This is a genomic window from Novosphingobium sp. 63-713 (genome assembly GCF_001898925.1).
GTDB lineage: Bacteria > Pseudomonadota > Alphaproteobacteria > Sphingomonadales > Sphingomonadaceae > Novosphingobium.
Map to the genome: position 1 here is coordinate 115344 of NZ_MKVS01000046.1, position 56130 is coordinate 171473.

General features: G+C 63.3%; 56 protein-coding genes (2 of these 56 running past the window's edge). 32 read left to right on the forward strand and 24 right to left on the reverse strand.

Annotated features, from left to right (window positions below; translation table 11 throughout):
- From mtgA to BGP00_RS17895, 4 genes are all read right to left on the reverse strand, one after another.
- On the reverse strand, positions 1-433 hold the 5' portion of the coding sequence (gene mtgA / locus BGP00_RS17880; protein WP_246870313.1) for a monofunctional biosynthetic peptidoglycan transglycosylase. 224 nt of this gene lie to the left of the window's left edge; the window shows 433 of its 657 coding nt (coding positions 1-433); the start codon lies at positions 431-433; the stop codon falls past the left edge of the window.
- A 142-nt stretch (positions 434-575) separates the two neighbouring features.
- Positions 576-2030, reverse strand: a complete 1455-nt coding sequence (locus BGP00_RS17885; RefSeq protein WP_292691459.1) for a UbiA family prenyltransferase — start codon at positions 2028-2030, stop codon at positions 576-578.
- Entirely contained in the window at positions 2020-3267 is a 1248-nt protein-coding gene (locus tag BGP00_RS17890; protein ID WP_292691457.1) for a hypothetical protein, read from the reverse strand. The genes BGP00_RS17885 and BGP00_RS17890 overlap by 11 nt, the downstream gene beginning before the upstream one ends.
- Positions 3267-3626, reverse strand: a complete 360-nt coding sequence (locus BGP00_RS17895) for an EamA family transporter (RefSeq protein WP_292691455.1) — start codon at positions 3624-3626, stop codon at positions 3267-3269. Before BGP00_RS17895 ends, BGP00_RS17890 begins: the two co-directional genes overlap by 1 nt.
- 315 nt (positions 3627-3941) lie before the next feature.
- Between BGP00_RS17895 and BGP00_RS17900 the strand changes: the two genes are divergently transcribed.
- The 8 genes from BGP00_RS17900 to BGP00_RS17935 all read left to right on the forward strand — a co-directional run bounded on the left by BGP00_RS17900 (position 3942) and on the right by BGP00_RS17935 (position 13590).
- Positions 3942-4355 carry a protocatechuate 4,5-dioxygenase subunit alpha gene (locus tag BGP00_RS17900; protein ID WP_292691453.1) on the forward strand — a complete coding sequence of 138 codons (414 nt, stop codon included), beginning with the start codon at positions 3942-3944 and terminating at the stop codon, positions 4353-4355.
- Positions 4348-5190, forward strand: coding sequence for a class III extradiol dioxygenase family protein (locus tag BGP00_RS17905; protein WP_292691451.1), 843 nt, complete (start codon positions 4348-4350; stop codon positions 5188-5190). The genes BGP00_RS17900 and BGP00_RS17905 overlap by 8 nt, the downstream gene beginning before the upstream one ends.
- Before the next feature lie 174 nt (positions 5191-5364).
- Positions 5365-7503 carry a PQQ-dependent dehydrogenase, methanol/ethanol family gene (locus BGP00_RS17910; RefSeq protein WP_292691449.1) on the forward strand — a complete coding sequence of 713 codons (2139 nt, stop codon included), beginning with the start codon at positions 5365-5367 and terminating at the stop codon, positions 7501-7503.
- Between the two features lie 131 nt (positions 7504-7634).
- On the forward strand, positions 7635-9146 hold the full coding sequence (locus BGP00_RS17915) for an aldehyde dehydrogenase family protein (RefSeq protein WP_292691447.1): 1512 nt from the start codon (positions 7635-7637) through the stop codon (positions 9144-9146).
- A 263-nt stretch (positions 9147-9409) separates the two neighbouring features.
- Positions 9410-10282 (forward strand): amidohydrolase family protein, encoded by an 873-nt coding sequence (locus BGP00_RS17920; RefSeq protein ID WP_292691444.1) that lies wholly within the window; start codon positions 9410-9412, stop codon positions 10280-10282.
- Between the two features lie 28 nt (positions 10283-10310).
- On the forward strand, positions 10311-11087 hold the full coding sequence (locus BGP00_RS17925; RefSeq protein WP_292691443.1) for a glutathione S-transferase family protein: 777 nt from the start codon (positions 10311-10313) through the stop codon (positions 11085-11087).
- A gap of 146 nt (positions 11088-11233) precedes the next feature.
- Positions 11234-12640 (forward strand): aminomethyl transferase family protein, encoded by a 1407-nt coding sequence (locus BGP00_RS17930; RefSeq protein ID WP_292691441.1) that lies wholly within the window; start codon positions 11234-11236, stop codon positions 12638-12640.
- 284 nt (positions 12641-12924) lie between these two features.
- Positions 12925-13590 carry an alpha/beta hydrolase gene (locus BGP00_RS17935; protein WP_292691439.1) on the forward strand — a complete coding sequence of 222 codons (666 nt, stop codon included), beginning with the start codon at positions 12925-12927 and terminating at the stop codon, positions 13588-13590.
- Here the strand turns inward: BGP00_RS17935 and BGP00_RS17940 are convergent.
- The 3 genes from BGP00_RS17940 to BGP00_RS17950 are packed head-to-tail and all read right to left on the reverse strand — an operon-like array spanning position 13587 to position 15315.
- Positions 13587-13982, reverse strand: a complete 396-nt coding sequence (locus BGP00_RS17940; protein WP_292691437.1) for a hypothetical protein — start codon at positions 13980-13982, stop codon at positions 13587-13589. The two genes, BGP00_RS17935 and BGP00_RS17940, sit on opposite strands and share 4 nt — an antisense overlap.
- 38 nt (positions 13983-14020) lie before the next feature.
- The gene (locus BGP00_RS17945; RefSeq protein ID WP_292691435.1) at positions 14021-14416 is read right to left on the reverse strand and encodes a VOC family protein; all 396 of its coding nucleotides are present in this window, start codon (positions 14414-14416) and stop codon (positions 14021-14023) included.
- Positions 14413-15315, reverse strand: coding sequence for an SDR family NAD(P)-dependent oxidoreductase (locus BGP00_RS17950; RefSeq protein ID WP_292691433.1), 903 nt, complete (start codon positions 15313-15315; stop codon positions 14413-14415). The genes BGP00_RS17945 and BGP00_RS17950 overlap by 4 nt, the downstream gene beginning before the upstream one ends.
- 175 nt (positions 15316-15490) lie before the next feature.
- Between BGP00_RS17950 and BGP00_RS17955 the strand changes: the two genes are divergently transcribed.
- The 5 genes from BGP00_RS17955 to BGP00_RS17975 all read left to right on the forward strand — a co-directional run bounded on the left by BGP00_RS17955 (position 15491) and on the right by BGP00_RS17975 (position 20766).
- A complete protein-coding gene (locus BGP00_RS17955; protein ID WP_168604999.1) occupies positions 15491-16894 on the forward strand; it encodes an MFS transporter in 1404 nt (467 codons plus the stop codon).
- On the forward strand, positions 16891-18318 hold the full coding sequence (locus BGP00_RS17960) for an NAD-dependent succinate-semialdehyde dehydrogenase (RefSeq protein ID WP_292691431.1): 1428 nt from the start codon (positions 16891-16893) through the stop codon (positions 18316-18318). Before BGP00_RS17955 ends, BGP00_RS17960 begins: the two co-directional genes overlap by 4 nt.
- Positions 18319-18445: 127 nt before the next feature.
- Positions 18446-19111, forward strand: a complete 666-nt coding sequence (locus BGP00_RS17965) for a DUF2490 domain-containing protein (RefSeq protein WP_292691429.1) — start codon at positions 18446-18448, stop codon at positions 19109-19111.
- 37 nt (positions 19112-19148) lie between these two features.
- Positions 19149-20219, forward strand: coding sequence for an amidohydrolase family protein (locus BGP00_RS17970; RefSeq protein ID WP_292691427.1), 1071 nt, complete (start codon positions 19149-19151; stop codon positions 20217-20219).
- Between the two features lie 73 nt (positions 20220-20292).
- Positions 20293-20766, forward strand: a complete 474-nt coding sequence (locus BGP00_RS17975) for a MarR family transcriptional regulator (RefSeq protein ID WP_168605003.1) — start codon at positions 20293-20295, stop codon at positions 20764-20766.
- Positions 20767-21028: 262 nt separating this feature from the next.
- Here BGP00_RS17975 and BGP00_RS17980 read toward each other — a convergent pair whose 3' ends face one another.
- Positions 21029-22726 (reverse strand): acyl-CoA dehydrogenase, encoded by a 1698-nt coding sequence (locus BGP00_RS17980; RefSeq protein ID WP_292691425.1) that lies wholly within the window; start codon positions 22724-22726, stop codon positions 21029-21031.
- A 149-nt stretch (positions 22727-22875) separates the two neighbouring features.
- On the opposite strand from BGP00_RS17980, the gene BGP00_RS17985 reads away from it, so the two are divergent.
- Entirely contained in the window at positions 22876-23313 is a 438-nt protein-coding gene (locus BGP00_RS17985; RefSeq protein WP_168605005.1) for a MarR family transcriptional regulator, read from the forward strand.
- Between the two features lie 13 nt (positions 23314-23326).
- On the opposite strand, the gene BGP00_RS17990 is transcribed toward BGP00_RS17985, so the two are convergent.
- The 3 genes from BGP00_RS17990 to BGP00_RS18000 are packed head-to-tail and all read right to left on the reverse strand — an operon-like array spanning position 23327 to position 25835.
- Positions 23327-24463 (reverse strand): M14-type cytosolic carboxypeptidase, encoded by a 1137-nt coding sequence (locus tag BGP00_RS17990; protein WP_292691423.1) that lies wholly within the window; start codon positions 24461-24463, stop codon positions 23327-23329.
- Between the two features lie 23 nt (positions 24464-24486).
- Positions 24487-25083: a DUF4136 domain-containing protein gene (locus BGP00_RS17995; RefSeq protein WP_292691421.1), complete on the reverse strand. Its 597-nt coding sequence runs from the start codon at positions 25081-25083 to the stop codon at positions 24487-24489.
- A 44-nt stretch (positions 25084-25127) separates the two neighbouring features.
- Positions 25128-25835: a hypothetical protein gene (locus BGP00_RS18000; protein ID WP_292691419.1), complete on the reverse strand. Its 708-nt coding sequence runs from the start codon at positions 25833-25835 to the stop codon at positions 25128-25130.
- A 189-nt stretch (positions 25836-26024) separates the two neighbouring features.
- Between BGP00_RS18000 and galE the strand changes: the two genes are divergently transcribed.
- The 4 genes from galE to BGP00_RS18020 all read left to right on the forward strand — a co-directional run bounded on the left by galE (position 26025) and on the right by BGP00_RS18020 (position 28925).
- The gene (gene galE, locus BGP00_RS18005; protein ID WP_292691417.1) at positions 26025-27044 is read left to right on the forward strand and encodes a UDP-glucose 4-epimerase GalE; all 1020 of its coding nucleotides are present in this window, start codon (positions 26025-26027) and stop codon (positions 27042-27044) included.
- A 71-nt stretch (positions 27045-27115) separates the two neighbouring features.
- On the forward strand, positions 27116-27241 hold the full coding sequence (gene ykgO / locus BGP00_RS18010) for a type B 50S ribosomal protein L36 (protein WP_054122357.1): 126 nt from the start codon (positions 27116-27118) through the stop codon (positions 27239-27241).
- A gap of 142 nt (positions 27242-27383) precedes the next feature.
- Positions 27384-28001 (forward strand): HAD family phosphatase, encoded by a 618-nt coding sequence (locus tag BGP00_RS18015; RefSeq protein ID WP_292691644.1) that lies wholly within the window; start codon positions 27384-27386, stop codon positions 27999-28001.
- A 258-nt stretch (positions 28002-28259) separates the two neighbouring features.
- Positions 28260-28925, forward strand: a complete 666-nt coding sequence (locus BGP00_RS18020; RefSeq protein ID WP_292691414.1) for a peptidylprolyl isomerase — start codon at positions 28260-28262, stop codon at positions 28923-28925.
- Between the two features lie 4 nt (positions 28926-28929).
- On the opposite strand, the gene BGP00_RS18025 is transcribed toward BGP00_RS18020, so the two are convergent.
- Positions 28930-29154, reverse strand: a complete 225-nt coding sequence (locus tag BGP00_RS18025) for a hypothetical protein (protein WP_292691412.1) — start codon at positions 29152-29154, stop codon at positions 28930-28932.
- 104 nt (positions 29155-29258) lie between these two features.
- Positions 29259-30767, reverse strand: a complete 1509-nt coding sequence (locus tag BGP00_RS18030) for a YifB family Mg chelatase-like AAA ATPase (RefSeq protein WP_292691410.1) — start codon at positions 30765-30767, stop codon at positions 29259-29261.
- Positions 30768-30984: 217 nt separating this feature from the next.
- Here BGP00_RS18030 and rpmH point away from each other — a divergent pair, with 217 nt between their 5' ends.
- The 6 genes from rpmH to BGP00_RS18060 all read left to right on the forward strand — a co-directional run bounded on the left by rpmH (position 30985) and on the right by BGP00_RS18060 (position 35376).
- A complete protein-coding gene (gene rpmH, locus BGP00_RS18035; protein ID WP_018075531.1) occupies positions 30985-31119 on the forward strand; it encodes a 50S ribosomal protein L34 in 135 nt (44 codons plus the stop codon).
- 173 nt (positions 31120-31292) lie between these two features.
- Positions 31293-31721 carry a ribonuclease P protein component gene (gene rnpA / locus BGP00_RS18040; RefSeq protein ID WP_292691643.1) on the forward strand — a complete coding sequence of 143 codons (429 nt, stop codon included), beginning with the start codon at positions 31293-31295 and terminating at the stop codon, positions 31719-31721.
- Entirely contained in the window at positions 31718-31927 is a 210-nt protein-coding gene (yidD, locus tag BGP00_RS18045) for a membrane protein insertion efficiency factor YidD (RefSeq protein ID WP_168605015.1), read from the forward strand. The genes rnpA and yidD overlap by 4 nt, the downstream gene beginning before the upstream one ends.
- A 36-nt stretch (positions 31928-31963) precedes the next feature.
- The gene (yidC, locus tag BGP00_RS18050; RefSeq protein WP_292691404.1) at positions 31964-33721 is read left to right on the forward strand and encodes a membrane protein insertase YidC; all 1758 of its coding nucleotides are present in this window, start codon (positions 31964-31966) and stop codon (positions 33719-33721) included.
- Entirely contained in the window at positions 33718-34374 is a 657-nt protein-coding gene (yihA, locus tag BGP00_RS18055; protein ID WP_168605017.1) for a ribosome biogenesis GTP-binding protein YihA/YsxC, read from the forward strand. Before yidC ends, yihA begins: the two co-directional genes overlap by 4 nt.
- Positions 34375-34470: 96 nt before the next feature.
- Positions 34471-35376 (forward strand): S1/P1 nuclease, encoded by a 906-nt coding sequence (locus BGP00_RS18060; protein ID WP_292925804.1) that lies wholly within the window; start codon positions 34471-34473, stop codon positions 35374-35376.
- On the opposite strand, the gene BGP00_RS18065 is transcribed toward BGP00_RS18060, so the two are convergent.
- Positions 35373-35981 carry a LysE family translocator gene (locus BGP00_RS18065; protein ID WP_292691400.1) on the reverse strand — a complete coding sequence of 203 codons (609 nt, stop codon included), beginning with the start codon at positions 35979-35981 and terminating at the stop codon, positions 35373-35375. The two genes, BGP00_RS18060 and BGP00_RS18065, sit on opposite strands and share 4 nt — an antisense overlap.
- A gap of 21 nt (positions 35982-36002) precedes the next feature.
- Positions 36003-36452 (reverse strand): cupin domain-containing protein, encoded by a 450-nt coding sequence (locus BGP00_RS18070; RefSeq protein ID WP_292691398.1) that lies wholly within the window; start codon positions 36450-36452, stop codon positions 36003-36005.
- Between the two features lie 99 nt (positions 36453-36551).
- On the opposite strand from BGP00_RS18070, the gene dapE reads away from it, so the two are divergent.
- On the forward strand, positions 36552-37706 hold the full coding sequence (gene dapE, locus BGP00_RS18075) for a succinyl-diaminopimelate desuccinylase (RefSeq protein ID WP_292691641.1): 1155 nt from the start codon (positions 36552-36554) through the stop codon (positions 37704-37706).
- Positions 37707-37779: 73 nt separating this feature from the next.
- Positions 37780-39087 carry a dicarboxylate/amino acid:cation symporter gene (locus BGP00_RS18080; protein ID WP_292691396.1) on the forward strand — a complete coding sequence of 436 codons (1308 nt, stop codon included), beginning with the start codon at positions 37780-37782 and terminating at the stop codon, positions 39085-39087.
- Positions 39088-39320: 233 nt separating this feature from the next.
- On the opposite strand, the gene nth is transcribed toward BGP00_RS18080, so the two are convergent.
- From nth to BGP00_RS18100, 4 genes are all read right to left on the reverse strand, one after another.
- The gene (gene nth / locus BGP00_RS18085) at positions 39321-39971 is read right to left on the reverse strand and encodes an endonuclease III (RefSeq protein ID WP_292691394.1); all 651 of its coding nucleotides are present in this window, start codon (positions 39969-39971) and stop codon (positions 39321-39323) included.
- Positions 39972-40252: 281 nt separating this feature from the next.
- Complete coding sequence (dapB, locus tag BGP00_RS18090; RefSeq protein ID WP_168605023.1) at positions 40253-40981, reverse strand: 4-hydroxy-tetrahydrodipicolinate reductase; 729 nt, start codon at positions 40979-40981, stop codon at positions 40253-40255.
- A gap of 67 nt (positions 40982-41048) precedes the next feature.
- Positions 41049-41936, reverse strand: a complete 888-nt coding sequence (locus BGP00_RS18095) for a bestrophin family ion channel (protein ID WP_168605024.1) — start codon at positions 41934-41936, stop codon at positions 41049-41051.
- Positions 41937-41944: 8 nt separating this feature from the next.
- Positions 41945-42214, reverse strand: a complete 270-nt coding sequence (locus BGP00_RS18100) for a hypothetical protein (protein WP_246870305.1) — start codon at positions 42212-42214, stop codon at positions 41945-41947.
- Positions 42215-42394: 180 nt separating this feature from the next.
- Here BGP00_RS18100 and BGP00_RS18105 point away from each other — a divergent pair, with 180 nt between their 5' ends.
- From BGP00_RS18105 to BGP00_RS18115, 3 genes are read left to right on the forward strand one after another with little or no spacing between them, the layout of a single operon-like run.
- A complete protein-coding gene (locus BGP00_RS18105; protein ID WP_168605025.1) occupies positions 42395-43102 on the forward strand; it encodes an NAD-dependent deacylase in 708 nt (235 codons plus the stop codon).
- A complete protein-coding gene (locus tag BGP00_RS18110) occupies positions 43102-43758 on the forward strand; it encodes an N-6 DNA methylase (protein WP_168605026.1) in 657 nt (218 codons plus the stop codon). Before BGP00_RS18105 ends, BGP00_RS18110 begins: the two co-directional genes overlap by 1 nt.
- Positions 43755-44624, forward strand: a complete 870-nt coding sequence (locus BGP00_RS18115; RefSeq protein ID WP_292691391.1) for a hypothetical protein — start codon at positions 43755-43757, stop codon at positions 44622-44624. The genes BGP00_RS18110 and BGP00_RS18115 overlap by 4 nt, the downstream gene beginning before the upstream one ends.
- On the opposite strand, the gene BGP00_RS18120 is transcribed toward BGP00_RS18115, so the two are convergent.
- Positions 44621-47053, reverse strand: a complete 2433-nt coding sequence (locus BGP00_RS18120) for a zinc-dependent metalloprotease (RefSeq protein WP_292691389.1) — start codon at positions 47051-47053, stop codon at positions 44621-44623. The genes BGP00_RS18115 and BGP00_RS18120 overlap by 4 nt on opposite strands.
- Positions 47054-47224: 171 nt before the next feature.
- Between BGP00_RS18120 and BGP00_RS18125 the strand changes: the two genes are divergently transcribed.
- Positions 47225-47719 carry an Lrp/AsnC family transcriptional regulator gene (locus tag BGP00_RS18125; RefSeq protein ID WP_168605029.1) on the forward strand — a complete coding sequence of 165 codons (495 nt, stop codon included), beginning with the start codon at positions 47225-47227 and terminating at the stop codon, positions 47717-47719.
- A 74-nt stretch (positions 47720-47793) separates the two neighbouring features.
- Here the strand turns inward: BGP00_RS18125 and BGP00_RS18130 are convergent, their stop codons facing one another.
- Positions 47794-48111, reverse strand: coding sequence for a hypothetical protein (locus BGP00_RS18130; RefSeq protein WP_292691386.1), 318 nt, complete (start codon positions 48109-48111; stop codon positions 47794-47796).
- Between BGP00_RS18130 and BGP00_RS18135 the strand changes: the two genes are divergently transcribed.
- Positions 48110-51127, forward strand: coding sequence for a TonB-dependent receptor (locus tag BGP00_RS18135; protein ID WP_310014823.1), 3018 nt, complete (start codon positions 48110-48112; stop codon positions 51125-51127). The genes BGP00_RS18130 and BGP00_RS18135 overlap by 2 nt on opposite strands.
- Positions 51128-51145: 18 nt before the next feature.
- Positions 51146-52732, forward strand: coding sequence for an amidohydrolase (locus BGP00_RS18140; protein ID WP_292691385.1), 1587 nt, complete (start codon positions 51146-51148; stop codon positions 52730-52732).
- Between the two features lie 126 nt (positions 52733-52858).
- Here the strand turns inward: BGP00_RS18140 and BGP00_RS18145 are convergent, their stop codons facing one another.
- The 3 genes from BGP00_RS18145 to rpsT form a co-directional block, all read right to left on the reverse strand.
- Positions 52859-53623, reverse strand: coding sequence for a HesA/MoeB/ThiF family protein (locus BGP00_RS18145; RefSeq protein ID WP_292691384.1), 765 nt, complete (start codon positions 53621-53623; stop codon positions 52859-52861).
- 429 nt (positions 53624-54052) lie between these two features.
- Positions 54053-55549: a chromosomal replication initiator protein DnaA gene (gene dnaA / locus BGP00_RS18150; protein ID WP_292691382.1), complete on the reverse strand. Its 1497-nt coding sequence runs from the start codon at positions 55547-55549 to the stop codon at positions 54053-54055.
- A 488-nt stretch (positions 55550-56037) separates the two neighbouring features.
- On the reverse strand, positions 56038-56130 hold the 3' end of the coding sequence (rpsT, locus tag BGP00_RS18155; protein WP_168605033.1) for a 30S ribosomal protein S20. 168 nt of this gene lie beyond the right edge of the window; 93 of the gene's 261 nt are visible here — the last part of the coding sequence; its start codon lies off the right edge, out of view — the gene reads right to left on this strand; the stop codon is at positions 56038-56040.

Consider the following 56130-nt stretch of genomic DNA (forward strand, 5'->3'; position numbering starts at 1 on the left):
CGGTTTCCGCCACATTGAGGTAAATCTCCATGATCCGCCGCTTGGGCCAGAAGGTTTCGATCAGCACGGTGAACCATGCCTCCAGCCCTTTGCGGATATAGCGGGTGATGCCGCTGCCCTGCCAGAGGAAGGTGTTTTTGGCGGTCTGCTGGCTGATGGTCGATCCGCCGCGCAATTTGCTGCCGTCGCCCGCCAGATTGCGTTCCAGCGCATATTCGATCCCTGCGCCGTCAAAGCCGTGGTGGACGCAAAAGCGGGAGTCCTCGCCCGCGATGACCGCGTCCACCATTTTGCGGTCGATGCGTGAGAGGGGCGTCCATGATTTGCTGAACCCGTTGCGGTCAAACAGCATGGTCAGTGTGACGGGCGGCGGCACCACGCGATAGAGCAGCGTAATGCCTACCGAGAGGCCGACAAACCAGAGGATGGCCATGGCCAGATACCAGCCGAGGCGGAAACGGAAACTGCGGGTTGGCCCGGGGCGGGCAAAGAAGCGTGCCATAGCGGCAATCTAACGAGGGATGGGGCGACCCTCAAGCCGCCCCCACCAAATCACGCCAATTCCAAAGAGCGTTTCACGCAAGGCCCAATTGCGGCAACCAATGGCCGATGGCGGCGAATTTTGCGACTACCAGAATGCCCCCCAGCGTTGCGCCCACGGCAATGCTCTTGGCGTCGGTGATGGCAAAGGCGACCGGATCGCTGTCCACTTGGCCCCGGCGGCCCATCATCCAGATGCGGTTGAGCCAGTAGAGCAGCGGCAGAGGCAGCAGCCAGAGCAATTGCGGCGTGGCATAAGCGCCGGTCTTGCCCATCGCCTCTGCAAACAGCACCATGACCAGGATCGAAACCATGCCCGCCGCCAGCCCGCTGATCGCGACGATTTCTGTGTCGGAGCGGGTGTAGCCGCGCCCGGAGAGCAATTCGTCGGGCTCGCGCGCGCTGCTGCGCAATTCGACATAGCGCTTCAGGTAGCCGAGGCTGAGAAAGAAGAAGACCGAAAAGAGCAGCAGCCATGACGACACCGGCACCGCAATCGCCGCCGCGCCCGCGATGATGCGGATCGTATAAAGGCAGGCGAGGGTCAGCACATCGGCGATCATCGCCGCCTTCAGCCGCATCGAATAGGCCAGCGTCAGGGCGAAATAGGTCGCCATGGCCGAAAAGCTGGGCAGGCCCAATTGCCACGCCAGCGCCAGACCCGCGCCCGCAAAGGCGATGCAGGCCAGCAGCGCCTGCGGGATGGGCAGGGCGCCGCTGGCCAGCGGACGACGGCGCTTTTTCGGATGCGCGCGGTCGCTTTCGATATCGAGCAGGTCGTTGAGCAGATAGACCGAGGAGGCAATCAGGCTCATCGCGGCAAAGGCGAGGCAGGATTGGGCGATGGCATGGGGATTGGCCAGCAGGCCCGAGGAGGCCAGCGGCACAAAGACCAGCGCGTTCTTGGCCCATTGATGCGGGCGGGCGGCTTTCACCAGCGCGCGCAACCGGCTGCGCGCCGGGGCGAGGCGTTCCTCGTGGCGCAGGCCGGTGGGTGCCTCGACGGTATAGGCCACGCGCGCCTCGCGCCAGATGCGGCGGTCGGCGCTGCAATCGCCCACGTAATCGAAAGTTTGCTGGCCCAAGGCTTCGCGGATCGCGGTCAGTTTCGCGTCGCCCTTGGCGTTGCGGCGGGCGCCGCTGGCGATCACCTCGTCAAACAGGCCCAGATGGGCGGCCACGCGGCGGGCGTTGCGCCAATGGGCCGCGCTGGCCAGCACCACGCGGCGGCGCTGGCGGCGGGCATGGGCGATCAGTTCGAGCACCTCTGGCCGATAGTTGAGCAAGGCCGGATTAACCGGTGCGCGCCGGGCCAGCAGGGTCTTTAGCCGCGCCCGCCCCCGGATCATCGTCCAGAGCAGGACGAACAGGGCCACGAAGCCGCGCTTCGCCTCGGTCACACAGGCCTCCAGCGCCACATCGCCCGAAATCAGCGTGCGGTCCAGATCGACCACCAGAACAGTGTCATCGGTGATGCGTTCATGCAGCATGGGGGCTCTCCCTGCGGGCCAGACGGTTGGTGACGATTTCGGCCAGCGCCGCCGATGCCATCACGATCAGCAAAGGCATGACGGGATCGCGATAGCGGTCGATGATATAGGCGACGCCGTGGAGCGCCCAGAAACCGGTGATGGCGCCCATCACCACGATCTGGCGCGGCCGCTCGATGCCCGGCAGCAGCAGGCACAGCCCTGCCAGCGTGAGGAACAGCAGGTACTGCACGACCTCGAACAGGCGGACGTAGGTGACCGCGGGCGAGAGCGCGAAATCATTCGAATCGGGCAGATTGGGCGCCCAGAAAGCGGCCAGCTTGACGGCGGCAAGGCGGGCTACTTCGGCGGGATGATGCGCCATCCAGTCGCGCGCCATCGCGCCCAGCGCGGCGCTGGCGCCCGCCTCGCCAAGGTTTTCGCGCAAGGCGTGCCATTGCGGGCCGATGGGCGTGGCGGCGATCGAGACGAAGCGCCCGGTGGCCACCGGATTGTTGCCGATATAAAGGTTGAAGCCGGTGTTGGTGGAGAGCGTGGGGCGGCCCAGCATGGCCTGTGTGGCCATAGCCCAAGGGGCCAGCACCAGCGCGGCCCCCATGCCCATGGCCAGCGCCGGGACCACCGCGCGCCGCACCGACCCGCCCAGCACCAGCGCCAGCAAAGGCGCGGCAATCAGCGGCAGCGCCGATGTGCCCGCCAGCATGGCCGCGCCCCAGACCGCGCCCGTGGCCGCCGCCAGCCCGAGGCTGGAGGGCGAGCGCAGCAGGCGCAGGGCCAGCCACACCACCGCCACCAGCAGCGGCGTCGAGAGATTTTCCCGCGCCAGCATCGTGCAGTTCCAGATCCCCGGCAGCCACAGCGCATAGCCCAGCAGCGCCAGCTTGCGCCCCAGATCGCTTAAGCCCGCCTCACGCGCCAAGAGCACGATTAGCCCGCCCGTGGCCAAAGCTAGCGCCAGATTGACCCCAAAGGCCACCCCCGCCGAAGCCCCCAGCAACGCGAAGAAGGGTGCAAGGACCAGCGGATAGCCGATGGAGTAGAACGCATGTTGCCCCAGATTGTCGACCGGCCATTCGCCGTCGGCCATGGTCTGGGCCAGCGTGAAATAGGCCAGACCATCGCTCTGCAGCGGCTGGGGCAGGGCGAAATGGGCGGCCAGACGGATCGTGACCGCCAGCAGCAGCAGTGAATTGATCGACAGCGCAGGCGCGCGCGCCGGGGCGGGGGTGGCGGCCATTACGCGATGCTCCTTGAAACGCAGACGCAGCCCAGAGCGATCAGCAAGGTGCCTGCGATGCGGATCGGGCTCAGGCTCTCGCCCAGCGCCAGCACGCCCAGCGCCATGGTCAGGATGAAGCCGAGGCCGACAAAGGGATAGGCCGCGCTGAGCGGCAGGCGGGCCAGCACATAGAGCCACAGGATCGCCCCAAGCCCATAAAGCCCGAAGCCCGCGATCACCCATGGTGATTGCACAAAGGCCAGCCCCGCCCCCGCCCCATCGGCGCGCACCGACCCCACGCCCATTTTGAGCAGCAATTGCGCGATAGCCGACATGGCCACGCTGGTCAGGATCAGCATCAAAAGGGCCGGTTGCATCGATTCCTCCTTGGGTAGCCTCTCCTATCTCGTGAAAGAGGCCACGCAGGAAGCGCGGTAACCATGGCCATTTCCCCCCTGTGCCGGAATGAGACGATGCGCCGCGCCAGGTTAATTTCACCGGCGGGACGCAAGGGAGATGGAGTCGGGAATTCGTCTAAATTTATGACTCGCGCTGCATCTCAATGCGCAAGGGGCCGCTGCCGGGGCCCCCGCTTGATCGGGATCAAAGAGGGCCGGTCAATTGTAAGTGATGCACACGAAGGTCAGGCCGGCCATCGCGGATGGCGGGCTGCATGATCTGGAGAGGCCACTATGTCTGGACCGCAAAATGTGAGCGAGCCGATTCCGGGCACCCATCTGTTCGATGGCGATGCTGCGGCCAAGGGCTTTGAGCTCAACGCCATGTGCTATTCCTTTAACAACGCCGCCAATCGTCAGGCCTTCCTTGATGATGAGGAAGCCTATTGCGCCAAATTCCACCTCACGCCCGAGCAGCGCAAAGCCGTGGCCGAGCGCAGCGTGCTGGGCATGATCGCGGCGGGCGGCAACATCTATTACCTTGCCAAGCTGGCCGGGATTTTCGGCCTGAACGTGCAGGATGTCGGCTCGATGCAGACCGGGGTTCCGGTCGATGATTTCAAGGCGATGCTGCTGGCGCAAGGCGCGGGGCAGACCTATGACGAGGCGCATGGCGCCATGATTGGGAAGGAGAAGGTCCATGGCTGAAATCGTAGGCGCTTATTTCACCAGCCATGTGCCCGCCATCGGCGGCGCGATCCACAAGGGGCTGCAGCAGGAACCCTATTGGAAGCCCTTTTTCGACGGGTTCCACAAGGTTCACGAATGGCTGGCGCAGGTGAAGCCCGATGTGGCCATTGTGTTCAACAATGACCATGGCCTCAACTTCTTCCTCGACAAGATGCCCACCTTTGCCGTGGGCGCGGCGGCCGAATATCACAATGCCGACGAGGGCTGGGGCCTGCCGATCTACAAGCCCTTTGCCGGGCATACCGAGTTGAGCTGGCACATCATCAACAGCTTGGTTGAGGATGAGTTCGACATCACCACCTGTCAGAAGATGCTGGTGGACCATGCGCTCTCGATTCCCTTTGAACTGGCATGGCCCGATGTTGAGGCATGGCCGGTCAAGATCGTGCCCTTTGCCATCAATACGGTGCAGCACCCGCTGCCCTCGGCCAAGCGCTGTCTGGCGCTGGGTCAGGCGGTGAACAAGGCGCTGCAGAGCTGGACGGGCGACGAACGGATCGTCATCATCGGCACGGGCGGCCTGTCGCACCAGTTGGACGGCGAGCGAGCCGGTTTCATCAACCGCGATTATGACACATTCTGCATGGATAATCTTTCGGTCGATCCCGTCGCGCTGACCAAGGATTCGATCCACGAGATGGTGCGCAAGGCCGGTACGCAGGGCGTCGAAGTGCTCAATTGGATCGCGGCGCGCGGGGCCTTGGGCCAAGCTCCGGTTCAGGAGATTCACCGCAATTACCACATCCCGATTTCGAACACGGCGGCGGCCACCATGCTGATGGAACCGGCCTGAAATCAAGCCTCTGGCGTAAACCCCGTCCTCTTGACCCGCCATCGTCGGCGGGGCAGGATGGCGGGGTCATTGCTTTCAATTGTTACCTTTTCTCCCCCTTGACCACCTCTCCAAAAACCGTAAGCATTGCATACAGTCGAGACGCCGAAGAATGTCGGCGCCGAAGGAGAGGTTATGCAAGCGCAAGCAAAGTCAGGGGCGAAAAGCGCCTTGTGGTTGGGTGGTCTGCTGGCCGGGGCCGCTGTGCTGGCTTATGCCGGCGGCGCGACGGGCGCCGGAAAGGTCAGGCTGGCCGTCAATGCCGCCGCCATTGCCGCATCTGCAGACAAGGGCGACAACTGGCTCAGCCATGGCCGCACCTATGACGAACAGCGCTTCAGCCCGCTGACCCAGATCAACAAGGACAATGTGAATCAGCTTGGGCTGGCATGGTATGCCGACCTTGACACCACGCGCGGGCAGGAAGCCACGCCGCTGGTGATCGACGGGGTGATCTATACCACCACGGCCTGGTCCAAGGCCAAGGCCTATGATGCGCTGACCGGCAAGCTGATCTGGGAATATGACCCCAAAGTGCCGGGCGAAACGGCGGTCAAGGCTTGCTGTGACGTGGTCAATCGCGGCATGGGCGCATGGGGCGACAAGCTGTTCTACGGCACGCTGGACGGGCGCCTGATCGCGCTGGACCGCGCCACCGGGCGCCTGCTGTGGTCGACCGTGACGGTGGACCGGACCAAGCCCTATACGATCACCGGCGCCCCGCGCGTGGTGAACGGTGTGGTCATCATCGGCAATGGCGGCGCGGAAATGGGCGTGCGCGGCTATGTTGCGGGCTATGACGTCAACACCGGCAAGCAGCTCTGGAAATTCTACACTGTCCCGGATCAGCCGGGCAAGAACAAGGCCGAATATCTCAAGCGCGCCGAGGCGACGTGGAAGGGCGAGTGGTGGAAGCTGGGCGGCGGCGGTACCGTCTGGGATTCGATGGCTTATGATCCGGCGCTCGACCTGCTCTATATCGGCGTGGGCAATGGTTCGCCCTGGAACCAGTCCTATCGCTCGCCGGGCGGGGGGGACAATCTCTATCTGTCCTCCATCGTCGCGGTGCGGCCCAAGACCGGCCAATATGTCTGGCATTTCCAGGAAACGCCGGGTGAGACATGGGATTTCACCGCCAGCCAGCATATCGTTCTGGCCGATCTGATGATCGACGGGCGAATGCGCAAAGTGTTGATGCATGCGCCCAAGAACGGCTTCTTCTATGTGGTGGACCGCCAGACCGGGCAGTTCATCAAGGGCAAGAATTTCGTGCCGGTAAACTGGGCCACGGGCCTCGACCCCAAGACCGGCCGCCCGATCGAAAATCCCGAGGCGCGGTTTGACAAGACCGGCAAGCCCTTCGTCTCGATGCCCGGCGCGGGCGGCGCGCATAGCTGGCAGCCGATGGCCTATGATCCCCGGCAAAAGCTGATGTTCATCCCGGCCAATATCGCGGCCTTCCCCTATGTGCCTGATGAGAAGTGGAAAGCGGCCAAATATGGTTTCAACAACGGGTTGAACCAGGGCGCTGCCGCAATGCCTGCCAACAATGACGTGCGCGAGGCGGCCAAGGCGGCCACCAAGGGCGCGCTGATCGCGTGGGATCCGGTGACCCAGACCGAGAAGTGGCGGGTGGATTATCCCGGCCCGTCGAACGGCGGCTTGCTGGCCACGGCGGGCGATCTGTTGTTCCAAGGCACGGCCAAGGGTGATTTCGTCGCCTATTCCTCGCTGGACGGCAAGAAGCTGTGGTCGTTTGACGCGCAGACCGGCGTCATCGCCGCGCCTGTCACCTTTACCGTCAAGGGGCAGCAATATGTCGCCGTGATGGCGGGCTGGGGCGGGATCTGGCCGCTGGCCACAGGGGCGCTGGCGTGGAAATCGGGGCCGGTGCGCAATATCAGCCGCCTGCTGGTGTTCAAACTGGGCGGCAAGGCGCAATTGCCCGCCAAGCCCGACCCCAATTTCGGCCCGCTCGATCCCCCGGCGCAGACCGCGAGCAAGGACGTGGTGGCCAAGGGCGCCAATACGTTCGGCCGTTTCTGCGGCGTGTGTCATGGCGATGCGGCCATCGGCGGCGGCGTGGTGCCCGACCTGCGCCACAGCGCGGCGCTGGGCAGCCCGGAGACGTGGCAGGCCATCGTGCATGACGGCGCGCTCAAGGCCAATGGCATGATCGGCTGGTCGGCGCAGCTCAGCCACGAGGATATTGACGCGATCCGCCATTACGTCATCGCCCGCGCGCATGAGGACAAGGCTCTGGGCGAGAAATAGGGGGCCTGAAAAACAGAGGGCGCGAGACATAAACGCGATGGGCCGTCTCGCGCCCGGCTTGGCAGATTGCTATGGAATGATACATTAAAAATAGCGCGGGCGAACCGTGCAGGAGAGAGAGGATCAAGGCCATGAATGATATGACCACTGTTTCCTATCAGCAGCATGCCTATTCGGCGGCGGCGCAAAAGTCCCTGTCGCGCAAGCCCGCCCTGTTCATCAATGGCGAATGGGTGGCCTCCAGCCATGGCGAGTTGATCGATGTCGAGGACCCTTCCTCGGGCAAGGTCGTCAGCCAGATCGTGGACGCCAGCCTGGCCGATACCGACCGGGCCGTGGCCGCCGCGCGCGCCGCCTTTGACGATGGCCGGTGGAGTGGTCTGGCGCCCATCGCGCGCGAAAAGATCATGCTGCGGCTGGCCGATCTGATCGAGGCCCATGCCGAGGAATTTGCCGAGCTGGAAGCCATCGACAATGGCAAGCCCAAGACCATGGCGGGCGCCATCGACGTGCCCGGCGCGGTCAGCCACATCCGCTATATGGCCGGGTTTGCCGCCAAGGTAGGTGGGGAAACCACGCCGCCCTATACGCTGCCGACCGGCGCTTTCTTCACCTATACGGTCAAGGAGCCGGTGGGCGTCTGCGCCCAGATCGTGCCGTGGAATTTCCCGTTGCTGATGGCCTGTCTCAAGATCGGTCCGGCGCTGGCGGCGGGCTGCACGATCATTTTGAAGCCTGCCGAGCAGACCTCGCTGACCGCGCTGCGGCTGGCCGATCTGATTGCGGAAAGCGGCATTCCGGCGGGCGTGGTCAATGTGATCACCGGCTATGGCCATGTCTCGGGCGACCGTCTGGTCAAGCATCCCGATGTGGACAAGGTGGCCTTCACCGGCTCGACCGAAATCGGCAAGCTGATCAACAAGAATGCCACCGATACGCTCAAGCATGTGACGCTGGAGCTGGGCGGGAAATCGCCGGTGGTGGTGATGCCGGACGTGGATGTGGCCGAGGCGGCGCCGGGGGCGGCGGGCGCGATCTTCTTCAATTCGGGTCAGGTCTGCGTGGCGGGCTCGCGGCTTTACGCGCATAAATCGGTGTTCGATCAGGTGGTTGAAGGCATTGCAAATACTGCGCCTTTCTGGGCTCCGCGCCCTTCGCTGGACCCTTCCGCGCATATGGGGCCGCTGGTTTCGCAGGAACAGTTCGACCGCGTGATGGGCTATATCGAGGCGGGCAAGCGCGATGGCGCCAGCGTCGCTATGGGCGGCGATGCGCCCAGTGCGGATGGCTATTACGTCAACCCCACCATGCTGGTGAATGTGAACCCGCAGATGAGCGTGGTGCGCGAGGAAATCTTTGGCCCGGTTGTCGTGGCTCAGCGTTTCGACGACCTCGACGAGGTGGTCAAGGAAGCCAACAACACCCAGTTCGGCCTTGCCGCCAGCGTGTGGACCAAGGACGCCTCGACGCTGCACAAGCTGGCCAGCAGGATCAAGGCAGGGACCGTGTGGGCCAATTGTCACGCCATGATCGATGTGGCGCTGCCCTTTGGCGGATACAAGGAAAGCGGCATCGGACGGGAGCAGGGCCGGGCGGGGATCGAGGCCTATCTCGAAACCAAGTCGGTGATTGTGAAATTGTGATTTAAGGGTTTTTGCCTCCGGCGGGCAAAGGGCGGGGCCCTTTGCAATCCCGTTAATGGGGTTGTGTTCGGTCTGCTGGGCGGCGTGATGCCGATTATCTGTAAAGCCTGCGGCGCGGTGGAGTAGCGCCAATAGCGCCGCAGGCTTTGTATTTGAAACGCTGCGTCCGACACACAACGCCTAACCCGATACGCAACAAGGACAGTAACGGGAGCGCGAGGGACGAGTTCCTCGCATTTCTCTCTCTTTTTGGACATCAAATCATGCCCATCGACCTTACAAAAATCCGCGCCATTGATGTTCATGTCCATGCCGAGGTTTCATGCCACGACCCGGAGGACCCGGTGATGGGCCAGTTTTTCGACGCGGCCAGCGCCTATTTCAAGGCACCGCGCGAACGCCCCAAGATGCCCGAAATCGTCGAGCTTTACCGCGAGGCGCAGATTGCCTTCTGCCTGTTCACGGTGGATTGCGAGAGCCATATCGGCGCCAAGCGGGTTTCCAATTTCGAGATTGCCGAATTTGCCGCCAAGCATGATGACATCTGCATCCCTTTTGCCAGCATCGACCCGCACAAGGGCAAGATGGGCGCACGCGAGGCACGCGATCTGGTCGAGAATTGCGGAGTTAAGGGTTTCAAATTCCACCATATCATGCAGGGCTGCAATCCCGGCGATCAGGTCGGCTATCCGATTTACGAGATCATCAACCACTACAAGCTGCCCGCGATTTTCCACACCGGCCATTCGGGCATGGGCACGGGGATGCGTGGCGGCGGCGGCGTGCGGCTGAAATATGGTCAGCCGATGCTGGTCGATGATGTGGCGGTGGATTTTCCCGATATGAAGATCATTCTGGCCCATCCGTCATGGCCCTGGGTGGATGAAAGCCTGTCGATGGCTCTGCATAAAACCAATGTTTACATCGACCTGTCGGGCTGGAGCCCCAAATATTTCGCGCCCCAGATCATCCAGTATGCCAACACGCAACTGCGCAAGAAGATGCTGTTCGGCAGCGATTTCCCGCTGATCCACCCGGACAAGTGGCTGGATGCGGCGCGCGGCGTGGGTTTCCGCGAGGAGGTTCTGCCCGGCATCATGAAGGACAATGCGGCGCGGCTTTTGGGCTTGGTCTGAAGGCAGGACGCCGGAGAAGGAGAGAACGATGGCGTTGAAATATTACCATGCCGAACCGGCGGCCAATTCCCTGAAATCCATGATCCCGCTGATCGAAAAGGGGCTGGATTGGGAAAGCGTCTACGTTGACCTGCACAAGTTCGAACAGCATCAACCGTGGTTCACCGCCATCAATCCCGAGGGTCAAGTGCCGGTGCTCGACCATGACGGCGCGATCATCACGCATACCACCGTCATCAACGAATATCTTGAAGACGCCTTTCCCGAGGATCAGCCCGACAGCGGCCCCTTGCGCCCGCGCGATCCGGTGGGCGCGGCACGGATGCGTTATTGGAACAAGTTCGTCGACGAGCATGTGATGAATTTCGTCTCGATGCATGGCTGGCACCGGATGGTGGGCATCATCGCGCGCAACATCGAATCGGGCGAATTCGAAAAGCTGCTCGAAAGCATTCCGCTGCCCGATCAGCGCAAGAAATGGGCCACCGCGCGCAGCGGATTTTCGGAAGGCGATCTGGCCCATGCGACCGCCAAGATCGAATATGCGGTGGACAAGGTCGAGCGCCAGTTGGGCGAAACGGCATGGCTGGCGGGCGATGCCTATACGCTGGCCGATATCAATTTCTACAGCCATTGCGGGATGATGGTCGAGCGCATGTTCCCCGATATGGAGATCGCTCGGCGCTGTCCCCGGTTGGTCGAATGGCGCGACCGGATGACGGCGCGCCCGGCGGTGGCCCGCGCCTTGGCGGGCGAGGATCGCACCGCGCCGGGTCTGCGCACATGGACGGGCCATGCGCGTTGATGGGTGCCCGATAGGCTGATCGTTTCGAACCTGCGCAAAGGGCATGCGGATCAATTGCGCTCATAGAATTTAGTTTGTGTAGCTTACAAAATTTGCTATGCTAAAGGGGCAAGAGCAAACAAACCTTTGAGGAGAGAGGAACCACCATGGCCGCTCAAAATCTTGAACAGGTGCTGGCTGGCACCGACAACATCGTTGAAATGCTGCGCAATTCGCAGCTTGGCGCTTATGTCTATCCGGTCGTGGCGCCCGAATTTTCCAACTGGCGCTCTGAACAGTGGGCATGGCAGCACAGCGCCGTGCTGTTCGATCAGTCGCACCACATGGTGAACCTCTATATCCGTGGCAAGGACGCGCACAAGCTGCTGTCCGACACGATGATCAACAGCTCGAAGGGCTGGACCGTCAACAAGGCGAAGCAGTACGTTCCGACCACGCCCTATGGCCATGTGATCGGCGACGGCATCATCTTCTGGGAAGAAGAAGAAAGCTTCACCTATGTCGGCCGCGCGCCCGCCTCGAACTGGCTGCGCTATCACGCCGCGACCGGCGGCTATGACTGCGAAATCGAGCTGGACGACCGTTCGCCGATGCGCCCGATGGGCAAGCCTGTCAGCCGCAAGGAATGGCGCTTCCAGATCCAGGGCCCCAACGCATGGGCCGTGATCGAAAAGCTGCATGGCGGTCCGCTCGAACAGCTCAAGTTCTTCAACATGTCCACGATGAACATCGCGGGCAAGACCGTGCGCACGCTGCGCCACGGCATGTCGGGCGCGCCGGGCCTTGAAATCTGGGGCCCCTATGCCGAGCAGGAAGAAATCCGCGCCGCCATCCTCGAAGCGGGCAAGGAATTCGGCCTGATCGCTTGCGGCAGCCGCGCCTATCCGTCCAACACGCTGGAATCGGGCTGGATTCCCTCGCCGCTGCCCGCGATCTACACCGGCGAAAAGATGAAGGGTTTCCGCGAATGGCTGGGCGCCGATTCGTATGAAGCCACCGGCTCGATCGGCGGTTCGTTCGTTTCGGACAACATCGAGGATTATTACCTCAACCCGTGGGAGCTGGGCTATGGCTCGTTCGTGAAGTTCGACCACGAATTCCACGGCCGCGAAGCTCTGGAAAAGCTGAACCCCGCCGAGCAGCGCAAGAAGGTGACGCTGGCCTGGCATCCGGAAGACATGGCCAAGATCATGGCCTCGATGTTCAACCCGGACGGCGAAGCCTACAAGTTCTTCGACGTGCCGCTGGCCAACTATGCCTCGTCGAACTACGACCGCGTGGTCGATGCCGATGGCAAGACCGTGGGCCTCTCGATGTTCACCGGCTTCTCGTACAATGAAAAGCAGGCGCTCTCGCTGGCCACCATCGACCCGGCCATCCCCGTCGGCACCGAACTGCACGTGATCTGGGGCGAGGAAAACGGCGGCACCCGCAAGACCACCGTCGAACCCCACAAGCAACTGGCTGTGCGTTGCATCGTCTCGCCGGTGCCTTACAGCCGCGTGGCGCGTGAAAACTATGCCGAAGGCTGGCGCACGAGCGTGACGGCCTGATTTCGGGCTTTTGGTGCCTCCGGCGGGCAAAGGGACTCGTCCCTTTGCAATCCCATGATGGGGTTGCGGGTTGTTCGTTCGGGGGTGCTGGTCTGGCATATTTTTAAAGCCTGCGGCGCGGCGGACTTGCGCCATAAGCGCCGCAGGCTTTGTCATTCAAACATCGCGTCCGACATCCAGTGTCGAACCGATGGCCCAACAAAGACAGTAACGGGAGCGCGAGGGTCTAGACCCTCGCATTCTCTCTTCCCCCTTAAAAAACAAATCCGAGAGGCCCTGAAACGATGACCGACTATGTTCTGGTGCATGGCGCATGGGCCGGCGGTTGGTCGCATCAGGGGCTGGCCGAGGATCTGCGCGCGGCGGGCCACCGGGCGGTCGTGGTGGAACTGCGCGGCCTTGGCGAAAGGCGCGAGGAGCTGCACCCCGGCATCACGCTCTCCGATCACGTCAGCGATGTCTGCACGGCGGTGGAGGAGGCCGGTTTCGACCGTTTCGTGCTGGTGGGCCATTCCTATGGCGGCATGGTGATTACGGGCACGGCCACGCGGCTGGGCGCTCGAATCGAGACGATTGTCTATCTCGATGCGTTTCTGCCCGAGGATGGCCAATCGCTGTGGGACATTACCAGCGAGTATGAGCATCGCCACTATATCGACACGCAGAAATTCACCCCCGGCCTTGTCGCGCCGATCATTGGCGAGATGGGCCGCAAGCTCTCGCGTCACCCTCTGCTGACCCTGCTGGAAGGCGTGCGTTTTACCGGCGAGGAGGCCAAGATCGCGCGGCGCATCTATGTGCTGGCCACGGGGTGGAAGCCTTCGCCTTTCCCCAAGTTCGCCGCGCGGATCAAAGACGATGCCGCATGGGAATATCACGAGGCCGATTGCGGCCATGACGTGATGAATGGTCAGCGCGAGCAGGTGGTCAAGATCCTGCTGGGGGCCTAACCCCGCGCGTTTTCTTTCTCGCTCCACCAGCGCAGGTCCTGCGCCAGCCCGCTGTCGGCAACGATCCGTTCCAGCGCGTCGGCCAGTTTTTCGGTTGTTGCCTGCGTGGGGATCTTGCGAAACCAGCGGCGCAGGAAGGGCCTGGACGGTTCGATAAAGCACAGGACGCCATCGGGATATTCGGGATAAAATCCGCAACCGATCCACAATGGGAATGCCTCATTGTGGATCTGGATCCGCCAGCCCCAGTCCTCGGCATGGACCTTTTCGACCTCGAACCCATGCGCGGGCAATCGCTCGGCCAGAAAGCGAGCGGTGGCCTCACCCTGCGGCTCATCCTCGGGCGGATTGGCCATCAGGGTGGAGGAGCGGAATTCAAGGTTGGTGCGCATCGGACAAAAGGTGATGCAATCGTCTGCCTGCGTCCAGCCTAATCGCCAAAGAAATTCAATTCAAACAGCACCTCATTCGGATCGCGCACAAAGATCTGGCGCAGGCCGATGGCGGCGACGAAATTGCGCTGATAATCCAGCCCCGCCGCCTCCAGCCGCGCGATCATTGCCTCATGGCCCTGACAACTCAACGCCACGTGATGCAGCGCACCCGTCGGCCCCGGCGCAATATCGCGGTCATAGGCGCGCGGTGCGTTCAGACTGTTGAGGTGGATCACCGCGCGTCCGGCGCCATCGTACATCCACTGCCCGGTCTGCGGGGTGAGGGGAGGCGGCCCATCGCGCCGCTCCAGCCCAAAGACCTGCGCATAGAAGCGGGCGGACCCTTCCAGATCCGCCGTAATGATGTTCACATGGTCGAGCGCCAGAATCACGTCGCTTTCCTCGCTGCCTCGCGCGCTTCCTTATATCGCTCGCGCCGGAATTTCTCGAAGCCGAGGCGCTGTTCAAAGCCCGGATCCTCCGCATAGTCGCGGAAATCGGCCAGATATTCCTCGAACAATTCGGCCACTTCCTCGCGGAATTCGGGGTGGCTGAAGATATAGGTCCGGTTGTCCTCCATGCCCTGCATCACCCGCTCGGCGATCACATCCGGTTCCATCCCGGCCTGATGCGCGCCTGCCAACCTCTCGATGGCGGCATGGTCGACCGGCTTGGCCCCCTCCATCAATCCGGCGGGGCGCACATCGTCGCTGGCATAGATGTAGCTTTTCACCAGACCGGGGCACAGGATCGACACGCCGATGCCATGCTTGGCCAGACTGTAGCGCAGCGACTCCGACATGCCGCGCACCGCGAATTTGGTGGTGTTGTAAATCCCCGGCGCGCCTGATGCCAGCCATCCGGCCATGCTGGCGGTGTTGACGATATAGCCACCGTTGCCCGCCGCGATCATGCGCGGCACAAAGGTCATCACGCCATTGATGACCCCATGCAGGTTCACCCCCATCACCCAATCCCAGTCCGACCAGCTTGAATCCTCGATGGTCTGAAACAGGTTGATGCCCGCATTGTTGAACAGCAGCGAGACCGGACCAAAGCGCGCCTCGACCTCATCGGCCGCCGCCGCCATGCCTTCGCGGCTGGAAACATCCACCTGAACGCCCATCACCTCGGCATTGTCCAGCGTGGCCAGCGCCAATGCGATGGATTCCTCACGAATGTCGGCGATGGCCACCCGGCACCCGCGCGCCAGCAGCGCGCGCACCAGGCCCAGCCCCACGCCATTCGCGCCGCCGGTGACAAAAGCGGTGCGTCCTGCAAAATCAATCATCGGCTTTATCCTCTCGCCCGCGCGCGTCGCGCCATCTTTTTATCGTGGCCATGCCGATTGGGGCTTGCCAAGCGGCTCGCTATGCATTGTATCTAACACATACAAAACATGCGCTGTAAAGATCCAGCGCGAAATCGCCCCTCGCCAATCGGGGGCAGGCACGGGAGAGGTGCATATGGCAGTTTCTATGAGCGGGCCCGATATGGCCGCCGAACTCAATCATGGCGTGGATGCCCAGGAGGCCGCCGCCCATCACCTTGCCGTGGCCGCGCGTGACGAGCCGTGGCCCAGCGCCGGGGCGGCGTGGTTTGCGCTCTCGGTCATCATCTTTGCCACGTTTCTCAACTTCTTCGATTCGGCGGCTTTTGGCCTGCTGATCGAACAGATCAAAACCGAGTTCGGCCTGTCGAACACCGCCATCGGCCTGCTGCAGGGGCCGGTCAATGTCGTGTTCTATATGGTGGTGATGCTGCCGCTGTCGCGCTGCTCGGATATTTTTCCGCGCAAATATGTGCTGGCCATCGGCGCGCTGCTGATCGCGCTGCTCAATGCGGCGGGCGGGTTTACCAGCACCTTTATGGCTCTGGCCTTCACCCGGATGCTGGTGGGCGCGGGCGGCGGGGCCCATGCGCCGGGGTCTTACTCGATGCTGGCCGATTTCTTTCCGCCCGAAAAGCGGCGCTGGCCTTTCGCCGTGCTGCAACTGGGCTTTATCGGCGGCAGCACGATCGGCCTTGTCATCGCGGGCAAGCTGCTGGCGCTGGCGATGAGCCTGCCCGAAACGCCTTTCATGGGCACCACGCTCCATGGGTGGAAATATGTGCTGATGATGCTGGCGCTGCCGGGCGTGGTGGCCTGCGTGCTGCTGCTGATGGTGCCCGAACCGCCGCGCCGGGGCGTGATCGAGGGGGGCAAGCCGCTGCCGATCCGGGCGGTGATTTCGGAGATCTGGCGCCGCCGCGCGGTCTATGGCCCGCTGTTTCTGGGGCTGGGCTTTTCGGCCGCCCATGCCATGGCGGCGCCCGCATGGATGGTGCCTTTCTACAAGCGCACCTATGGCTGGAGCGAGGTGGAGATCGCCACGCGCGCGCCGATGTTCATGCTGGCAGGTCAGATTGCCGGGCTGCTGCTGGGGCCGATGCTGATCAAATTGCTGGCGCGGCGCTATCGTGACGCCAATGTCCGCGCCGTCACGATCTGTTTTTGCGGGGTCGCGCCGCTGGCCATTCTGGGGCCGATGATGCCCAATCCTTGGTTGGCGCTGACCTGCTCTATGCTGTCGGGAATGCTGGGCATTGCCTCGGCCGTGCCGCAAAATCTGGTCATTCAGGAAATTACCCCCAACCAGATGCGCGGGCAGGTGACGGGCCTTTACCTGATGATGTTCACCGCCGTGGGCGCTCTGGGCCCCTTCCTGATCGGCTTTTTCACCGACCACGTGTTCGGCCATGACGGCGATGTGTGGAAAGCGCTGGCGCTGTCGGGGGCCTTGCTCAGCCCGCCTGCGGCCTACATCATCAGCCGCGCGATCCGGCCCTATGCCGACGCGCTGGCTTTGCTCGACAAGGAAACGCAATGACTTATCCTGAACTCTCCATGGTGATCGGCGGCGAAAAGGTGGGTATCGCCCATCGCCGCACCCATGCCGTGCTGAACCCCGCCACCGGGGCGGTGATCGGGCAATTGCCGCTGGCCGATGTTGCCGATCTCGACCGCGCGCTGGCCGTGGCGGATGAGGGCTTTCGCATCTGGCGCAAATCCACGCCCCAGCAGCGCGCCGCCGTGCTGGCGGGCGCGGCGGGCCTGCTGGTTCAGCGCCAGGAGGAGATCGCCCGCACCGCCACTTTGGAGCAGGGCAAGACTTTGGCCGAAACCCGCATCGAGGTGATGATGGTGGCGGGCCTGTTCAACTTCTATGCAGGAGAGGTGGGGCGCATCTATGGCCGCACCCTGCCGCGCCCCGATGGCATGCGCTCGACCGTCACCTATGAGCCGGTGGGGCCGGTGGCGGCTTTTGCGCCGTGGAATTTCCCCATCGGCAATCCGGGGCGTAAATTGGGCGCGCCCATCGCGGCGGGCTGCAGCGTGATCCTGAAGCCGGCCGAAGAATCGCCCGCCAGCGCGCTGGCCGTGCTTCAGGCTTTGCTCGATGCGGGCCTGCCGCCGCAGGTGGCGCAGGTGGTGTTCGGCGTGCCTGATGAGGTGAGCCGCCATCTGCTGGCCAGCCCGGTGATCCGCAAGCTCTCCTTCACCGGTTCGACCGTGGTGGGCAAGCATCTGGCCAAGCTGGCGGCGGACAATTGCATCCGCACGACGATGGAACTGGGCGGGCATGGGCCGGTGCTGGTCTTTGCCGACGCGGATATCGAGCGTACGCTCGATATTGCTGTGGGCCACAAATATCGCAACGCGGGTCAGGTCTGCGTCAGCCCGACGCGCTTCCTTGTCGAGGAAAGCGTGTTCGAGCGTTTCCATGATGGCTTTGCCGAGCGCGCCAAGGCGATCACCGTGGGGGATGGCATGGACGAGGGCAGCCGCATGGGGCCGATGGCCAACCCGCGCCGCCCGGAGGCCATCGAGGCCTTGGTGAAAGATGCGGTGGCGGCGGGCGCGAAATTGAACGCGGGCGGCAAGCGGATCGGCAATCAGGGCTTCTTCTTTGAACCCACCGTGATTTCGCAAGTGCCGCTGAGCGCCCGCATCATGAATGAGGAGCCCTTTGGCCCCGTCGCCATCATCAACCCGATGGCGGGCGAGGAGGCCATGATCGCGGAGGCCAACCGGCTGCCCTATGGCTTGGCCGCCTATTGCTGGACGCAGGATGCCGCACGGCAAAAGCGTCTGGCGCGTGAGTTGGAGGCCGGGATGGTGGGCATCAACACGGTGGCCATCGGCGCGGCGGATTCGCCCTTTGGCGGCGTCAAATGGTCCGGCCACGGCGCCGAGGACGGACCGGAGGGGCTTCAGGCCTGCCTTGTCACCAAGGCGATCCACGAAGGATAATTGCCCTTTGTCATGGCCCAGCAACAGTTGAGCAAAACAGGCGAGGTAAGCGGCGTGGCCCAGCGTCATGCCGCCCCCGCAACGGGAGGAGGCCGCGATGGCCTCCCCCTGTTTGCGAGATTTTGCCATGAAGCTTCTGTTGTCCCTGCCTCTGCTCCTTTTGGCGCCCATGGCCCATGCCGCCGAGGAGGATACGCAGACATGGGCCGCCGTGCATGGCATGGTGGGGCTGGGGGGCCGGGCGGTCGTCAATTTCGACTATCAGGCGCGCATTACCGACACCCACAGCCGCGCCGGACAGGTCCTGCTGCGTCAGGCGATCGGCTATCGCATCAACCCCAAGACCAGCGTGTTCGGCGGCTATGCCTATGTCCGCACCGACAATCTGGGGGCCAAGGTGCTGGACGAACATCGCCTGTTTCAGCAGGCCAATTTCAGCATTCTGGACGCGGGCAAGAACGGCGCAATCACCGGGCGCACCCGTCTGGAGCAGCGCTTTGTAGAGGGTTCGGGCGAGGTCGGCTGGCGGATGCGGCAGCAGGTGCGAGGCGCCCTTCCCATCGGCAAGGGCCTTGCGCTGGTGGGCACGGCCGAGCCGTTCTTTGCCTTCAATCGGACCACATGGGGCCAGAAGGCCGGCTTCGACCAATTGCGCCTGTTTGGCGGGATCGCCGTGCCCGTGGCGCGCGGTTTCGCCATCGAGACCGGATATATGGGCCAATATATTGCGCGCGACGCAAAGGCCGACCGGATGAATCACATTATCAGCCTGGCCATCACCATCAACCGATAAGGGGCGCCGGGCTGTCGGGAAAGAGGAGCAGCCCAGAATGAGCGATCAACCCCATCTCCACCCCCTGCGCACCGGCGGCGAGCGCGGCTATCTGCGCATCGCCACCGAGGAAGCCTTTGCCACGCGTGAGCAGGTGGACATCTTTTTGCGCATGATCCGCGATGGCACGGCGGACAAGGGCATGGTCAGCCTGTGGGGCTTTTATGCGCAAAGCCCTTCGCCGCGCGCGACCCAGATCATGGAGCGCCTGCTCGATTTGGGCGAACAGCGGATTGCCGATATGGATGCGACCGGGATCGACGTGGCGATCCTCGCGCTGACCAGTCCCGGCGTGCAGCCGATTCTTGACGTGGAGGAGGCCAAGGGCGTGGCGCGGCGGGCCAATGAGGCGCTTGCTGCTGCCTGCGCGAAATATCCCACCCGCTTTGTCGGCATGACGGCGGTGGCGCCGCAGGACCCGGAATGGTCGGCGCAGGAAATCCTGCGCGGCGCGCGCGAATGGGGCTTCAAGGGATGCCAGATCAACAGCCACACGCAGGGGCACTATCTGGACGAGCCGCAGTTTGATCCGATCTTCCGCGCGCTGGTCGAGGTGGATCAGCCGCTCTATATCCATCCCGCCACCTTGCCCGACAGCATGATCGGGCCGGTGCTGGAGGCGGGGCTGGACGGCGCGGTGTTCGGTTTTGGCGTGGAAACGGGGATGCATCTGCTGCGCCTTATCACCACGGGCATTTTCGACCGCTATCCCACCCTTCAGATCATGGTCGGGCACATGGGTGAGGCGCTGCCCTACTGGCTCTATCGGCTGGATTACATGCATCAGGCGGGCGTGCGTTCGCAGCGCTATGAACGCCTCAAACCGCTGAAAAAGACCATCGCCGAATACATGCGCAGCAACGTGCTGATCACCAATTCGGGCATGGCGTGGGAACCGGCGATCAAGTTTGCCCAGGAGGTGATGGGCGAGGATCGCGTGATGTATGCCATGGACTATCCGTATCAGTACGAGGCGCGCGAAGTGGTCGATATGGACAATATGGCCATGAATTTTGCCACAAAACGCAAGTTCTTTGAGGATAACGCGCGCCGCTGGTTCAAACTGTAGGCGTGGGGGCCTTGCGTTAGCCGCAAGGCCCAGCCACTTATGCAGGCGCAGATAAAGGGGCAAGCGCAGGGGCATGGCAAAAGTCAAGGAAACGCTGGTGAAAACCACCCCTCCGGGGGAAGATGCCGACGATATCGGCGAAATCCGCGACATCGTGGGGTTTCACCTGCGCCTTGCCCATGGCGCGGTCTATCGCCACTTTACCGAGACCTTTGCCGAACTGGACCTGACGCAGAAACAGGTTTCGGTGCTGTGGCTGGTGGATGACCACCCCGGCATCGCGCAAACCGGACTCGCGCAACGTATGCGGATGGACCGGGCCACCACCATGGCCATCGTCAACCGATTGGAGGCGCGCGACCTGTTGCAGCGCGGCAAGTCCGACACCGATGGGCGCAAGCAGACGCTGCACCTGACCGTGGCGGGCAAGGCGATGCTGGCAACGGCAAAAGAGGCCATCCGCGCGCATGAGGAATGGTTGAAGTCGCGATACACCGCGCGGGAAGTGGCGGTGTTGATCGAGTTGCTGACGCGGTTGCATGAGTGAGGGGTTTTAAGGGAGTTTAGAATGCGAGGGTCTAGACCCTCGCGCTCCCGTTACTGTCTGCGTCGCGCTATGGGTTCGTCGTTAGGAATCGGACGCGGCGTTGGGATATTAAAGCCTGCGGCGCTTTCTAGCGTGAACTCTCCGCGCCGCAGGCTTTCAAACATGGCAAGCGGACGCCCCGCCGCCAACCAACCACCACCCCATTAACGGGATTGCAAAGGGACGAGTCCCTTTGCCCACCGGAGGCAAAAAGAGGCAAACCTCAATCCTCCACCATCACCCTAAACCCGGCCACCCGCTCCGCCGCCATCAAGGCCTGCGCGCCGGCCAGAGTCGCCCGCGGCGCAATATCGGCCAGCGCATAGCGCCCCGCTGCGGCCAATTGACGCGACAACGGATCACCCGCCTCCGCCGCGATCAGCCGCGCCGCGATCCAGCCGGTGGCGACCACGCCCGCCAGCGTCAGGAAGGGGGTGGAGCCTGCCTCGGCTACCGCTGGATCGGCGGCGATCAGGGCCTCGGCGGTGGCGGTGAATGTGTCGAGCGCTGCGTTGAAACCGGCATGGTCGATGCGGGTGGCATCCTCGCGCGCGGCCTGCAAAAACGCATGGTATCCCGCCGCGCCCGGTGCGCGCAGGCGGCGCAGGGTGATATCCTGCGCCTGCATACCGGTGGTGCCTTCAAACACGGTGAGGACGCGGGCATCGCGCAACCCCTGCTCGACCGGCCATTCGCGGGTGTAGCCTGCGCCGCCCAGCACCTGAAGCGCATCCGAGGCCACGCCAAAGCCCGTCTCGCCGCCCAGCGTTTTGACGATGGGCAGCAGCCACCCGGCCAGCGCCTCATTATGCGCCCGCACCGCCGCATCATCGGTAAAGCGCGCCAGATCGGCGGCATTGGCGGTGGCAAAGATCAGCCCGCGCAGCGGCTCGACCCGCGCCGAGAGCGAGAGCAATTGCGCCTGCACATCGGCATGGGTGTTGATCGTGACCGGCTGCGGCCCATTGCCGCCCTGCCGCCGCTCGGCCGCATAGCCATAGGCGATTTCGGCGGCGCGGCTGGCCACGGCAAGGCCCATCACCCCGGTGGCCAGGCGCATGTTGGTGATCATCACGAAGAGCTGCGGCAGCCCGCGCCCCATTTCGCCCAGCAGATAGGCGGGCGCCCCTTCAAAGCCCATCACGCAGGTGGGCGAGGCATGAAGGCCCAGCTTTTCCTCGATCCGGCGCACGACTATCGGCGCGCGCGCGCCATGTTCGACCGAGGGGACGAGGAACAGGCTGATCGGGTCCTTGGGGCTGGGGGCTTGTCCATCGGGCGCGGTCTTGGCCAGCAGGAGGTGGGCAATCGCGCCCGTCAGGTCCTGATCGCCAAAGCTGATCCAGCATTTCTCGCCGGTGATCCGCCATGTGCCGTCGGCCTGCTTTTCTCCGCGCGTGCGAAGGCGGCGCACATCGCTGCCCGCATCGGGTTCGGAAATGCAGATGGTGGCGCCGATGGTTCCGTCGATCAGGCCCGGCAGCCATGCCTCGCGCACCGCATCATCGGCAAAGGCATGGATCAGCCGCGCCCCCGCCCGGCTGGGCACGGGCATCATGCCAAAGGCGGGGCAGTGGCGGTCCATCATTTCCTGCACCGCATTGCCCAGCGCCGTGGGCAGGCCCATGCCCCTGATCTCGGGCGAGGCGTCGAGCATCAGCCAGCCGCCTTCGCAAAATTCCGACCATGCGGCCTTGTGTTCGGGCACGGTGAGGACGCGGCCATCGACCAGTTTGCACCCCGCAACATCGGCCGCGGCGTTCAGGGGCGCCAGACGCTCCAGCGCAAAGCGGCCCGCCGAACCGAGGATCTCGGCAATCATGTCCTCGCTGGCCTGTGCGCAGGATTCGCTTGTGGCCAAAAGCGCATCCCAACCGGGGCTGATGGCCAGATGGCGTGCGATGGTGGCGGTGATATCCATGCGGTCCTCTCGTCTAATTCTGTTATCATGCATAACATTAATGCACGGGCCTGCCAATCGCCACCATGGTCTAAAAATCGCACGTGGTGCGGATTTTTGTTGCACGCCCCCCTTGCCATCGGCCTTCGCGGGCTTCACGAAAGATTGTTATGAACGATCCTTTGGCAAATCTTCCCGGCTATGTGCTGCGCCGGGCCTCCTCGGCGGCGCTGGCCGGGCTTAATCGGCGCCTGTCGGCGCTCACGCTGCGCCATGTCGATGCCAGTCTGCTGATGCTGCTGAACGGGCAACCGGGCATTACCCAGAGCGAGGCGGGGCGTATCCTCGATATTCAGCGGGCCAATATGGTGCCCATCGTTTCGCGGCTGGAGGCGCGGGGCCTGATCGACCGCCAGCGGGTCGATGGCCGGTCGCAGGGGCTTTACCTGAGCGCCGAGGGCGAGGCGCTGCATACGCAGGTCATGACTGTGATCGACGGCTATGAGCAAACGCTGATGGAGGGCGTGCCCGCGCCTTTGCGCAAACAGGCGATGGCGGTTCTGCATGCCTTCTGGCAATCGGCAGAAGCCGCCATCGAAGGGGACTAAGCCATAATCCGCCTTAAGCCATAACCCACTGGGCCAGCGCGGCGATGCAGTCGCGGCCCAATTGTGCGCTGCGTTCCGGGCTCCACCCCTGATCGGGGCAGGGCAGGTCGTTGTGGTCCTTGAAGGGCATTTCCAGCGTCATCGCCACCGCGCCAAACCGCTCGGCAATCTGGTTGGTGGCCATGGTCAGATTGGCCCGGCCCGCAGGCGCGATGGGGTAGCCCGCGCTGGTCTGGAAATCTGGCGTCTGCGCGTCCAGAATCGCCAGATAGCGATGGTATGACGCCAGTTGCGTCTCGGTGATGGAGGGGATGCCTTCGAAACCGGCGATGAAGACATGCGGGATCGCCTCGTCGCCATGCACATCCATGCACAGGGCCACGCCGGTTTCATCCATCGCATTGCGGATGGCCAAAACCTCGGGGCTGCGGTCCGGCGTGGGATCATGCCATTCGCGGTTCAGGTTCACCCCCGCCGCATTGGTGCGCAAATGGCCCCGGCGCGATCCGTCGGGATTGGCGTTGGGCACGACATGCACCGTGGCCCGCTGGCGCAGCAACCGCCCATGCGGATTGGCCGGATCGGTCAGCGCATCCAGCGCCCCTTCCATCCACCATTGCGCCATGCTCTCGCCCGGATGCTGGCGCGCCTGCAGCCAGATCTGCACCGGTCCATGGCCCATGGTCAGGCAGTCGATGGCCTGGCCATCGAGGCTTTGCCCGAGGCGGCGATAGATGACGCCCGGCTCGGCGGCGATCTGCGCGATCAGGTCGTGGTGGCGCTCCATGGAATAGGGCGCGAAATAGGCAAACCAGCAGACCTCGCTCTCGGGCGTATAGGTGATGGTCAGCGTGCCGTTTTCGGTCTGCGGGTCCCATGTGGTGTCGGCGCGGCCCCAATAGTCGCGGTCTTCGGATACGCAGGCGCGATAGCCTTCCCAACCGCCGGGATAGGCCGCCCCGTTCAGCCCGGTGATGCGCAGCACCAGCTCGCGCCCCGCCGCGCCCGAAACGCGGAAGTGAAACCATTGGAAAAAGTCGCTGTGCGCATCGCGGCGGATGGCCAGCGTGGCGGTGGCGCCATGAATGGCGCGCACTTCAATATTGCCCGAATCAAAGGCCGAATCGATGTGGATGGCAAATTCGCTCATGGATATACTCTAAGGAAGGCGGATCAGGGGACGCGGATGGTTTCGCCCGATTGGCCGGGAAAGCCGGAGAACAAGGCCTGCGCCAGCTTGGGCGCGGCCAGTTGGGTCTGGGCCAGCGGCGATGTGGCCGAGACGGTAAAGCTGGCGCGGCCCTCCCACAGGGCCTTGCCGCTGGCGCGGTCGCGGATCACGGCGATGAGGTCGGTGGCGGTGCTCTGGCCCGAACCGGTGCGGATGGGGATGGAAATGCCCACCCCGGCGCCGCTGCCGTAATTGCTGCCCGATGCGCCCAGGCTGACGCCTACCGGGCTGCGGCTCTCGGTCAGGGCTGTCCGCACAAGGCGGATCGCCGCGACCTGATCCGCGCTGTCGGGCGGGGCGGCGGTATAGCCCAGCGCGGACAATTCGCGCTCGACGGCAATCTGATAGGATTGCAATTCGAGGCTGGACCCATCCATGCCGGGGCCGGGCACCACCGCAATCGTGCCATGGCCCAGCGGCGAGGCATCGGCGACATGGAAGCGCGACACCTCGACCGGACCGACCGGCACGGCACATCCCGAAATTATGCCGCCGGAAAGCAGCATCAGCGGCGCGAGTGACTTGATAAAGCGCATCATGGGGCCGGTGGTGGCCCCATGCGCGCGATCATGCAAGAGGCGAATCAGCGTGACGCCAGCGAGGAGGAGGGGAAGCGCTCGAACAGCGCGCCGGCCAGACGCACCGAGACGGCATCGTCGCTGGCCGCCTTGGTGCCTTCGCGCGTGGCGATGCGGGCGCGGGCCTCATACAGCGCCTTGCCCGAGGCGCGGTCGCGGATACGGATTTCCATATTGGTCATCACCAGAGCGCCGCGCGGCTTGGTGGCGTCATAGGCAAGGGAGAGGCCCATCATCGAGCCGCGATTGGATACACCCATCATGGCGCTGCCCGAGATCGGGTTGCGCTTTTCCTCGGCGGGTTCCAACTGATCGCGCACCACGGTGATCTCGACGATCTGGCCGCCATCGCCGTCCGGGCCTGCGGTGTCATAGCCCGCCTTGGCCAGTTGATCGACAACGGCCGCCTCGAAGGTGGCCTGCTCGCGGTCCGAAGCGGTGGTGCCGGGCATGGTGCGCAAGGTGATGCGCCCATGGCCCAGCAGCGGAATGGCGCCATCGGCCAGAAACCTTTCGGCGTCCACCCGGCCTTCGCGGTCATCGCGCGGGGCCGAATAGCGGCCTGATCCGCCAAAACCGCCGCCATAGCCGCCCCAGCCCCCCATACCGCCCCAGCCGGGCTGGGCATGGGCGGGCGTGGACAGGGCAAGAACGGCAAGCAGGGCAGCGCCAAGGCTGGCGGCGGGCATTTTTCCGTAAATGGTCGGCTTCATGGCAGTGTGCGACTTTCTGTGCAGCAATGGCGATGGAATGTATGCCCCTTGGGCCTCAGGCTAGGCGGCCATAGCTTGCCCGATGATGAACCTGTTTGTCCTTGTGTCTGCGAAATTGTCGCAGGATTGCGATGAAAATGGCGCAGAATTTAGTCCCATGTCCAATGGATCATGCTAGAGACGACACCCATGACAGACACAACGATCGGAAAGCTTCCCGTCCTTGTTACCGGCGGGGCGGGTTATATTGGCAGTCACGCCGTACTGGCGTTGAAGGACGCAGGCTGGAAAGTGGCCGTGGTGGACAATCTGGTCACCGGATTCCGCTTTGCCGTGCCCGATGGCGTCGCTTTTTATCAGGGCGATATTGAGGATGGCGAACTGATCGCCCGAATCATCGCCGAACAGGGAATCTGCGCGATCATGCATTTTGCCGGATCGGTGGTTGTGCCCGAATCGGTGGAAAATCCCCTGAAATATTATCACAATAACACCGCCAAGAGCCGCGCCCTGATCGAGGCGGCGGTCAAGGGCGGCGTCAAACATTTCATCTTCAGCTCGACCGCGGCCACCTATGGCATCCCCGAGGTTTCGCCGGTTGAGGAGGATATGCCCAAGGTTCCGATCAACCCCTATGGCATGTCCAAGCTGATGACCGAGATCATGCTCAAGGATGTCGCGGCTGCCCATCCGATGAACTATTGCGCGCTGCGCTATTTCAACGTGGCCGGGGCGGACCCGGATGCGCGCACCGGGCAATCGACGGCGGGCGCGACCCATTTGATCAAGGTGGCGGTCGAGGCCGCGCTGGGCAAGCGTGAGAGCGTGGGCGTGTTCGGCACCGATTTCGCGACGCCTGACGGCACGGGCGTGCGCGATTACATTCACGTTTCCGATCTGGCCGATGCCCATGTGTTGGCGCTGGAGGCGCTGATTGCCCAGCCGCAGCGTTCGCTGACGATGAATGCCGGTTATGGTCGCGGCTTCTCGGTGCTCGATGTGCTGGACGCGGTGGACCGGGCGACCAATCGCACCATCCGGCGCGTGATGCAGCCGCGCCGCGCGGGCGACCCCGATTCGCTGATTTCGAACAACGCGCGCATCAAGGCCACCGTGCCTTGGGTGCCGCGCTATGCCGATCTCGACGTGATTGTCAGCCATGCTCTGGCGTGGGAACGCAGGCTGACGGAAATTCGCGGCGAAGGTTGACTTTGCCACACGCGCAGCCTATCGGCGCGGTTCAATTTTCGGCCCGGTCGGTTCGGGCAAAGGGATTTGTCATGAAGATTCGCAACAGCCTCAAGTCGCTGAAGGACCGTCACCGGGATAACCGCGTGATCCGCCGTCGCGGCCGCACCTATGTCATCAACAAGACCCAAAAGCGTTTCAAGGCTCGCCAGGGCTAATTGATACGCGGTCGGCATTGGGTTCCTCCGGGTTCCCTGCCTGCCACGGGTAAGCTTGCAAGCCCGCCACCGCCCAGCGCGATGGCGGGCTTGCTGCGTCTGGGCCCTGTTCGGCGCGAATCAGGGCGAATCGGAGAAGATGATGAGCGAGAAGCAGCCTCATGTGGTGGTGTTCGATATTGGCCGGGTGCTGGTCCAATGGCGAATCGCGGGTCTGTATGAAAAGCTGATCCCTGACGCGGACCGGCTCGCATGGTTCCTGCGCGAAGTGGTCAGCGAGGAGTGGCATGCCCAGCATGACGCGGGCAAACCCTTTGCCGAGATGATCGAGGAACTGGCGCAGGAATATCCCGAAGAGCGCGAATTGATCGAACTTTATGCGCCGCGCTGGTTGGAATGCGTGCCCGGGCCCATTGACGGCACCCATGACATCGTGCGCGCGTTGGATGCGCGGGGTGTGCCGCTCTATTCGATCACCAATTTCGGCGTCGATGCATGGGCGATGTTCCGCCCGACTTTCCCGGTGCTCGACCATTTCCGCGACATTGTGGTGTCGGGGCATGAGCGCATGATCAAGCCCGATGCGGCGATCTTCGACCTTGCCGCCCAGCGTTTCGGCCATGCGCCGGGCGATATGCTCTTCATCGACGACAATGCCGACAATATCGCCACTGCGCAGGCGCTAGGGTGGCATGTGCATCATTTCGTCGATGGGGCCGAGGCGCTGGAGGCGGATTTGCGGGGGCGGGGGTTGTTGTAACAGGCGGCAGGGAAGTTTGCCTCCGGCGGGCAAAGGGCGGGGGCCCTTTGCAATCCCGTTAATGGGGTGAGTGTTTGGCTTGGGGGGCGTGGTGTTTGACGCTGATGCTTGAAAGCCTGCGGCGCGGATAGGGATGACTTGGCCGGGCCGCTGGCTTCAACATTCAAACATGGCGTCTGAACCCGATTCGCAACAAAGACAGCAACGGGAACGCGAGGGTCTGGACCCCCGCATCACTAACCCTTTAACCTCCCTCCCATGCTCCTCCGATTCGCCCTCGCCGCCGCCCTTATCGCCACCCCCGCCTATGCCGCCCCCGCGCGCAAGGCTCCGCCCAAACCGGCGGCGGTCAAGGAAGTCCCGCCCCAGCCTTTGCATGACACCGAGACCGTGGCGATGACCACCGAATTGGGCGTCATCACGCTGGAGCTGGACGGCAAGCATGCCCCGATCAGCACGGCCAATTTCATGCGCTATGTCGATAACAAGCGCTTTGACGGGATCGTGTTTTACCGCGCCATGCATCTGAAATGGGGCGAGCAGCCCAATGGCCTGATTCAGGCCGGTACGCGCGGCGATCCGCGCAAGATCTTCCCGCCCATTGCTCATGAACCGACCAGCCAGACCGGCGTCCTGCACAAGGCCGGGGCGATTTCACTGGCGCGTCTCGCGCCGGGGACGGCGACGGGGGATTTCTCGATCCTGCTGTCCGACATTGACGGGCTGGACGCCAATCCGCAATCCGCCGATCCGGAAGTTCAGGCCGGATATGCCGCCTTTGGCCATGTGGTGTCGGGCATGGATGTGGTGCGCAAGATCTGGGATCAGCCGGTCGATCCCAATGCGGGCGAGGGGGCCATGAAGGGGGAAATGCTCGCCCAGCCGGTCAAGGTGATCAGCGTGCGGCGGGTGGTTGCGCCCTGATCGATCAATCCTCGTCGACGGCGATGTCGCCGGCGATGCTGGACGACTTTCCGCCAAAGCCGAAGGTGCGCGCCCAGTCGCGCACCCACTGGTCGCGCTTGATCCGTTTGATCGGGGCGGCGCAATGTATGCAATGGCCGACGTAGTGATCTGTGGCCGAGCGGCGAACCTTGCGGCGATTCGGGGCGTGCGGCATGAAAAAACATCGAAGCAAACCAAATAGTTTCATATTTTCGACAGACTTTCCCCAAACGGCCAATATTTCGACATTAGTGGGGTGATGGCGGGCCTGCAACCTCTCCAAAGGGTGAACCGTCCGTTAATGCTAAACGCTTATGCGCGGGGCGGCTGGCGGCGATAGGACAGGGCTTCGGCCACATGCGCGCGCGATACGGTCTGCGCGCCCGCCAGATCGGCGATGGTGCGCGCCACGCGGCGGATGCGCGTATAGCCGCGCGCGGTCAGGTTCATCGCCTCGGCGGCGCGAATCAGCAATTTCATGCCCTCGCCATCGGGCGTGGCAAAGCGGTCGAGCGATTCGCCATCCAGATCGGCGTTGTTGCGCATCCTCGTGCCGCAGAGCCGCTCGGTCTGAACCCCGCGCGCGGTGGCCACACGGGCGGCCACCTGCGCACTGCTTTCGGCGGTCGAGGGCAGCGCCAGATCGAAGGCGCGCACCGCCTCGACCTCGACATGTAGGTCGATGCGGTCGAGCAGCGGGCCGGAAACCTTGCTCTGATAATCCCCGGCGCAGCGCGGCGCGCGCGAACAGGCCAGCCCCGCATCGCCCAGATGGCCGCAGCGGCATGGGTTCATCGCCGCGATCAGCTGAACCCGCGCGGGAAAGGTGACATGGGCATTGGCGCGCGCCACGGTGACTTCGCCGGTCTCCAGCGGCTGGCGCAGCGAATCGAGCACGCCGCGCTGGAATTCGGGCAGTTCGTCAAGGAACAGCACGCCCAGATGCGCCATCGACACTTCGCCAGGGCGCACGCGCAATCCGCCGCCGGTCATCGCCGCCATGCTGGCCGAATGGTGAGGGCTGCGGAAGGGTCGGGCGCGGCTGATTCGTCCGCCCTCCAGCGTTCCGGCGACCGAGGCGATCATCGAGACTTCGAGCGCCTCGGCAGGCGTCAGTTCGGGCAAGATGCCGGGCAGGCAGGAGGCCATCAGCGATTTGCCCGCACCGGGCGGGCCGATCATCAGCAGATTGTGTCCGCCCGCCGCCGCGATCTCCAGCGCGCGCCGGGCCGTTTCCTGCCCTTTGACCTGACGCAGATCCGGCCCCGGCATGGCGGGCGCGCTCTGGCCGGGCGCGGGGGGCGAGAGCGCCTGCGCGCCTTTGAGATGGGCCAGCAGGCTGGCCAGATCGGGCGCGGCGACCACAGGAACGCCTGCGGCCCAGCTTGCCTCGGAGCCTTGCGCGGCGGGACAGATCAGGCCCAATTCGCGCTCGCTGGCATGGAGCGCGGCCAGCAGGACGCCGGGCGAGCCGACGATCCGCCCATCGAGCGACAATTCGCCCACCGCCACAAAATCGCCCATCTGCTCGGCATCGATCACCCCCATCGCGGCCAGCAGCGCCAGCGCGACGGGCAGGTCGTAATGCGATCCTTCCTTGGGCAGATCGGCGGGCGACATGTTGATGGTGATCCGCTTGGGCGGCAATGCCAACCCCATCGCGGTCAGCGCCGCCTGAACCCGCTGACGGCTCTCATTCACCGCCTTGTCGGGCAGGCCGACCACGGTAAAGCCCGGCAGTCCGGGGGCCAATTGGCATTGCACCTCGACGGCGCGCGCCTCCAGCCCCAGATAGGCCACCGTCCGGACCAGCGCGACCATGTGCAAATTCCCCGTCTGAACTTCCCCTATCCAAGTATTTGTGCGTAAAGTCAGTCTTGTCGAGGGGAAAAGCACGCGGTCGATTCCGCTGTGCCGAATCCCTTGACTCAGCGGCCCACTTCCCATAGTGGCGCCGCTTCACGCCTCTTCGCTATCGAGGGGGTGGCCGTTTTTATCCGCGCTGCACAGCGCCGAGCATTGTTTGAGGGTTTAGACCATGAAGCGCACTTTCCAGCCCAGCCGGCTTGTCCGCGCCCGCCGTCACGGCTTCCGCGCCCGCACCGCCACGGTCGGCGGCCGCAAGGTGCTGCGCGCCCGTCGTGCGCGCGGCCGCAAGAATCTGTCGGCCTGATGATCTGGCCCGGTGGGGAGCAATCCCCGCGCCGGGCCGGTTCGCTTGAGCGCCGGGGCTGATCGGTGGCAGGCGAAAACATCGTGACAGATGACGCAATAGGGTCGGAGGCCTTGCCTTCGGCCCATTGTGCGTTTCCGGAAGGGCGTGGCGTGGCGCCCAAGCTGCGCATCATGACCAAGCGTTCCGATTTTCTGGCCGCGAACAAGGGGCTGCGTGTGGCGCGGCCCGGTTTTGTGCTGCTGGTCCTGCCGCATGGCGCGGCCGATGCGGGCGATATTCGCCGTTTTGGCATCACCGTTACCAAAAAGATCGGCAATGCCGTGGTGCGCAACCGGATGAAGCGCCGGTTTCGTGCGCTGGCGCGTGAACTCCTGCCCGAACATGGGCTGGCGGGGCATGACCATGTGCTGATCGGCCGCGAGGGCGGGGTGGAACGCGACTTCGCGCTGCTGCGCAAGGAATTGCTGATCGCGCTGGATCGCGCCAGATCGGGCAAGGGCGATGCGCCGCGCGGGGCCAAAGGCGGCAGGGGAGGCGGCAAGCCTCACCATGGCCGCGGTAAAGGCCCGCGCCCTGCTCCCCAGGCTCCCCAAACGTGAAATATGTGCTGATCTTCATCGCCCGCCTGTGGCAATGGGGGCCATCGGCCATGATGCCGCCCACCTGCCGCTACTCGCCGTCCTGTTCGGCCTATGCGATCGAGGCCTTGCAGAAACATGGCGCGATTAAGGGTGGATGGTTGACGGTGAAGCGTCTATTGCGCTGCCATCCATGGGGCGGTCATGGCTATGACCCGGTCCCGTGAACCTGTAATTTTGACCAATGTATTGGGGAAATATGCGTGAGTAACCAGCGCAATCTGATTATTGCCATGCTGCTGACCGGGCTGTTGCTGTTCGGCTGGGATGCGGGCCTGCGCTATTTCTATCCCGACATGGGCAAGAAGCCCGCCGTCGCGGCCTCAGCCGCGCCGACCCCCGCGGCCAGCGCCAAGCCGACCCGCGAAGGCGGCCTCGGCAGCGTGGTGGATCAGGCGATTGAGGCCAAGGCGCTCAACGCGGATCTTAACGCCGGTGGCCGGGTGAAGGTGGAAGCGCCGGGCCTGTCGGGCTCGATCAATCTGGTGGGCGCGGTGGTCGATGACCTGTCGATCAACCGCCACAAGCAGACCATCGACAAGGACAGCGCGCCGGTTCGCCTGTTCAGCCCCGCCGGTACGCCCGCCGAACATTTCGCGCAGCTTGGCTGGGTCGGTCAGGGCGTGGCGACGCCCAATGGCACGACCGTCTGGGCCGCGCCTGCCGGTGCCAAGCTGACGCCGCAGACTCCGGTGACGCTGAGCTGGGCCAACACCACGGGCCAGACCTTCACCATCACCTTTGCCATCGACAATGATTACATGATCACCGCCAAGCAGGCCGTGCAGAACGCCGGTCCGGCGCCGATCAGCGTGCAGCCCTTTGGCCTCATTCGCCGCACCGAAAAGACCGCCAGCGTCGATTCGTGGAACATCCATTCGGGGCCTTTCGGCGCCTATGATGAAGCGGTGAACTTTGGCGTCAATTACAAGGATGTCGCCGAAAAGGGTCAGGTCAATCCTGATGGCAAGACCAACTGGATCGGCTTTACCGACATCTATTGGATGAGCGTGCTGGTGCCTGATGCGGTGCCCGCCACGGGCGATTACCGCAGCCTTGGCAACCAGCTTTTCCGCGCTGACCTCATCTATCAGCCGCAGGTGGTGGCCCCCGGCCAGACCGCGCTGCGTGCGACCCGCCTGTTTGCGGGCGCCAAGGAAAGCCTGCTGCTCGACAAGTATGAGGCGCAGGGCGTGACCCGCTTCAGCCTCGCCATCGACTGGGGCTGGTTCCGCTGGTTTGAAAAGCCGATCTTCTGGCTGCTGCGTTCGCTGTTCAAATTCGTCGGCAATTTCGGCGTGGCGATCATCCTGCTGACGGTCATCGTGCGCGGCATCATGTTCCCGGTGGCCCAGCGCCAGTTCTCGAGCATGGCCGCGATGAAGGCGATCCAGCCCAAGATGAAGGCGCTGCAGGAACGCTATAAGGACGACAAGGCCAAGCTGCAGGAAGAGACGCTCAAGCTCTACAAGGAAGAGGGTGTGAATCCGCTGGCGGGCTGTCTGCCGATCTTCCTTCAGATCCCGGTGTTCTTTGCGCTGTATAAGGTGCTGATGGTGTCGATCGACATGCGTCACCAGCCTTTCGCGCTGTGGATCCATGACCTTTCGGCGCCGGACCCCAAGCATATCCTCAACTTGTTCGGCCTGCTGCCCTTCGATCCGCCCAGCTTCCTGGCGATCGGCGTGCTGGCGGTCATTCTGGGCATCACCATGTGGCTTCAGTTCAAGCTGCAACCGGCCGCCCCCGATCCTGCTCAGCAGCAGGTGATGGGCATCATGCCGTGGATGATGATGTTCATCATGGCGCCCTTTGCCTCGGGCCTGCTGGTTTACTGGATCACCTCGAACCTTCTGACCATTGCTCAGCAGAAGTATCTGTATGCACGGCATCCTGACTTGAAGAAGAATGTCGATAAGGAGCGCGCCATCGTCGAAGCGGCGGCGCATAAGAAAAAGTGAACGAAGACAACAATCTTGAACTGATCGAGCGCGCCCGGAAAGTGTTTTCCGGGCGCGTGGACTTTTTGCTGTCCGCGCCCGCGCTGAAATTCCTGCCCGATCCGGTGGTGCCGGAAATCGCGCTGTCGGGGCGTTCGAATGTGGGCAAAAGCTCGCTCTTGAACGCCATCACCGGGCGCAAGGCGCTGGCCCGCACCTCGGTGACGCCGGGGCGCACGCAGGAGCTGAACTTTTTCGACGTGGGCGGGGTTGCGGGCGAAATCCCCGATTTCCGTCTGGTCGACATGCCCGGCTATGGCTTTGCCAAGGCCCCGCCCAAGGTGGTGGAGCAGTGGAAGAAGCTGGTCCGCGATTTCCTGCGCGGGCGGGTGGTGTTGAAGCGCACGCTGGTGCTGATCGACAGCCGCCATGGCGTGAAGCCGCCCGACCTTGAGATGATGGAAATGCTGGACGGGGCGGCGGTGGGCTATCGCCTGGTGCTGACCAAGGCGGACAAGGTCAAGGCCAGCGAACTGGACGAGGTCCATGCCAAGGTGATGGCCGAGGCGCGCAAACATTCGGCCGCCTATCCCGAAGTGATGATCACCAGCAGCGAGACGGGGATGGGCATTGCCGAGATCCGCGCGGCGGTGTTGGGGGATGCCGAGCTTTAAGCTTTACGTCTGTCATATTCCGCCGCTAACATCGGGGTAAGTTTGTCTCGAGTGAGGTCGCTTACCCCCATGTCTCGCAAAAAGTTTCGCAAAAGTTTGAAGCTGCTGGCCGCCGGTGTGGCGGCGCTGGGCCTGTCCGTGTCGACCCCGGCTCTGGCATGGGGCGATTTGGGCCATCGCACGATCGCCAATATCGCGCTGGCCAATGTTTCGCCCAAGACCAAGGCGGCGATCGACGCGCTGCTGACGGCGCAGGAAGGGCTGGGCACGGCCCAATGCCCGGTCCATTCGCTGGGCGATGCGGCGACATGGCCCGACTGCCTGCGCAGCGAAAGCTGGCGCTGGGGGCATACATTCCCCTGGCATTACCATGATGGCGACATCACCGCGCCCGCCTTTGACATGAAGGCCAATTGCAGCGGCGGCCAGTGCGCGACGTTCCAGATCACCCGCTTTGAGCGCATTCTGGCCGACAAGAGCCTGCCGGTGGCCCAGCGCCTCGAAGCGCTCGCTTTTCTCAGCCATATCGTGGGCGACCTGCATCAGCCGCTCCACGCTGCCGAACATGACCATGACGCGGGCGGCAATGGCGTGACGGTCACCAATCTGCCGGGCGAACCCTATATCATCAACACCACCCCGCCCACAGTGGTGAACCCCAAGGCCGGTACGCTCAATCTGCATTGGATGTGGGACAATTTCCTGGTTATCCGCGCGCAGAAAGCGGGCAAGCTACCCGAGGTGCGCGCCTATTCGGTCGCCGATCGCGCCAAAATCGCCACGGGCGGCATTGCCGACTGGGCGCAGGAAAGCTGGCAGATCGCCCATGACACGGTCTATCCGCAGGCCTTCGGCCATGTGGTGAGCGCCGAGGAAAAGACCGCGAAGGATGTGACCATCAGCGATGCCGCCATCGCGCAGGACATTCCCATCGTCAGCCAGCGCCTGCTGCAGGGCGGGCTGCGTCTGGCCAAGGTGCTGGACGAAACGCTGGGCGGCTAAAGCGCCGAACTGGCCAGCCAGAGTGCAATGCCCAGCATAATCAGCGCCATCACGCGCCGGATGCGAACCATCCGGCGCGGGTTGCTGATTAGGCCATGCGCTCTGGCCCCGCCCGCCACGATGGCCAGATGGACGGCCGTGGCAAGACCCACGCTGATCGCGGCAAAGCCCATGGCCTGCGGGATGGTGGGCGCCGCGCCGCCAAGGAAAGGCGGCACCACCACGACAAAGAACAGCAGCGCCTTGGGGTTGAACAGATTGACCAGCAGGCCCGAGGCGAAATGGCGCCCGATGCCGCCCGGTTGCGGCGCACCGGGGGCGATGTCGGCCTCGCGCCACGCCTGCCATGCCAGCCAGAGCATCAACGCCACCCCGGCCCAGCGCAGCCCCGACAGCAATCCGGGCCGTACGCTGAGCAATTCGACCAGCCCCAGCGCGGCCAGCATCGCATTGAGCGCCAGTCCGATCCCGATCCCGGCGGTGGCCACCAATCCCGCACGCCGCCCCTCGGCCAGACTGAGCGCGGCGAGCCATGCCATATTCGGCCCCGGCGTCAGCTCGATCACCAGCACGGCAAGGGCAAATTCAAACCAGTTGATCGTCATGGCCTTGCCCCGCGCCGCGCATCAATCCGCAAAGGGCGTACCGTCGCGGTGGAGAAAGCGGTCGCCTTCGAAGATCATGTCGATGTCGCTGTAGCCGCCCGATGTGCGCGGGCCTGCCGAAAGGGCGAGGAAGGTGCAATCCTCGCCGCTTTCATTGATCAGATGATGGCCATTGGCCACGCCCGCCGGAAAGACCGCCATATCGCCCGCCCGCATCACGCTGCGCGTGCCATCCTCGACCAGCACCGCCTCGCCGCTCAGCATCACCACCATCTCGTCCTCGCCATCGTGCCAGTGGCGCTGGGATGACCAGGCGCCCGGTTTCAGCACGACATGGCTGGCCCCCAGATGGGCGAAGCCTGAGAGCGGGGCAAGGCGGCTGTACCAGCGCCCGGCAACGGGCCCTGCATGTTCGGGCGGATAGCCGGTGCCGTTGGTATGGGCGAGCGAGGCGAGGTCGATCTTTGGCATCGGCGCAGGATAGGGCGGGCGGCGGTTGGCGGCAAGCGGGATGGTCCAAACTCCGCTTGCCCTTGGCCCTGCATTTGCTAGGCGAGGGGCATGAATGACATGGTGAAGAGCGAGTTGGTCCGGCCCGGCGCCGGTGTGGCCGAATTGGCCGAGGCCCTGATTGCCTGCCCCAGCGTGACGCCCGCAACAGGGCTGGTGTTCGATTGCCTTGAGGAAATGCTGGTTCCGCTGGGCTTTGTCATCCACCGCGCCGTGGTGGGCGAGGCGCCCGACGGGCCGGTGGAAAACCTCTTTGCCATCCGCCAGGGGCCGCAGGGCAGCCGCCATTTCGCCTATGCGGGCCATGTCGATGTAGTCCCCCCCGGCGAGGGGTGGAGCAGCGCGCCCTTTGCGCCCGAACGCCGGGGCGAATTGCTCTATGGTCGCGGCGCGGTGGATATGAAGGGCTCGGTTGCCGCCTTTGTTGCCGCCCTGCGCGATATTCCGCGCGAGGAGGGCACGATCAGCCTGATCATCACCGGCGATGAGGAAGGCGCGGCGACCTTCGGCACAGTCAAGATCATCGAGCATATGCGCGAGACCGGGATCGACCCCGACCTGATCCTTGTGGGCGAACCCACCAGCGTCAACCGCCTTGGCGACATGATCAAGGTCGGGCGGCGCGGCAGCGTCAATATGTGGATCGAGGTTGAGGGCAGCCAAGGCCATGTCGCCTATCCGCATCTGGCCGATAATCCGATCACCCGGCTGGTGGCGATGCTGTCGGAACTGAAGGCTATTAAGCTGGACGAGGGAACCGACTGGTTCCAGCCCAGCAATCTGGAGGTGACCGACATCTCCTGCGGCAATCCGGCCACCAATGTCATCCCGCAAAAGGCCGGTGCGCGCATCTCGATCCGTTTCAACGATCTGCACACGGGCGAGAGCCTGTCAAAGCTGGTGCGCGAGATCGGGGCCAAGCATGGGGCAAGCGTGCGTCCGGTGATCTCGGGCGAGGCTTTCCTGACCCCGCCGGGTGAATTTTCCGCCATCGTGGTCGATGCGATCCGCGCCGAAACCGGGCTGGACACCGAAATTTCCACCAGCGGCGGCACATCGGATGCGCGCTTCCTCAAAGCCTTGGCCCCGGTCATCGAATTTGGCCTGTGCAACGCCACGATGCACAAGAAGGACGAGGCGGTCGCGATTCCCGATCTGGAAACGCTTTCGCGGATCTATGCCCGCATCGTGCTGGCCGGTCTCAAACGCGCCTGATACGCTATCCGGCCCAATTGCCCGCATGAGCGGTGATTGGTAGCCGGATTTTTTCTTTCGGAGTTTTTCCAAGATGCGCCAGCGTCTGACGCAATTCCTGATTCTGGGCCTGATTCTGGGCATAGGCTTGGGCTATGTCCTGCATTCGTCCTATGATCCGGCCGATCCCTTGCTGGCGGCATGGTCCGATTATCTCAAGCTGCTGCCCGATGTGTTCCTGCATCTGATCAAGATGATCATCGCGCCGCTGATCGCATCGACGATCATCACCGGCATTGCGGGCATGGGCGATTCGACCGCGCTGGGCCGTATCGGCGCCAAGGCGATGGCCTGGTTCATCTCGGCCAGCTTCGTCTCGCTGCTGCTGGGCATGGTGCTGGTCAATTGGTGGCAGCCGGGCGTGGGCGTCAATGCCGTGGCCAGTTCGGGGGTCGATCTGGCCACCAAGGAACTGACCGTCCGCCACTTCGTGCTGGAAATCTTCCCGACCAGCGCGCTGGAGGCGATGGCCACCAACAATGTGCTGCAGATCCTGCTTTTCTCGGTGTTCTGTGGCGTGGCGCTCAGCGCGATTGGCGAAAAGGGGCGGATCATCGTCGAATTCGCCGAGGCGGTGGTGCAGATGATGCTGCAAGTCACCGGCTATGTGATGAGCGTCTCGCCCATCGCGGTGTTTGGCGCGGCTGCCTCGATCGTGGCGCAAAAGGGGCTGGGCATCATCGCCACCTATGGCGTGCTGGCGGGTGAATTCTATGCGGGTCTGGCGATATTGTGGATCATCCTGATCGCGGCGGGCAGCCTGTTTCTGGGCAAGAAGATCTTCCTGCTGATGCGCTATGTGCGCGAGCCGGTGCTGATCACCTTCTCGACCGCGACCAGCGATGCATCCTTGCCGCGCATGTTCGAGGCGCTCGATCGCTTTGGCGTGCCGCGCCGCGTATCGGGCTTCGTGCTGCCGCTGGGCTATGCGTTCAACCTCGATGGCTCGATGATGTACACCAGCTTCGCTTCGCTCTTCATCGCGCAGGCTTATGGCATCCATCTCAGCTTTCAGCAGCAGATCCTGATGCTCCTGACGCTGATGGTCTCGTCCAAGGGCATCGCGGGCGTGCCGCGCGCCAGCCTCGTCGTCATCGCCGCCACGCTCAACCAGTTCCACGTGCCGGTCGAAGGCGTCGCGCTGCTGCTGGGCATCGACACGTTCCTGGATATGGGCCGTTCGGGCACCAGCGTTTTCGGCAATGCCGTCGCCACCGCCGTGGTCTGCCGCGCAGAGGGCATGTTGCAGCCGCCGCTGGACCCCGATGCGCCGTTGCCCGAGGCGCCGCATGATACGGCCGAGCATGGGCGAAAGGGGTTGCATCTGGATCAGGGGCATTAAGGTTTAAGGGGAGTTTGCCTCCGGCGGGCAAAGGGACTCGTCCCTTTGCAATCCCGTTAATGGGGTGTCGGGCCGGATAGGTTGGGGTGAATTTATAGCCTGCGGCGCATTGGCCTCGTGCTGGATTGCGCCGTAGGCTTTATTATTTCAACGCTGCGTCCGACACGTGAGGCTGAACCTATCGCGCAACGCAGACAGTGACGGGAGCGCGAGGGACGAGTCCCTCGCATCACCTACTTCTTCGCCTTCTTCTCCAAAACCTTATCCTTATACCCGCACAGATCCACCACCGGACAGCGCCAGCATTCCGGCGTCCGCGCCTTGCAGATGTATCGCCCGTGGAGGATCAGCCAGTGATGCGCGCCCACGCGGAAAGGCTTGGGGGTCTTCTTTTCAAGGCTGCGCTCGACCGCGTCCACGTTCTTGCCCTTGGCCAACCCGGTGCGGTTGCCCACGCGGAAAATATGCGTGTCCACCGCAAAGGTTTCGGCCCCAAAGGCGCAGTTGAGCACCACATTGGCCGTCTTGCGCCCCACGCCGGGCAGCTTGACCAGTTCATCGCGGTCGGCAGGCACCTCGCCCCCATGCTCTCGCACGAGGATCTCGGCCATGGCCATCACGTTCTTCGCCTTGGAATTGAACAGGCCGATGGTCTTGATGTGGTCCTTCAGCCCCTCTTCGCCCAAATTCAGCATATCCTGCGGTGTCTTGACGATCTCGAACAGCGCCCGCGTCGCCTTGTTCACGCCCACATCGGTCGCCTGCGCGGACAGCGTCACGGCCACCAGCAACTGATACGTATTGCCAAACTCCAGCTCCGTCTGCGGGTCCGGATTGGCCTCGGCAAGGCGGCGGTAGAATTCGAAGATGTCGGCGGATTTCATGCGCGCGGGTATGGCTTGGATGGGGGCGAGGGGCAAGAAGGTTTGCCTCCGGCGGGCAAAGGGACTCGTCCCTTTGCAATCCCATTATGGGGTGGTGAGTGGTTTGCGAGGGTGGGATGGATAATAAAGCCTGCGGCGCGGCGAACTTGCGCCAAAAGCGCCGCGGGCTTTAAAATTCAAACGCTGCGTCCGACACTCAACGCCGAACCCTATGCGCAACAAAGACATTACCGGGATTGCCAAGGGACGAGTCCCTTGGCCCGCCGGAGGCATTTAAAACCTCACAACCCCAACACTTCCCGCATCCCATACCGCCCCGCAGGCCGCCCGGCCAGCCAGAGCGCCCCCTTGACGGCCCCTCGCGCAAAGATCCCGCGATTTTCGGCAATATGGCTCAGCGACAGGCGCTCGTTATCGGCCAGAAAATGGACAGTGTGATCCCCGGCCACGCTGCCCCCGCGCAAAGCTGCAAAGCCAATTGTGCCGGATTCGCGCGCGCCGGTGATGCCGTCGCGCCCGCGCACGGAAACATTGGACAGGCCGACCTCGCGCCCGCGCGCCGCCGCTTCGCCCAGCAGGAGCGCTGTGCCCGAGGGTGCGTCCACCTTCATCCGGTGGTGGGTTTCAACGATCTCGATGTCCCAGTCCTCACCCAGCCGCTTGGCCGCTTCCTCGACAAGGAAGGCCAGCATGTTGACGCCCAGCGAGGTATTGCCGGTCTGCAGCACGGCGATTTTGTCGGCGGCCTGATCCAGCAGCCAGTGGTGGCGTTCCTCAAGGCCGGTGGTGCCCACAAGGATCGGCACGCCCGCCGCGATGGCCGCATCCAGATTGCCTTCGAGCGCGGAGGGCGAGGAAAAGTCGATCAGCACATCCGATGCGGCGGCCAGCGGGCCGACATCCTCATCCCGGTCCACGCCGCCCGCCAGTTCATGTCCGGCATCGGCAATGGCCTGCGCGATGGCGCGGCCCATACGTCCGCCGCTGCCGATAATTCCCAGTCTGGTCATGGGGTAAATTCCTTTCGGCGCGCTTCATGGGCGAGGCGCGCCAGAATCGCAATTCCCCAAATCGCAATTACCAAAGTACGCCTTCGGCATCCACGACCACCGGCGCGGGCGCGCTTTCGCCCAAGCCCTGCAGCAGGTCGATCTCGATGGTGCGGCACATCGTGTCGAGCGGCAGATCGTGGCGTGTATTGGCAAAGGGATCGACCAGATCATCGCCGATCGCCAGCACCGCCATGAACATCATCCCCGCCACGGTCGAGCCCAGCGGTGTGGCCGGTCCTAGCGCCTCGACCAGACCAAAGGGCAGCAGGACGCAGAACAGATGGGTGAAATAGGTTGGGAACAGCCGGAACTGCGCAGGCAGGGGCGTGTTCTTCAACCGCTCCATCCCGCCCTGCGCATTGGCGATATCGACCAGAACCCTCTCGATCTGGGTCTGCTGGATCGAATCGATGATGCCCTGCGCTCGCGCCTGCGCCACCTGGGCGCCGGTGGCGTCCAGCAGGGCATTGGCGGTGTTGGTGCGCGTCTGGGCCGCCTTGGCCTCGGCCGCGGGGATATAGGGCAGCGCATCGCCTTCCAGCGGCAGGCGGCGCAATTGGCAGCGCAGCGCGTTCACATAGGCGATCTGGCGCAGCACGATGGCGCGCGCCATGGCCTGTCCGTCCGCCCCGGTCATGAAATTGCGCGACGCACGCGCCAGATTCCGGCTGGCATTAATCATCAGCCCCCACAGCCCGCGCCCTTCCCACCAGCGCTGATAGGCCGAGGTGGAGCGAAAACCCAGGATCAGCGCCAGAACGCTGCCGAACAGCGTGAGCGGCAGGCCGGGCGCGGGAAAGGGCACCACATAATAGGTGATCGTGACGATCACATCCCAGATGAACAACAGCACCAGCGGGGTCTTGATCGACCGGGCGATGCTGCGAAGGGTATGGGGTGTGTGGATGATCATGGGTTGGTTCAGTGTCCTGAATTGGTCTGGGCGGCGTGATACAGGGCAAGCGAAGAGCCCGAAGCCGGGCGCAGTTCGAACCATTCGGGCCGTCCGATGGCTATCATAAATATGAGCAGCGCCAAACAAAAGGCGACCAGTTCAAACCGCCCGCGAAACTGGTTGCGCGGCTTGCCCGGTGTGGTGGGCAGGGCGGAATTGAGCGGCCGGTGGCGGATCGGGCGCGGGCCGGGGGGCGTGCGCGGCTGAAAGCGGCGAAAGGGATTGGGCGAGGGCATGGCTGGCTCCATGATTGAAAGCATTGATCAGAATGACAATCTGGGCGGTCAGCCTCTCTGTTGAATGGCCGTTTCGTTACAAATCTTTGCTGCGATGCGGCATTTCGTTGTGCGGTGCGTCATAAGCGGCGGATCGATCGGCGGCTTGGCCTTGGCCGCGCTTTCGGGCATAGGAAAGGCATGGAAATGACAGGCAATATCGTGATCCTGACCGGGGCGGGATGCAGCGCGGAAAGCGGGATCGACACATTCCGCGATGGCGGCGGTTTGTGGGAACAGCACCGCGTCGAGGATGTCGCCACGCCCGAAGCTTTTGAACGCGATCCCGCGCTGGTTCAGCGTTTTTACGACATGCGCCGCGCCGCGATCCAGACCAAGGCTCCCAATGCTGCCCATTACGCGCTGGCCCGACTGGAGCGGGAATGGGATGGCGGCACGGTCACGCTGGTGACGCAGAATGTCGATGACCTGCATGATCGGGCAGGCTCGAAAAACCTGATCCATATGCATGGCGAGCATCTATCGGCATGGTGTACCGCCTGCGACACGCGGATGGGCTGGACTGCCCCGCTGATCGAGGGGCCGCCATGTCCGTCCTGCGGGGCGGCGGCGCTGCGGCCCGATATCGTGTGGTTTGGCGAGATGCCCTATCGCATGGAGGAGATCCATGATGCGCTGCGCGATTGCGATATTTTCGTGTCCATCGGCACCTCGGGCGCGGTCTATCCGGCGGCGGGTTTTGTCCGGCTGGCGCGGGAAATGGGCGCGCATTGCCTCGAACTCAATCTGGAGCGCAGCCAGGGTTCGGCATGGTTCCATGAAACGCGGCTTGGCCCGGCGGGCGATATTGTGCCTGCGTGGGTGGAGGAACTGGTCGGGCCGGATTGATGGCCTCGCTTATCCCTGATGCCAGGGCGGAAGCTGATTATGCGGGCCAAGCGGCGCCCGATCATCGCAAGGCTTTGGGGCAATTTTTCACACCCCCGCGTCTGGCCGCGCTGATGGCCGATTGGGTGGCGGGGGCGCAGCCGCGCATGATCCTTGATCCCGCGATGGGGGCGGGTGTGCTGACCCGCGCGGCGCAGGCGCGTTGCCCGAATGCGCAGGTGGTGGCCTATGAGCGCGACGAGGCAATCTTGCGCGCCGCCGATGCCGGACGGGCGCAGGTGCGGCATGAGGATTTCCTGCGCGCCGGGTGGGAGCACTATGACGGCGTGGTGATGAACCCGCCCTATATCCGCCATCGAGAACTGCGCGATCATGGCCCCTTGCGTGCGGAGATTGGCGCGCGGGCCGGCTATGTCCTTCCCAAATCGGCCAATCTCTATGTCGATTTCGTGGTCAAGGCGACGTGTCAGTTGCGGCGCGGCGGGCGGGGCGCTTTCCTGATCCCCGGCGAATGGATGGGGGCCAATTTCGCGCGCGGGTTCAAACAATTCCTGCTGGGGCCGGGGGGCTTGCAACAGGTGGTGCTGTTTTCGGGTGCCGATGTGTTTGATGATGCGCTGACCACGGCTTCGATCCTGTTGGTGCAGCGGCCATGATTACCGGCTGGGATTGGCGGGGGCCAGAGAAAGGAGAGGGCGATTGGCCCGCCTCGCTCGATGAACTGGCGGCGGGGGCGCGGCGGGTGGAACTGTCGCGGGCGGAACTGGCCGGGACGGATAAATGGGAGCCCTTGCTGCAAGGCCATCGCGGCGAGGCGCGGGCCGGGTTTGTGCCTCTGGCGCAACTGGCGCAATTCCGGCGCGGGATCGCCACGGGGGCCAACGGGTTCTTTCTGCTGAATGCGCAGAAGGTGGCGGATCTGGGCATTGACCCTGCGCGCTGCCTGCCCTGTGTCGGGCGGGCAACGGCGGTGCGGGGGCTGATCTGGCGAGGTGGGGGTGATGGGCTGCTGCTCAACCTCTCCGATCCGCTGATGCCCGCCGAGGCCGCCTATGTCGCGCAGGGGGAGGCGCAGGGGCTGCCCTCGCGCTATATCCTGGCCCATCGCCAGCCTTGGTATGGGATGGAGCAGCGCGCCGTGGCGCCGATCTGGGGCGCGGTCTTCGCTCGGGGGGCCTTGCGCTTCATCCATAATGCGGCGGGGTGGAGCAATCTGACCTGCTTCCACGGCATCTATCCCTTTTCGGACGATCCGTTGCTGCATCAGGCTCTGGTGCTGTGCCTCAATTGCGATTCGGTGCGGGCGGCCTCGCGGCTGCATGGGCGGGTCTATGGCGGGGGTCTCAACAAGTTTGAGCCCAACGATCTCAAAGGTCTGATGGTGCCCGATCTGCGCCTTGCGGATCGCGCTTTGCTGGCGGAAATGGCTGCGCATCTGGCGCTTCTCGACGCCGCGCCCGAGGATGAGGCGCGGCGCCGGAAGGCTGATGAACTGGCCGAGGAAGTGGCCAGTCGCGGTTAGTTGTCAAACCAGCCGGTATCGCCGCCAATCGGCATACCCGGCGGGATGGCGGGTGCCTTGCGGCCCATCTTGCCGATTTCCGCCTCCAGCGCGGGGCCGTTTTTCAGCAGCGCCGCCACCGTCTTGCCCCAGCCGCTGCCTTCGCCCAGCTTGGCGGCAGCCCCGTCCAGCTTTTCCTGAAGCAGGGCGGCCACATCGACCGGCGTTGCCGCATCCCGCCGCGCCCTCGCCGCCGAGAGCAGCGCGCGCAGGGCAATGCGCCGCTCGACCGGCGTGGCATTATGCTCCCACGTTGCCGCGCCCAGCGCGTCGATCATTTCGGCAAGGCCCAGTTGCCCCGGATCGCGCGCCTGTTGCAGATGAACGCGGGTCAGGCGCGTCGGGGCCAGCAGGCTGTCAAGCGTGACCTGCGCGGCAACATCGGTGGCGACCAGCGGATCGAAGGCGGCGGCCCCGGCATTGTCGAAAACCTCGGTGTCGAATTGCGCATCATTGCGCCCGTTCACGCCCGATGACAGCCAGCCCACCAAAGCATCCGGCACGGTCAGTTCTGCGGGCGAGAGGGTTTTGAGCATCGCCGCCAAAGCTGCGCGCTGCTTGGCCGGCGTCACGGGTTGCGCTGCTTTGTTGGCGTCCCCGGCCACGGCATAGGCATAATCGACGCCGCCCACCCATTTGCCGGTCGCGGCCACTTCATAACGCGCCAGCAGCCACACCGGCACGAATTTGCGCCGAAGGTTGGACAAAGCCTCGCCTTTGCGCAGCACGCCGGGGCCAAAGTTGTTCAACGCCACGCGCCGCACCGCCAGCATATGGGCCAGTTCCTCGGGCTTGTCCTCGCCATTGTCCCACATGCTGTCATGCGGGGCGGGGCCATCGTCGGCGCGACCATCGATGTCGGTCATATAGCGCGTGCCCTTGGCGAACTCTGCGTCCGCCAGCGCGAAGGCCCATTTGTCGGCATCCGTTCCGGGCTTGGGCTGGCCATAGAGCCATTGCACGGTGAATTTGTCCCACGAACCGATGCCCTTGGCATAGGCGTCGGACAGGTCGATCTTGCCGCCCTTCAGCCCGATCAGCGGTCCGGGATAATCCATCACCGAGGTGCGGCCCTGCGTCGATCCGGCAAAGTTGTGAACAAAGCCGATGGCATGGCCCACCTCATGCGCGCCCAACTGGCTGATGCGATCAAGCGAGACCTTGACCGGATCGTTGGGGCCGCCGCTATTGTCCTGCGCCGCGCCCACCAGCGCCTCGAAGATCTGCATATCCTGCCGCACGCGCAGCGCGCCCAGCACGACATTGCCCTTGATGATCTCGCCGGTGCGCGGGTCGATGATGCCCCCGCCATAGGACCAGCTGCGCGTCAGGCGGTCGCCCCAGTTGACGATGGAATAACGCGCATCCTGCGGGTCGATGTCGGGGGTGAGGGGCTTGACCTGAAAGGCGTCAATATAGCCCGCGCTTTCAAACGCCTGATTCCACCATGCCACGCCGCGCGCCAGAGCGCCGCGAATCGGTTCAGGCGCGGCATTGTCGATATAGAAGGTGATCGGCTTTTTGACGCGCGACTTGGCCGCCGTCGGATCCACCTTGTCCAGCCGGAAATGGTTGGCCAATTGGTACTGCACATCGTCGCCCAGCGGTGTGCCGAAGTCATAGACCTGTGTGCCATGGCTGCCCGAACGGATGTCGAATTTACGCACCGCAAAACCGGGGCCGGGCAGACGGATCAGCGAATGGCGGATGGTGAAGCTGATCTGGCGCGGATCGGCGGCGATATTGCCCACCTCGCGCCCCGGCGTGTCCGAGGCGAAGGTCTGCACCGCCTCCATCTCGATATTATCGGGGAAGACCTTGACCGAGGTCGGGTCGGCGGCGGAGAGATTATCCGCCAGACGGAACCCCTTGGCCTCCTGATTGAGCGCATCGGCCAGATGCATCGTGTCGCGGGTCAGGAAAGGGCTGATGTCCACCACCGTGCCCTTGGCGTCGGAGGAGACGATGTCGAGCATGGCAACGGTGCTGAAGGGGAAACTGGTCTTGGCGCCATATTGTACGGATGCCTCGCCGGTGGCGCGAAAGCGGGGGTTTTCATAGACCACGGCCACCTTGCGCCCAAAGCGGCGGAAGGCGAGGATCTGGGTTGGCCCCAGCATCCCCCGGTCGATGCGGATCGGGGCCGAGCCAAGTCCGCTGCGCACGGCGGTGGCATAGATGAAGCGGCCCATCACCCCTTCGGCATCGGCTTTGGGCAGGGTCAGCAGGATCTTGCCCGCATCGGCATCGACCCGCACGGGCAGCAGATCGCCGTCCTTGGTGTTCGACACGCCAACGGGATCGGCCATGGCCAATTGCGGCGCCAGTAACGCCATCAATGCCACGCCTGCCAGCTTTTGGCCCAGTTTCCGGCCCCTTGCCTGCTTCATGTGATGCCCCTTTTCGCTTGAGATCGCCGTGTTCTAGCCAGCCATGCCTCACGGCAAAGGTGCCAGTTTGACGTATTTCCAAAGCTACCACAGTCGTCGCACTCTATCTGACGAAATACGGAGCAGTTTTGCCTGCTTCTTGACGGAAATCCGTTGCAACAAGGGGCCCGCGTGACGGAAAACACTCTCACCGAATTTGATGCCACAGACTTTCGCATCATGAACGCATTGGTCGAAGACGGCCGGATGTCGGACGTGATGCTGGGCGAAAGAGTGCATCTTTCCGCAACGGCTGCGGCCCGGCGGCGCAAGCTGCTGGAGGAACAGGGCGCGATCAAGGGCTATACGGCCGAGCTTGACCTGCCGATGCTCGGCCTTGGCATTGTGGTCATTGTGGCCATCGAATTGCGATCGCAGGCCGATTCCGTGCTGACCGAATTTGAAGAGGCGGTCGTGCGCTGTCCCTCGGTCACCTTCTGCAGCTTTGTCTCGGGCGACACGGACTTTCTGATGATGGTCCATGTCAAAAGCTTTGAGGATTACGACCGGATCTATCGCAGCGAACTGGCCACGCTGCCCCATGTCGCGAAAATCCGCTCCAGCTTTGTCATGCGCCGCGTGACCCAGCGCAACGTGCCGCCCGCGGTCTTTGCGCGGGGTAAGTGAAGGGGCGATTCGGGCGGCTTTGAATTCGGGCAAGATCGGACGAGCGGCATTGGGAATCCAAAGTAATAATTCAATTATGATACGAAATTCTCTAATATATGTAGAAAATATGCCGATGTTTCTCGGAAAAAATTGAAAACTATCGTGTAGCATTTGCTGCGTTGCAAAAGAAGGTTGGGCTTCAGCGCGGCAATGGCGAGATAAAAGGGGTCGCACCCTTTTGGGATATTCAACAGGTGGCCGCTGAACGGGCCGAAATAAGGGGGAATTGGCGCAGGACCGGCCTGACGCCATCGCCCCATCATAAAAGCGCGGCGCGAGGCAATCGGACAGCCGCGGCATGGGAGCAGGATCGCCGGGGAATAAACAGATAACCAATAGGGGGTTTTCATGGCGATTGATCGAACGATGAGGGAATGGGCGCAGTCGGCTGGCGGCTTTGCATTGCAGGGCCACAGGGCATGGCTGGGTGGAGCCGCCGTTTCGGTGCTGGCCATGATGGTGGCCACGCCTGCACTGGCAGGCTCGGTGGCCGCCGAGGCCCCGGCGCCCGCCGAAGCGGCCGAGCCCGCCGCCGAACCCGCCAGCGACATCGTGGTGACCGGCACGCGCATCGTGAAGGACGGCTTTGCCGCGCCCACGCCTGTCGCCGTGCTCTCCTCGGCGGACATCAAGGCGCAGGCGCCCGCCAACCTGTCGAACTTCGTCAACCAGTTGCCCGCCGTGACGCAGGGCTCCACCTCGGCCAATTCCTCGGGCAGCCTGTCGAACGGTCTGGCCGGGATCAACAGCGTCAACCTGCGCGGCCTTGGCGCCTCGCGCACGCTGGTGCTGGTCGATGGTCAGCGTTCGGTCTCCAGCGCCACCAACGGCGTGGTCGATGTCAACACCGTGCCCCAAGATCTGGTCGAGCGGGTCGAGGTCGTGACCGGCGGCGCATCGGCGCAATATGGTTCGGACGCGGTGGGCGGTGTCGTCAACTTCATCCTGAACAAGAAGTACAAGGGCTTCAAGCTCACCGCCGACCAGGGCATCACCACCTATGGCGACGGGCGCAACTATCGCCTCAGCGGTTCGGCGGGTTTCTCGCTGCTGGATGACCGCATGCATGTCCTGCTTAATGCCGAATATGCCAAGCAGGACGGCGTGGCCACCATCGCGCGCAGCTGGAATAACAACGGCTATTTCATGATCGCCAACCCCAACACGGCGGCGGGCCAGCCAAGCTGGATCAACGGGGCGGGCATCGGGCCTTCGGGCTATACGGCGGGCGGGTTGATCACCGGCACCACCCTGTCCAGCGCCAGCGGGCTGGTGGGCAAATATTTCATGGCGCCGGGCCAGCTCGGCACGCTCAATTTCGGCGCGAAGAGCAACTCGGGCTATATGGTGGGCGGCGATTACCAGACCACGCTGGCGGGCCATGTCGGCACCAATTCGCTGATGCCCGATGAAGCGCGTTTCAGCGCCTTTGGCCGCGTGGGCTATGATCTGACCAGCCGCATCGAGGTCTTCGCCCAGTTTGGCTGGAACCGCTATATTGGCGAAAGTTATTATCAGCAGACCCCCAGCACGGGCGTGACCATCGCGGGCGACAATGCCTATCTGCAATCGCTCTATCCCACCGTGGCGGCGGCGCTGGGTAATTCCCAAGCCAACAAGATCACCATTGGCACCAGCAATGCGGGCTATCCCGTGCCCGGCAGCCACAATACGCGCGACGTCTATCGCTATGTGGTGGGCACCAAGGGCAAGTTTGACGCGCTGGGGCGCGAATGGAATTTCGACGCCTATTTCCAGCATGGCGAAACCAAGAGCCACGAACAGCTGATCAACACGTGGCAGACGCAGCGCATGGCGCTGGCGCAGGATGCGGTGTTTGCGCCTGCGGGCAATGCGCTGGGCGTGGCTGCGGGCACGATTGTCTGCCGCTCCAGCCTGACGAACCCCAGCGACGGCTGCGTGCCGATCAACCGTCTGGGCACCAGCGGGCCTTCGGCGGCGGGGCTGAACTATATCTATGGCAACCAGCCCTGGCGCGACCAGACCTTGAAGCAGGACGTGGCGGCCGCCTCGCTCAGCGGCGACCTGTTCAAGCTGCCCGGCGGCAGCGCGGCCATCGCGCTGGGCGGCGAATGGCGGCGTGAAAGCGTCAGCGGCTATGTGCCGGACGAATTCCAGCCGCTCAAGAATACCGTCAATGGCACCTCCACGGCGCGCTGGCTTTACGGCAATTATCTGCCCAACACCGGCGCCTATACGGTGAAGGAAGGCTTCGTTGAAATCGACCTGCCTGTGCTGCCGGGCGTTAACCTCAACGCTGCGGCGCGCGGCACCGATTATTCGACCAGCGGCAGCGTGCTGACCTATAAGGGCGGGGCGACGTGGCAGGTCAATTCCTCGATCAAGCTGCGCGGCACCTATTCGCGCGATATCCGCGCGCCCAACCTGTCCGAACTCTTCGCCGCGCCAACGGCGCGCACCAATACGGTGGTGTTGACCAAAGATTTTGCCGGGATCACCGGCGTAACCGCAGGCAGCACGGGCTTTGTTGAAAGCACGATTGGCAATGTTAACCTGAAGCCCGAAAAGGCCAATACATGGACTATGGGAGCGGTGTTGACGCCCTCCTTCATCCCGGGTTTCACCGCCAGCTTTGATTATTACGACATCAACATCAAGGACTCGATTGGTTCGATTACTTCACAGAACACGGTCGATTTCTGCAATCAGGGACAAACGGCTTATTGCTCGAATGTGGTTTTCAACGGCACCACCCTGCAGTCCATCGTTATCCAGCCGTTCAACTTTGCCAGCCAGCACGCCAAGGGTTTTGACATTGATGCGAGCTATCGCACGATGCTGTCAAAGATCAGCGCCAACCTGCCCGGCACGCTGACCATTCGCGGCACGACCACGCATTACATCGCCAACGTGGTCGATAACAAGATCTTCCCGGTCGACTATGCGGGCGTCAACGGCGGCAGCCTCTCGGGCAGCAACAGCTCGCCCAGCTGGGTCTATCGCATCAGTGCTTTCTATGAAGTGGGCGCGGCCAACATCAATCTGGTCTATCGCGGCTTCTCGGACGGCGTTTACGGCAACGATTATATCGAATGCAACGGCTCGTGCCCGACCGTGTCGAACCTGAATCAGTATCGCACGATCAACAACAATAAGATCAAGGGCACCAGCTATCTGGACGCCTCGGTCCAGTTCAAGATCAAGAGCGAGCGGGTCAAGGATATGTCGCTCACCTTCGTGGTCAACAACCTGCTGGACAAGGATCCGGTGCTGGTGGGCAACGGCCCGACCGGCAACAACGTCCCGGCCTATGCCCAGACCAACCGCAGCATTTACGATGTGATGGGGCGCACGTTCCGTATCTCGGCCAAAATCGGCTTCTGATTGGGAGAAGGATTAGTCATGAATTTCGTGAAACGCAGCACTCTGGCCCTGATGGCCACCGCCGCGCTGATGGCCGGATCGCAAGCCCATGCCGCCGCCAGCCCCAAGCTGAAGGCCGAGGCCGTGGCCGGGGTCGAGGCGCAGAAGAAGGATATCCAGGTGATGGTGGACACCGTGTTCAGCTATGCTGAACCCGGTTTTCAGGAATTCCGCACGATGGAATATCTGACCGGTATTCTGGAAAAGAACGGCTTTAAGGTGACCAAGGGCGTGGCGGGCATCCCCACCGCCTTTACCGCGACATGGGGCGAGGGTGGCCCTGTGCTGGCGCTGGGCAGCGACGTGGACAATCTGCTGGGCACTTCGCAGACGCCGGGCCTGCCCTATATCAAGCCGATGGTCGAAGGCGCGCCGGGCCATGGCGAAGGCCATAATTCGGGTATGCCGCTCGTGGTGGCCGCCGCGATTGCGGCCAAGCAGGTGATGGAAAAGAACCACATCCCCGGCCGCCTGATGATCTGGCCCGGCATTGCCGAGGAACTGCTGGCCACCAAGGCCTATTATGTGCGCGAAGGCATGTTCAAGGGCGTCGACCTTTGCATCTTCAACCATGTCAGCTCCGACTTCGGCACCGCCTATGGCGAGCTGGGCATGAACGGCATGGTGTCGGTCGAATATACGTTCAAGGGCAAGACCGCCCATGCTGCGGGCGATCCGTGGGATGGTTTCTCGGCGCTGGACGGCGTGGAAATCATGGACGCCGCGTGGAATTTTCGCCGCGAACATCTGCCCGTGACCCAGCGTTCGCATTACGTCATCACCAATGGCGGCGGCCAGCCCAACGTGGTGCCCGACAAGGCCAGCGTCTGGTACTATTTCCGCGAGCGCAGCTTTGGCGCGGTGCGCAACCTGTACAACACCGGCAATGAAATCGCGCAGGCCGCCGCCAAGGCGACCGGCACGACGGTGACTTCGCAGATCCTTGGCTATGCCGCGCCCAATTTCGGCAACAAGCCGCTGGCCGAGGCCGCCTATGCCAATATCAAGGCGGTGGGCATGCCCAAGTGGACCGCCGACGATCAGGCCTTCACCAAGGCGGTGCAGACGATCAACCACCGCACGGTCAAGCCTTTGTCCGACACGGTGGGCGAACTCTCCTCGCCCGAAAACCGCCCGCGTTCGATCGGCGGCGGATCGGATGACATCGGCGACATCATGTGGACCGTGCCGACCATCACGATCCGCTATCCGGCCAATATCCCGAACATGATCGGCCACAATGTGCTCTCGGCCATGGCGATGGCCACGCCGATTGCGCATAAGGGCGTCGAGGCCGGGGCCAAGGCGCTGGCCATGACGATCCTGGACGTCATGACCACGCCCAAGCTGGTGGCCGACGCCAAGGCCTATTTCACCGATGTGCAGCTCAAAACCGACAAGTATGATCCGATTCTGGGGCCGAAGGCGGCGACCTGGCTGAACGAGAAGACGATGAAGGAATATCGTCCCCAGATGGAGAAATATTACTACGACGCGGTGAAATACCCGACCTACCTCGATCAGCTTGGGATCAAATATCCCACGCTGGAGGCGCCCAAGTCGTAAGCACGTAAGTTTGTGAAAGGGACCGGATGGGCATCGACCCATCCGGGCTTTTCGCGCAGGAGGAAGCAGGGTCGTCCGGCTGGGGCGACCCTGCTTTTTTATGGCCGCGTTTAATGGCCTGGGCGTTTAATGAAAGGGGCAGGCTGGGTCGGCGGGGATGGTGATCGTGCGCAGCGAAGGGGCGAGGCCATCGAGCAGATGCAACCGCCCCCATTGCGGATCGGCCAGCGGCCCCGGCACGCCCGCGCCATACAGGATCACGCGGATGGCCGATTGCGCCGCCATCGTGCCCACCATGCCGACAAAGGCCCCCAACACGCCATCGGCCGCGCAGGTGTCGCAATCGGTGGCGTCGAACGCATCGCCGACAAAGCAGCGATAGCAGGCATGGCCCGGCAGATGGCCCGCGAAATTGGCGATCTGGCCCTGAAACCGGCCTACGGCGGCGGCGGTCAGGGGAATGCCGGCGGCCACACAGGCGTCCGACACGGCAAGGCGGGTGGCGAAATTGTCGCAGCCGTCGAGGACCAGCGTGGCATCCGCGATCAGCGAGGGGGCATTGTCGGCCGAGATGCGGGTCTGGTGATGACGGACGGCGATCTCAGGGTCAAAGCGCGCAATCCATGCGGCGGCGGCCTGTGCCTTGGGCATGCCGATGTCGGCCTCGGCAAAGATCGTCTGGCGTTGCAGATTGCTGGCCTCGACGCTGTCATCGTCGATCAGGGTCAGGCGGCCAACCCCGGCGGCGGCCAGATACTGCAGGGCCGGGCTGCCGATCCCGCCGCAGCCGATCATCACCACATGGGCATCGGCCAGCGCCATCTGTCCCACCCCGCCGACCTCGGGCAACACGATATGGCGGGCAAAGCGGGAGAGGCGTTCGGGGGTCATGCGGGGGATTTAGGGGAGGCCGGGGGGGATGACAAGCGGGGGAAGGGCAAGGAAGAAGGAGCCTCCGGCGGGTTAAGGGCGGGGGCCCTTAACAATCCGGTTTTGGGGTGGGGTTGGCCGGTGGGGAGTTTGGGGCGATATTTATAGCCTGCGGCGCGGCGAAGTGGCGCTAATAGGCGCCGCAGGCTTTCAAATCTAAACGTTGCCCCAACACTCAACGCCTCCGTCCCGGCACAACGTAAACAATAACGGGATTGCAAAGGGATAAGTCCCTTTGCCCGCCGGAGGCATAAAAGTCATTTCCCCAGCATACCCCCAAGCTTCCCACGCTTGGCGAACAGCTTATCCACAGGCATGCCAACAGGCGATGCACAGGCCTATCCAGCCTTTATGCACCGCCCATCAACAGCTTGTACCGGGGTTTTGCGATCAGCTTTCCAGCTGACGGAGCAGCGAGCGCACGTCGCCGTCAATATCGGCATCGCGCGTGCGCAGGTCCTCAATCAGGCGCACCGCATGGATCACGGTCGAGTGATCGCGCCCGCCAAACTTGCGCCCGATTTCCGGGTAGGAGCGCGGGGTCAGCACCTTGGAGAGGTACATCGCCACCTGACGCGGGCGCACCACGGCGCGCGCGCGGCGCTTGGACGACATTTCCTGACGGTCCACCCGGTAGAACTGGCAGACCGTGCGCTGGATCTCGTCGATGGTGATGCGCTTGCGGTTGGCCGACAGGATATCGGTCAACTGTTCCTCGGCGAGTTGCAGGCTGACGGCCTGACCCGTGAGCTGCGCATAGGCGATCAGCTTGTTGAGGCCGCCGACCAGCTCGCGCACATTGCGGTTGATCGTACGGGCCAGAAACTCGATCACATCGCCCGGCACCACCACCGAGGTGAAACGTGCAAGGCGGTGTTCGAGCACCGAGCGGCGCAATTCGATGTCGGCCGGGATGATATCGGCGACAAGGCCCATCGACAGACGCGAGAGCAGACGCTGCTCAACCCCGTCAAGAGCCTGCGGGCTGCGGTCGGCGGCAAACACCAGCCGCTTGCCTTCGGCCAGCAGGGCGTCGATCGTGTAGAGCAGTTCTTCCTGGGCGCTGGCCTTGCCGATGATGAACTGGATATCATCGACCAGCAGCAGGTCGAAACCGCGCAGGCGCGACTTGAACTCGATCATCTGGTTCTGGCGCAGGGCCTGAACGAACTCGACCATGAAGCGTTCGGCGCTGCAATAAAAGATGCGCGCGCGCGGATGGTTGGCCAGAAACGCGTGGCCGATGGCATGCATCAGGTGGGTCTTGCCCTGACCCGTTGCGGCCTTGAGATAGAGCGGCGAGAATTGCGGCGCTTCAAGGGCCGCCATACGCTGGGCCGCGTTGAAGGCCAGCACATTGCTGGTGCCGGTGACAAAGGTCGGGAAGGTGAGCGAGGGGTCGAGTCCGATCGAGGCCAGCGCCAGCGTATCGGTCGCCGCGCTGGCGCCTTCGGTGGCATGGCCATGCACGCGGCCCGAATCGCCCAGCACCGGAGCAGGGCGCGCGGGCGTGTTGTCGCGGGCCAGACGCAGGTCGGGCATCGCGCGGCGGCCGGGCTGAGCGCTGATGCGCACATGGCGCACATCGCGCGCGATCTTCCAGGCCAGCGTCAGGCGATCGGCAAAGCGATCCGCCACCCAGTTGGCCGAGAATTCGGTGGGCAGAAACAATTCGAGCGTGCCCGAATCCTTGTTGAACGCGCCGAGCTGAATCGGGCGAATCCATTGATTGAACAGCTGCGGCCCAAGGTCCTTCTTCAGGCCCTGACAGATGTCAGCCCAATCCGCGGCCAGGTCGAGTGCATCCTGATCTTCGGCGACATGCCCGGACTTGCCCTTTGCAGGGCCAGCCTCGGCGCGCTTGCCGCCCCAAACGGTTCCCGTCACCCCAAATGCTCCTGATCCGCCATTAAGCCCCAACCCGCCGACGCAATTGTCGACGGCCTCACCTTGCACACGGAAAAAGGCTCCCCGCCTGCGAAACCGAAAGTTCCGCAAGTGTGACAGAGTGACCTATTTCTGTGAAGTTCAGAGGCGCCGAACGCCTCGAACCCATCCGTTTTAGGGATGATCGCAGGCGCTGCGCAAGGGCGTTATCTGCAAAAATTTTGAAATAATTGGCTTGACAGCGCAACCCCAGCAAATCCGCCAAACTCGAAAAAGCCATTGAATTTTAAGAGTAAAATATCATGACAATTTGCGAATCGTTGGAATTGCAGGATTTCTTGAAGCTGTCATTTTTGCCCGGCAAAGGGCAAAGTTAAAGCCGGCACGGGCCAAAGCAAAAGCCGACGGGAATCCCCATCGGCTTTGCTTACGCGCTCTTGCTTATCGCTATGCCGTGCAACCGTTTTGCAGGCCGCACGAATCGCGAATCAGAGAGCGGCGACCGCCTTGGTCAGGCGCGAGTACTTGCGCGCAGCGGTGTTCTTGTGCAGCACGCCGCGAGCAACGCCGCGAGCCAGTTC

Coding starts and splice junctions, on each gene's coding strand:
- BGP00_RS17885 (WP_292691459.1), bottom strand. CDS start 2,030: ATGCTGCATGAACGCATCACCGATGACACTGTTCTGGTGGTCGATCTG.
- BGP00_RS17890 (WP_292691457.1), bottom strand. CDS start 3,267: ATGGCCGCCACCCCCGCCCCGGCGCGCGCGCCTGCGCTGTCGATCAAT.
- BGP00_RS17895 (WP_292691455.1), bottom strand. CDS start 3,626: ATGCAACCGGCCCTTTTGATGCTGATCCTGACCAGCGTGGCCATGTCG.
- BGP00_RS17900 (WP_292691453.1), top strand. CDS start 3,942: ATGTCTGGACCGCAAAATGTGAGCGAGCCGATTCCGGGCACCCATCTG.
- BGP00_RS17905 (WP_292691451.1), top strand. CDS start 4,348: ATGGCTGAAATCGTAGGCGCTTATTTCACCAGCCATGTGCCCGCCATC.
- BGP00_RS17910 (WP_292691449.1), top strand. CDS start 5,365: ATGCAAGCGCAAGCAAAGTCAGGGGCGAAAAGCGCCTTGTGGTTGGGT.
- BGP00_RS17915 (WP_292691447.1), top strand. CDS start 7,635: ATGAATGATATGACCACTGTTTCCTATCAGCAGCATGCCTATTCGGCG.
- BGP00_RS17920 (WP_292691444.1), top strand. CDS start 9,410: ATGCCCATCGACCTTACAAAAATCCGCGCCATTGATGTTCATGTCCAT.
- BGP00_RS17925 (WP_292691443.1), top strand. CDS start 10,311: ATGGCGTTGAAATATTACCATGCCGAACCGGCGGCCAATTCCCTGAAA.
- BGP00_RS17930 (WP_292691441.1), top strand. CDS start 11,234: ATGGCCGCTCAAAATCTTGAACAGGTGCTGGCTGGCACCGACAACATC.
- BGP00_RS17935 (WP_292691439.1), top strand. CDS start 12,925: ATGACCGACTATGTTCTGGTGCATGGCGCATGGGCCGGCGGTTGGTCG.
- BGP00_RS17940 (WP_292691437.1), bottom strand. CDS start 13,982: ATGCGCACCAACCTTGAATTCCGCTCCTCCACCCTGATGGCCAATCCG.
- BGP00_RS17950 (WP_292691433.1), bottom strand. CDS start 15,315: ATGATTGATTTTGCAGGACGCACCGCTTTTGTCACCGGCGGCGCGAAT.
- BGP00_RS17955 (WP_168604999.1), top strand. CDS start 15,491: ATGGCAGTTTCTATGAGCGGGCCCGATATGGCCGCCGAACTCAATCAT.
- BGP00_RS17960 (WP_292691431.1), top strand. CDS start 16,891: ATGACTTATCCTGAACTCTCCATGGTGATCGGCGGCGAAAAGGTGGGT.
- BGP00_RS17965 (WP_292691429.1), top strand. CDS start 18,446: ATGAAGCTTCTGTTGTCCCTGCCTCTGCTCCTTTTGGCGCCCATGGCC.
- BGP00_RS17970 (WP_292691427.1), top strand. CDS start 19,149: ATGAGCGATCAACCCCATCTCCACCCCCTGCGCACCGGCGGCGAGCGC.
- BGP00_RS17975 (WP_168605003.1), top strand. CDS start 20,293: ATGGCAAAAGTCAAGGAAACGCTGGTGAAAACCACCCCTCCGGGGGAA.
- BGP00_RS17980 (WP_292691425.1), bottom strand. CDS start 22,726: ATGGATATCACCGCCACCATCGCACGCCATCTGGCCATCAGCCCCGGT.
- BGP00_RS17985 (WP_168605005.1), top strand. CDS start 22,876: ATGAACGATCCTTTGGCAAATCTTCCCGGCTATGTGCTGCGCCGGGCC.
- BGP00_RS17990 (WP_292691423.1), bottom strand. CDS start 24,463: ATGAGCGAATTTGCCATCCACATCGATTCGGCCTTTGATTCGGGCAAT.
- BGP00_RS17995 (WP_292691421.1), bottom strand. CDS start 25,083: ATGATGCGCTTTATCAAGTCACTCGCGCCGCTGATGCTGCTTTCCGGC.
- BGP00_RS18000 (WP_292691419.1), bottom strand. CDS start 25,835: ATGAAGCCGACCATTTACGGAAAAATGCCCGCCGCCAGCCTTGGCGCT.
- galE (WP_292691417.1), top strand. CDS start 26,025: ATGACAGACACAACGATCGGAAAGCTTCCCGTCCTTGTTACCGGCGGG.
- ykgO (WP_054122357.1), top strand. CDS start 27,116: ATGAAGATTCGCAACAGCCTCAAGTCGCTGAAGGACCGTCACCGGGAT.
- BGP00_RS18015 (WP_292691644.1), top strand. CDS start 27,384: ATGAGCGAGAAGCAGCCTCATGTGGTGGTGTTCGATATTGGCCGGGTG.
- BGP00_RS18020 (WP_292691414.1), top strand. CDS start 28,260: ATGCTCCTCCGATTCGCCCTCGCCGCCGCCCTTATCGCCACCCCCGCC.
- BGP00_RS18025 (WP_292691412.1), bottom strand. CDS start 29,154: ATGAAACTATTTGGTTTGCTTCGATGTTTTTTCATGCCGCACGCCCCG.
- BGP00_RS18030 (WP_292691410.1), bottom strand. CDS start 30,767: ATGGTCGCGCTGGTCCGGACGGTGGCCTATCTGGGGCTGGAGGCGCGC.
- rpmH (WP_018075531.1), top strand. CDS start 30,985: ATGAAGCGCACTTTCCAGCCCAGCCGGCTTGTCCGCGCCCGCCGTCAC.
- rnpA (WP_292691643.1), top strand. CDS start 31,293: ATGACCAAGCGTTCCGATTTTCTGGCCGCGAACAAGGGGCTGCGTGTG.
- BGP00_RS18065 (WP_292691400.1), bottom strand. CDS start 35,981: ATGACGATCAACTGGTTTGAATTTGCCCTTGCCGTGCTGGTGATCGAG.
- BGP00_RS18070 (WP_292691398.1), bottom strand. CDS start 36,452: ATGCCAAAGATCGACCTCGCCTCGCTCGCCCATACCAACGGCACCGGC.
- dapE (WP_292691641.1), top strand. CDS start 36,552: ATGGTGAAGAGCGAGTTGGTCCGGCCCGGCGCCGGTGTGGCCGAATTG.
- BGP00_RS18080 (WP_292691396.1), top strand. CDS start 37,780: ATGCGCCAGCGTCTGACGCAATTCCTGATTCTGGGCCTGATTCTGGGC.
- nth (WP_292691394.1), bottom strand. CDS start 39,971: ATGAAATCCGCCGACATCTTCGAATTCTACCGCCGCCTTGCCGAGGCC.
- dapB (WP_168605023.1), bottom strand. CDS start 40,981: ATGACCAGACTGGGAATTATCGGCAGCGGCGGACGTATGGGCCGCGCC.
- BGP00_RS18095 (WP_168605024.1), bottom strand. CDS start 41,936: ATGATCATCCACACACCCCATACCCTTCGCAGCATCGCCCGGTCGATC.
- BGP00_RS18100 (WP_246870305.1), bottom strand. CDS start 42,214: ATGCCCTCGCCCAATCCCTTTCGCCGCTTTCAGCCGCGCACGCCCCCC.
- BGP00_RS18105 (WP_168605025.1), top strand. CDS start 42,395: ATGGAAATGACAGGCAATATCGTGATCCTGACCGGGGCGGGATGCAGC.
- BGP00_RS18110 (WP_168605026.1), top strand. CDS start 43,102: ATGGCCTCGCTTATCCCTGATGCCAGGGCGGAAGCTGATTATGCGGGC.
- BGP00_RS18115 (WP_292691391.1), top strand. CDS start 43,755: ATGATTACCGGCTGGGATTGGCGGGGGCCAGAGAAAGGAGAGGGCGAT.
- BGP00_RS18120 (WP_292691389.1), bottom strand. CDS start 47,053: ATGAAGCAGGCAAGGGGCCGGAAACTGGGCCAAAAGCTGGCAGGCGTG.
- BGP00_RS18135 (WP_310014823.1), top strand. CDS start 48,110: ATGGCGATTGATCGAACGATGAGGGAATGGGCGCAGTCGGCTGGCGGC.
- BGP00_RS18130 (WP_292691386.1), bottom strand. CDS start 48,111: ATGAAAACCCCCTATTGGTTATCTGTTTATTCCCCGGCGATCCTGCTC.
- BGP00_RS18140 (WP_292691385.1), top strand. CDS start 51,146: ATGAATTTCGTGAAACGCAGCACTCTGGCCCTGATGGCCACCGCCGCG.
- BGP00_RS18145 (WP_292691384.1), bottom strand. CDS start 53,623: ATGACCCCCGAACGCCTCTCCCGCTTTGCCCGCCATATCGTGTTGCCC.